This is a genomic window from Arthrobacter sp. LAR12-1-1.1 (assembly GCF_040676555.1).
Classification (GTDB): Bacteria; Actinomycetota; Actinomycetes; order Actinomycetales; family Micrococcaceae; genus Arthrobacter.
The window spans coordinates 1-44,585 of record NZ_JBEGIG010000013.1 but is presented as its reverse complement, the minus strand read 5'-3'; the positions used below and the strand labels follow the sequence as shown (position 1 = coordinate 44,585).

Genomic DNA, 44,585 nt, shown 5'->3' with positions numbered 1-44,585 from the left:
CCGTGCCACCGGGACGAATCGTGCCGAGGTAGGTGACCGTGGCGTCAACTTGGACACCGCAGAGCGTGCCGACCTGATGGTCGGTCAGTTCGGTGCGCGGACCGAGACCAATGTCTTCCAGAACCCGTCCGGTGCCCGTTTCCGACAGTTCGGATGATGGACCCGGTGCCCCATCGGCGACCGACTCGCTCCCCTAATCCGAGGCAGCCCGGCATCACACCGCGCCTTCCACCCAGAGGACCTCTCCTCGATGGCCGCGGCGCTCTCCCGCGGGGAGCCAGACCGACGCGAATGACGGCGGCAACGGCGCGGGTGCGGCCCAACGCAGCCTCACATCCTCGCAGAAACTACTTCAGCTAAGCAGATACCCAATTCGAACATGTCAGCGATCTAAAGAGCCGGCCGCACAGCATTCTCCCAAGCAATGAACGACTCAACCAGCCCGCGGTGATCACCGGACGTGACGAGATCGCCCAGGCGTGGCAGGACGCCCACGCCGCCGGGCTCCGCTCCTCTGAGGGCACAGACACCACAACCACAGTAACCACAACATGGAACCGCCCGATGATCGCCCTCGGCGTCGCGGCGCTCCTCTGGGTGATCGCGGCCCAGCTGTTCTAGACCGAGCGGTACCGGAGTGAGCCGGGAATCTCGCCCCGGGCCCCCAGGCCTTCCCCGTAGGCGAACCGTGCCCACAGCGCCCGCATCGCCCGGCCGTGCGCATTGATCTCGTCCCAGGTGGCACCCGCCAGCAGGCCGGCACCCTCCCATGTCCGTTGGTGGCCGAACAGCAGCGGCAGATCAACCGTGTGCGCGGCGCCGTAGAGATTTCCCGGTGCGCGCCAGGACAGCACGTAGCTGTGGGCCCGCCCGCCTGCACGCACATGCCGCCTGGCAAACTGCCTGGCTGCCTTGCCGTACACGAGTTCCGTGACCACCCAGGTGACTGCCTTGAGTACCGCGCTGCCGGCCACGGGAATCCTGGCCACTCGGCTCAGGTGCGGGCTTCGCGGCAGAAACAGCCGGGCCTCGTCCGCCGTGTGGCCGATCAGGATGTCGATCCCGGGCGCAGCCGCATTCCAGGCCCCGTCGAGCTCGGATTCCTCGGGCAGGGGTGAATGCCCGTACTGGATCCCGAACGGCATGGCAGCCATCAGCCCGAACTTCCTCGCCGCCCGCGCAACATATTCTTCGCGGGCGACGACGTCCATCGCCGGAGTACTGGCGGTGACCGCTTCCGCGGCGACACCCATGGCGGCGTTCATCTTTTCCCGTCCCCTGGTAATACCCAGCGGGGCACTTTGAATAATGGCCCGCTGGAAGAGCGACGCCGCGCCCGGCGTCGCCATGAGGTGCGCGACGGCGTCGCCCCCGGCGGATTGCCCGAACGCGGTGACCCTGCCCGGATCGCCGCCGAACGATGCGATGTTGCGCTGCACCCACCGGAACGCCTCGATCTGATCCAGCAGGCCCAAATTGGCGGGCCGGCCAGTACTGGTGGACAAATATCCGAAGAGGCCCAGCCGGTAGGTCACCGAGACGACGATCACCCGGGTTTCGGCAACCAGCGCCGAAGGGTCGAAGATCGCCAGATCCCCCGATCCGGACGTGTAGGAGCCGCCATGCAGCCACACCATCACCGGCAGCCGCTCATCGTCGTCGAGATCGGCGGGCACGGTGATGGACAGCCGTTGGCAGTCCTCGCTGCCTGGAAGTTCGCCGTAGCGGGTGCCGAGCACGTCGTCCAGGAAGGGCACCGGGGCCTGCGGGCACGCCGGGGACAGGGATGTCGCCTCGAGCATCTCGGACCAGTCAGTTGCCGGCGCGGGCGGCTGAAACCGATCGGCTGTGGCGTAGGGAATACCGGTGGCACGCACGACGGCGCCGTCGCGCCATCCGGTGACCGGGCCACACGGCGGGTCGAAGGCAAGGTTCACAGTCATACCGGTTTAGCTGTTCTTCAGCAGGGCAACATCAGAGACCAGTTCAATGTGCTCAAGCATCGCCGCCGCGGCGGACGCCGAATCCCGGGACCTGATCGCGTCGGCGATCTTGCGGTGGGAGGCGAGCGACTGCTCGGGCCGGCCGGGCTGCGCGAGGGATTCGAGGCGCGTTTCCAGGACCATTCCGGCAATGAAAGTCATCAGCTGGGCCAAGACCGCCGAATGGGCCGCAGCGGTTACGGCCTGGTGGAACAGCTCGTCGCCACGCGCACCCCGGCCGCCCGAGGCGACTTCTGCCGCCATGGCTTCTAGGGCGTGATCGATGGCGTTCATGTCCTGCTCGGTGCGCCTGGCCGCGGCCAGCTCGGCAAGTTTGACCTCCAGCGTGCTCCGCGCTTCAACGATCTCGGGTAGACGGCTGCGGTGCTCGCGGAGGCCTTTGATCACGGACGGAACGTTGGGCCGGTAGACCAGCACCGCTCCGGTGCCGTGCTGGACGTCGATCACGCCGAGCACTTCGAGGGCCACCAGGGCCTGCGCCAGGGTTGCCCGCGAAACCCCCAGCCGCTCGGCAAGCTCCCGCTCAGCCGGCAGCGTGTCGCCGGGACCCAGCTCGGCGGACTCGATGAAGTCCATGATCTGCTCCACCAGCTGCTCATAGAGCCGGGGCCGCGAAACGCGGGAAATCTGATGCGTTGCCGCCTGCTTTTCCATGCTCGTCCTTCCAGCCTGTTCTGACCCTAAGACTACCGGAGAACTATTGACAAAGACACCTAGTGTCTAGGAGGCTAGGCCACTAAGCCAGTCAGTAAACCACTTCGATTCGGAGGAACAACGATGTCCGCTCCCGTCCTGTCCATCATCATCCTGGCGGTGATGTTCCTTCTGGCCACGGTGCTGCCGCTCAACATGGGTGCCTTGGCCTTTGTGGGTGCCTTCCTGCTGGGCTCCGTGGTGCTGGGGATGTCCACCAACGACATCCTGGCCAACTTCCCCGGCGGCCTGTTCCTGACCATCGTCGGGGTCACCTACCTGTTCGCCATCGCGCAGAACAACGGCACCATAGACCTGCTGGTGCGGGGCGCCGTTCGGCTGGTCGGCAGCAAGGTGGCGCTGATCCCGTGGGTCATGTTCGCCATCACCGCGGTGATTACCGCCGTCGGCGCCCTCTCCCCGGCCGCCGTGGCTATCATCGCGCCGATCGCCCTGAGCTTCGCCGCCAAGCATAAAATCAATCCGCTCATGATGGGCATGATGGTGGTCCACGGCGCGCAGGCCGGCGGCTTCTCCCCCATCGCCGTCTATGGCGTCACCGTCAACAGCATCATTGCCAAGACGGAGCTGGATGCAAATCCCATGGCAGTCTTCCTGGCCAGTTTCCTCTTCAACCTGGGCATCGCGCTGGTGCTGTTTGTCGTCCTCGGCGGCGGCAAACTGCTGTCCACCCCGGGCGGGCGATTGGTGGAGCAGGCCGCAGAAAAGCGCATGTCCGTCAGCGTGGGTGCCCGCGCGGCCGGCGTCACGCTGCAGGGCTCCGGCTCCGACATCTCCGCCGCCGGCGTCTCGGCCAAAGGCACCTCGGGCGGCTCCGGTGCATCCCCGGCGGCCGGTCCCGCCGGGGCCGGCGCGCATCCGGCCAACGGCGCACGTGCGTCCCTGCCCCAGCTCATCACCATCCTGGGTCTGGTCGCCCTGGCTGTCATCTCGCTCGGATTCAAAGTGGATGTCGGCTTCGTTTCGATCACCATCGCAATCGTCCTCGCCCTCGTGTCCCCCGCAGCGCAGAAGGACGCCGTCAACAAGATCAGCTGGTCCACCGTCCTGCTCATCTGCGGCATGCTCACCTTCGTGGGCGTCCTCGAAGAGGCCGGCACCATCGCATTCGTATCCGGCGGGGTGGCTGACCTTGGCATGCCCCTGCTCGCCGCCCTGCTGATCTGCTACATCGGCGCCATCGTCTCGGCCTTCGCCTCCTCCACCGCCATCCTCGCGGCCCTCATTCCACTGGCGGTGCCGTTCCTGGCCACCGGCGAGGTCGGCGCAGTCGGCGTGATCGCCGCCCTGGCCGTGGCCTCCACGATCGTGGATGTGTCCCCGTTCTCCACCAACGGCGCCCTGGTCCTGGCCAACGCGCCGGAGGACGTGGACAAGGACAGGTTCTACAAGCAGATCCTGGCGTACAGCGGCATCGTCGTCGCCGTCGGGCCGGCCATCGCCTGGCTGGTCATGGTGGTCCCCGGCTGGATGTGACCGGCTGGATGTAGCCGGCAATCCAACCAGCGCTCAAGCACACCGCACGCACCCGCAAAGACCGACCAGAGAAGGAACACGCCAATGAGCACCGAACCCACGCCCGACGCCGAAGGCCCCCTGACCGGCTATCTCGTGGTGGACCTGAGCCGAGCCCTCGCCGGCCCGCATGCCGGGATGATGCTGGCTGACCTCGGCGCGCGGGTGATCAAGGTGGAGAACCCCGGCACCGGAGACGACACCCGCGGCTGGGGCCCGCCGTTCGTGGGCCCGGAGGATGATCCGCAGGCCACGTACTTCCTGTCCTGCAACCGGAATAAGGAATCCATTGCCTTGGACTTGAAGAGCGACGACGGGCGGGCAGTGCTGCGTGAGCTGCTGGAGCGCGCCGATGTGGTCATCGAGAACTTCCGCCCCGGCGTCCTGGACCGGCTCGGGTTCTCGGCTGCGCAGATGCATGCCCTGAATCCGGCCCTGGTGGTCCTCTCCATCACGGGATTCGGGCACGACGGGCCCGAATCCCGGCGCAGCGGCTACGACCAGATCCTCCAGGGCGAGGCCGGGCTGATGTCCCTGACCGGGTCCGGGCCGGACGATCCGCAACGCGTCGGAGTCCCCATCGCCGACCTCCTCGCCGGCATGTACGGGGCCTTCGGCACCCTGGCCGCGCTGCTGCAGCGGGAGCGCACCGGCCAGGGCCAGATCGTCCGCACCTCCCTCCTCGCGGCGCTGATCGGAGTCCACGCCTTCCAGGGCACCCGGGCCACCGTTGCGGGGGAAATCCCGAGGGCCCAGGGCAACCACCACCCCTCGATTGCCCCCTACGGTCTGTTCCACTGCCGGCAGGGCCGGGTACAGATCAGCGTGGGAAGCGAAAAGCTCTGGAGCACGTTCGCCTCGACATTCGGCATCGACGCCGCGCGGCCGGAGTTCGCCAGCAACGCGGACCGCGTGCGCAACCGCGAGAAAGTCATCGAGGAAGTGGAGCGGGTGTTCTCCGATTTCGAGGCTGAGCCGCTGCTCACCAAGCTTAACGACGCCGGCATCCCGGCCGGCAAGGTCAGAACCTTGGACGAAGTCTACGAATGGGACCAGGTCCACTCGCAGGGCCTGGTGATCGATGTCGACCACAAAATCCTCGGTACCGTGAGCCTGCCGGGCCCGCCGCTGCGGTTCTTCAGCCCCGCCGGCACCGCAGAAACCACGCTGAAGACCCACACCGCACCGCCGCTGCTGGACCAGGACGGGGAGCAGATCAGGCGGTGGCTCGGGCTGACAGCCGCCCCCGGAGCCGGCACGGGCACAGGAGCCCGCACGGCCACGGGATCCGGCACAGCCACAGGTGCAGGCCAGGAAGGCCACCCGGCATGCTGACCCAGCAGAAAGTCCGGCATCTGGACGCCGCCGAACTCATCGCCGCGGTGCTCGACCCCGGCTCCTACCGGAGCTGGGACGCGCCCATCGTGGACCCCGATCCCGGCCCCGAGTACCGGCAGGAACTGGCCGCCGCCCGGGCAAAGACCGGCGTGGACGAATCCGTCCTCACAGGCGTTGGCCTCATCCGTGGCCGCCGGGTCGCCGTCATCATCAGCGAGTTCCGGTTCCTCGCCGGCTCCATCGGCCAGGCCGCGGCCGAACGGATCGTCAACGCCGTCGAACGGGCCACCCACGAAGGACTGCCCCTCCTCGCCGGCCCTGCCTCGGGCGGCACCCGCATGCAGGAAGGAACAATCGCGTTCCTCTCCATGGTCAAGATCAGCGCCGCCGTCCGCACCCACCGGCAGTCCGGGCTGCCCTACCTGGTCTACCTGCGGCATCCCACGACGGGTGGCGTCATGGCCTCTTGGGGATCCCTCGGCCACATCACCGCCGCCGAGCCCGGAGCCCTGCTCGGCTTCCTCGGACCCCGGGTCTACGAGGCCCTCCACGGCACCCCGTTCCCGGAAAACGTCCAGACCGCCGAGAACCTCTTCGACAAAGGACTGATTGACGCGGTGGTCCCGCCCCGGCAACTGTCCGACGTCGTCGACCGTGCCTTGAGCATCCTGGTCACCGGCCCCCACGCACCGATCTCCGCGCCCGCGACCATGTCCGTGGAGCCGTCCGGCGCCGGCGCCTGGGAGTCGATCGGCATCTCCCGCGATCCCCGCCGCCCGGATGTGCGGCAACTGCTGGCGTATGGCGCCCGGGACGTGCTCCCGCTCAACGGCACCGGACAGGGCGAAAAGGACCCCGGCCTCCAGCTGGCCCTGGCCCGATTCGGCCAGCAATCCTGCGTAGTCATCGGCAACACCCGGCCCAGGCCCTCCCGCACGGCGGCATCGGGACAGTCGGCGATGGGGCCGGCGTCCCTCCGGGAGGCCCGGCGCGGCATGCGCCTGGCCGAGGAACTCCGGCTGCCGCTGCTCACCATCATCGACACCGCCGGCGCCGCCCTGTCCCAAGAGGCCGAGGAAGGCGGCCTGGCCGGCGAGATCGCCCGCTCCCTCCACGACCTGATCGGCCTCAACGCGCCCACGGTGTCCGTGCTGCTCGGACAGGGAGCCGGCGGCGGGGCACTGGCCCTCCTGCCCGCGGACCGCACCATCGCGGCCCAGCACGCCTGGCTCTCCCCGCTCCCGCCCGAAGGCGCCAGCGCCATTGTCCACCGGAACACGGATTTCGCCCCGGCCATGTCTGAGGCCCAGGGCGTCAACGTCGCATCCCTGCACGCCAACGGACTCGTGGAGCACATCGTGGATGAACGCCCCGATGCCGCCGACGAGGCGCAGGCCTTCTGCCGGCGCCTCGGCCGGGCCATCGAATACGAACTCGCCACGCTCGCCAGCGCCGGAGTCAACGAACTCCTCCCTCGGCGCCTGGCGAAGTACCGCAACCTGGGCAGCGTCCTTGGCGCCGCTGCCGGAACGCCGTCGTCCGGTTGAGGGCCGGCCCTAAAGCCGGCTCAGAGCAGGCTCGAAAACTCCGCGTAGCGCAGCGGGGCGTAGCGCCCGTAGGCGGCGATCACCGCGGCCTCCACAGCGTCGACGTCGAGGCCCGGCACGAGGTCATCGGCCGCGCCCGCCGTCGCCGGGTCCCATTCGAGGCCGAGGGCGGCGTAACTCGCCTCCAGGACCGCGCGGATCGGGGCGGAGTCCGCCACCACGATCACGGAGCTGAAAAGCCAGCCGCCGGCGACCACCCGCTGGGCGGTGCCGACCAGTTTGATCCGGCGCTCCGGAGACTCCGGGTCGCTGCCGTGCACGCTGAACTCGCCGGGGCAATACTCCCCGGGGATCTCGCCGACGCCGGCGTGCACGCCCGCGTCGCGCAGCGCCTGTGCGAGCAGTTCGCCAAAGCGCGAAAACCGTCCCTTGGCCCCGGCAATCGCGTCCGCATCGGGCTCCAGGTGATCGATGACGAGCGTCCGCTCGTGGTACGCCGCCGCGCGGCCCCCGGCCTTCCGGACCAGCGGTTCGAAGCCGAGCTGCCTGCAGGCCGCGGCGGCGGCCTCGAACCCGGGCAGGTGCGTGTCGCGCTGCCCGAAAGCGACCGTGGGAACCGGCCGGTAAAGCCGCAGGGTGGGGCCCAACGCGCCTGTCTTGACCTTCTGGAGGAGCCCGAGGGCGAAGTCGAGATCGGCGGCGGCACCGAGTGATTCGTACTGCCGCACCACCGTCAGTGTCCCGGGCCCGGCTGGCGCCTGCGGCATGTTGTTATGCTCCCTTATGGTCATTCTGCAATTCCTCGTCGTAGCCGCCGCGTTCGCCATCATCGACGCCATCTGGCTCAAGACGATGAACCCGTTCTACCGCCGCCAGATTGGTGAGCTGATGGCCGACAGGCCCAATCTAGGGTACGCGGTGGCGTTCTACGTGATCTACATTGCCGGGATCGTGTTCTTTGCCCTGCGGCCAGCGCTCGACGGCGGCAGCTGGCTTAGCGCCGTGGGCTACGGCGCCGCCTTGGGCGCGTTTGCCTACGCCACCTACGACCTCACCAATGCCGCCACCCTCAAGACCTGGCCGTGGCAGCTGGTTGTGGTCGACATCCTCTGGGGCGCCGCGCTGACGGCCCTGGCGACGCTGGCCGGCTGGCTCGTCTTCCGCACGAACTAGGACCGTCCGCCCGAGCTAGGACTTGCGCAGCGTCAGGATCTGTTCGGCGCGCCCGAACGGGCCCGTGAGGTCATGCAGCACCGTGGAGGTCAGCCCGATCCCGTCCGTGCCGAATGAAACCTCGTTATCCAGCCCCAGCCACTCGCCCTCCGGCTGGCGGTACATGTGGATCTGCAGGTCCAGGTTGGGGAAGGCATAGCTGCCCTTGCCCGGCGGGACCCGCGCGGCGATTCCGTTGGCCGTGTCCACCAGGCCGACCAGCCGGGCGAGGTCGCCGCTGTCTGCCCGGTCAGTCAGCGGATAGTCGGTGCGGAGCCAGACCGTCCCCGAGCCCGCCCGGTGGCCCTCGGCGATCCGCATGTGCAGTGAGGCAATGTAACCGCCGGGCCAGATACTTGCGGCGTCGTACGGTTCGCAGTCCTCCGGCGCGGGGATCCGGGGATCCTCGAAAGCCGCGATGGCGGACGTGTCCGAGGTGATCATCCGCCAGGCCGTGGCGCGGATCGCCGTGCGGCCGCCGGCTACGAGCTCGGCCTGCACCAGCTCGATGGTCCGGCCAGGGCGCAGGGTGGAGGTCACGACCTCGAACTCGCCGCCCGGGATCAGCCCGAGGATTTCATAGCTGAGCCGTGCCATCCGCATGTCCTCGCGGGGCTCATGCCGGGCCAGGCAATCGGCCATGATGCCGGATGCGGGGGCCATGTGCTGCTCATGTTCGTTCCAGGCGCCCTGGGCTTGGATAGTGGAGCGGAATCGCCCTTCCCCCAGAACCTCATAGTAGAAATCGCCCTCGGCAAGTTCCGGTAGTGCAGCAGTCAACGTCCGCCCTTTCGCGTGGCTGGTGATTCCAGAACACACTATCCCGTCGCGCCGGCGGCACCCTGCCACACCACCGCGCCCGCGGTCCCGCCCCTACCGGCGCCAGCTGCCCTTTCACAGCTCCCGCTATACAAGGGCTCATGGCCGGTATAAGTCCGGTGCCTAGAAATAGTGCATGACTCCTGACAAGACCAAACACCGTAAGGGCGGCCGCGTGCGGCGCGCCGTGCTGGCCGGAGCCCTGGCCCTGACTCTCTCCGCGGGCGGCGCCACAGCGTGGGCGCTGGACCGCTTCGTCTTCGAGCACGTCGAAATCTCCGACGTCGCAGCCTACGAGGCGAGCCAGGGCGTGACGTCCGGCGCTGCGGACACAGCAAACACAGCAAACACAGCCGCCGAAACCACGGACACTTCGTACTCATCGGCCGACTCAAGCATCAACATCTCCACCGTCGTGACCGGCAGCGGCGACAGCACCGTGACCTACTACGTGGCCGACGTCGTCCTGAGCGACGCCACCGTCCTGCAGTCCGCGTTTGCCAACAACAGCTTCGGCGAGAACATCACGGAGACCACCTCGGACACCGCGGCCGACCACAACGCCGTCTTCGCCATCAACGGCGATTACTACGGCTTCCGGGACACCGGAATCGTCATCCGCAACGGCGTCGTCTACCGCGACGAGGGCGCCCGCCAGGGCCTGGCCTTCTACCGGGACGGCACCGTCAAGGTCTACGACGAAACCAGCACCACGGCCGCCCAGCTCGTGGCCGACGGCGTCTGGAACACGCTGTCTTTCGGACCGGCCGTCCTTGAGGACGGCCAGGTGGTGGACGGCATCGAGGACGTGGAGGTGGATACGAACGTCGGCAACCACTCCATCCAAGGCGAACAGCCCCGAACAGCCGTGGGAATCATCGGCACCAACCACCTCGTCTTCGTCGTGGTGGACGGGCGCAGCCCGGGCTACAGCGCCGGCGTCACCATGACCGGACTCGCGGGAATCATGCAGGACCTCGGCGCCACCACGGCATACAACCTGGACGGAGGCGGTTCCTCCACCATGTATTTCAACGGCCAGCTCGTCAACAGCCCGCTGGGCCAGGGCAAGGAACGCGGCACTTCCGACATCCTCTACATCGGGCAGTGAGCCGGGGCCATGATCATCCTGATCCCCGCCTACGAGCCGGACCAGCAACTGCTCCGCCTGATCCACTCGATCCTTACCGCGGCTCCGAAGCTCACCATTGTGGTGGTCGATGACGGCAGCGGCCCGGACTACCAGCCGGTGTTCGACGGCGCAACCGGGCTCGGGTGCACGGTCATCGGCTATGCCGGAAACCGGGGCAAGGGCCATGCGCTGAAGGCGGGATTCGACTTCATCGCGGACCGCTTCCCGGGCCGCGAAGTGGTCTGCGCCGACAGCGACGGCCAACACCGCGTTGAAGACATTCTCAGGGTCGCCGAACAGCTGCCTGCGGCGCCGGACGCGATGGTCCTCGGCACCCGTAACTTCAGCGGCAACGTCCCTGCCCGCAGCAAGTTGGGTAACACCGCCACCCGCTGGCTGTTCCGGCTGGCCACCGGGGAACACCTTTCCGACACCCAGACCGGGCTCCGGGGATACCCGGCGGCGATGCTCGCGTGGCTCAGGGGCGTCCCCGGCGAGCGCTACGAGTACGAACTCAACCTCCTGCTCGAGGCCAAGCAGGCCGGCTACCAGATCCGGACGGTCGGGATCGCTACCGTCTATCTTGATCACAACTCGGGCTCGCACTTCCGACCCCTGGCGGACTCGGTTCGGATTTACGCACCCCTGCTGAAGTTCCTGGCTTCTTCCCTGGCCGCGTTCATCATCGACACCGCCGCGTTCCTTGTCCTCAACGCGGTCACCGATTCGGTCCTGTTCGCCGTCGTCGGCGCCCGGGGCATGAGCTCGGCGGCGAACTTCCTCGTCAACCGGCACCTGGTGTTCCGCCATGGCCGCGAGCGCCCGGCCGCGCGGACCGGTGCCCGGTACTTCGCCTTGGTCCTCACCCTCCTGGCCGCCAACCTGGCCCTGATGTCGGCACTGGACCAGTTGGCCGTCGCGGCGGTTCCGGCGAAGCTCCTGGTGGAGGCTGCGCTGCTCGCGGTCAGCTATTGCGTGCAGCAGCGGTTCCTGTTCGCCCGGGAACAGCCGGCCGCAGACCGGACCAAAGATCTGGCCGCCAGCCATGCGGGAGCAGTAGACCCGACGCATATACCCGCCATGGTCCCGGCACAGTTCCCGCACAGCCTCAGCGGGAATCGTGGACATCAATCCACCCACCGATTCCGGAGCCTTCCATGACACCCCTTATTCTCATCGCCGCCGATCTGGCCGCCATCAGCATCCTGACCTTCGCCCTGTACCTGCGCCGGCACCGCCGCCGCGACCTCGTGGTGTCCTACCTCGGCATGAACGTGGGTGTGATGGCCGTGGCCGCCGCCCTCTCCGGCTCGGCCGCCGGGATCGGGCTCGGCCTCGGTCTCTTCGGCGTCCTCTCCATCATCCGCCTCCGCTCCACCGAACTGGCCCAGCACGAAGTGGCCTACTACTTCTCAGCCCTGGCCCTCGGACTCATCTCGGGCCTGGCGATCGAGCCGTTGTGGCTGCCGCTGTCCCTGATGGCCATGATCCTGCTGGTGATGTTCGTGGGAGACCACCCCCGCGTCCTGCCGGCCTACCGCCACCAGACGGTGGTCCTGGACCGGGCGATCGCCATCGAGGGGGAACTCTTCGCCCGCCTCGAGGAGGTCCTGCACGGCACAGTCCACTCAGCCACCGTGCAGGAACTTGACCTGGTCAACGACAAGACGATCGTCGACGTCCGCTACGCGTATCTCCCCGGCGGCGCACCCCGCAGCGTCCTGCCCAGCGCAGCGGCAAGCCCTGGGACCCGCGAGGAACTGCCGCGGCACCAGCTTGCTCCCACCACGGCCGGTGCGGCATGAGCGCCGGCATTGCCGGCAACCTCCGGCACCTGCCCGCAATCGGGCTGGAGGAACTGAACGCCGCCGCGGCGCTGCAGACCAGGGTAGACCGCAAATACGTCATCCCGGCCCAACAGGGCAAGCAACTGCTGGCGGCCTTCGACGCCGACCTCAGAATCCTGGAGATGGACGGAAAACGGACGTTTGACTACGACTCCGTCTACTTCGACACCCCACAACTGGACAGCTACATGCTGGCGGCCAGGGGCCGGCGCCGGCGCTTCAAGATCCGCACCCGGACCTACGTGGACAGCGCCGCCAGCTTCCTGGAAGTGAAAACGGAAGGCAGCCGCGAAGCCACCGTCAAGGACCGCATCCCATATGACGTGAGGGACCGCAGCCGGATCACGGCCGAGGGACTCGAATACGTCAACGACACGCTCGCGGCAACCATCGGCGATGTCCCGTCCGGACCACTGGAACCAGTACTGGAAACCCGCTACCGGCGCACCACGCTGTTCCTGCCCGGATCGGACAGCCGGGCCACTCTCGACGAGGCGGTCACCTGGCACCGCCCGGGCGGGAGCTCCTGGCTCCTCGCCGGCTCGCTCGTGCTGGAGACCAAGTCCGGCTCCACGGCTGGTCCGCTGGACCGCCATCTATGGGCCAGTGGCATCAGGCCCAGCCGCATCTCCAAGTTCGCCACCGGCATGGCCGCCCTGCGCCCCGAACTGCCGGCCAACCGCTGGAACAGAACACTGCGACGCAGCCTCCTCCTCACTCCGGCAGCGGCCGCCTGACTTCCACCTCCACGCCGAACTTTCCGCCTCACCCCAACCTCCCCGCCACTTCCCCCGCACTTCAGCAGACAAGGCCCCACCATGAACACGTTCCGCAACTACATTTCCGTCGCAGCCCTGGCACTCGCCCTCTCGCTTACTGGTTGCTCGGTGCCCGGCACGGCTTCCTCCACCGGCCAGGCCGGCACAACAGTGTCGGGCACCCAGTCCGCCGTCACGCTCGCCTCCACGGAGGAGGACACGCACTTTGATTCCGATGACCTCACCTGGGACCCTGCCAAGGAAGTGGCCGTGACACTTGGCGACGGCGCCACCACCGTGGCCGCCGGATCGACGTCGGACGCCGTCAAGGCCGCCGGCAACACGGTGACCATCAGCGCAGCCGGCACCTACCGGCTCTCCGGCAGCCTGTCCGACGGCCAGGTGGTCATCGCAGCCGGCGAAGAGGACGTTGTGCGCATCATCCTGGACGGGGCGAACATCAGCAGTTCCACTGGCTCTCCGCTCGTTGTCCAGAGCGCCAACGAGGCCATCGTCTACCTCGAGGACGGAAGCACTAACGCCATCGAAGACGCCGCCGGCTATGCGGATCAGGGAACGTACGCCCCCAACGCCGCCCTCTATTCGATGGCCGACCTGACCATCGCCGGCAACGGATCATTGACGGTGAACGGCAGGTACAACGACGGCATCGTCTCCAAGGACGGCCTGGTTCTCGCCGCAGGCAACGTCAGTGTGGATGCCGCGGACGACGGCATCAGGGGCAAGGACTACACGGTATTGCTGGACGGCGCGTACACCGTTACCGCCGGCGGCGACGGTGTGAAGGCGGACAACGACGCGGACGAGGGGCGCGGCTGGCTGCTGGTCAGCGGCGGAGCGCTGACGGTGAAGGCAGGCGACGACGGCGTCAAGGCCTTCAGCCAGCTGACAGTCACCGGCGGCACCGTCACGGTGGCAGAATCCGAAGAGGGCCTCGAAGCCGCCCACATCGCCGTCAGCGGCGGTACGGTGAACGTCACCGCCAACGACGACGGAGTGAACGCCGCCGGCGGCAGCTCCAGCACCGCCCAGGGCGGCGGCCAAGGCGGGGGGATGGGCGGCGGAATGGGCGGGGGTGACAGCGTCGGCGACTACTCCGTGGACATCAGCGGCGGCGAGGTCACCATCAACTCCGAGGGCGACGGGCTGGACTCCAACGGCAACGCCAGCATCAGCGGCGGCACCGTGGTCGTTAACGGGCCAAGCAACGACGGCAACGGCGCGCTGGACGTCAACGGTGAGCTCGCCGTCAGCGGCGGCACCGTCGCGGCGGCCGGAAGCGCCGGCATGGCGGTAACCCCGGGAACGTCCTCGACGCAGTCCGGGGCCCAGGTCACCCTGGCCACGGCGGTACCGGCCGGGACAACCATCCAGCTGGCCGATTCCAGCGGCCAGGCAGTGGCAACCTTCGTGACCTCGAAGCAGACGGCTTCCCTCGTGTTTTCCTCCGCCGCGATAACAGCCGGCGAGCAGTACACCGTCTACACCGGCGGAACGGCGCAGGTGACTGCGGGCCTGGGTGAGGGATCCCTTGACGGCGCGCAGCAGCAGGGCACAGTCACCGCCGGGGAGTACACCGCGGCGCGTGGCCCCGGCGGCCGCCCCTGAACACAGAAGGCTCGCCTGGCACCGCCGACACAGTGAACACAGCGGCCGGCGGAGGACTCGCCGGCTGCTGCGTTTCGGGCTTGGATCCGGATTCGCGTTGCGGTTATTCCCACTCGATCCACCCCGACTAGGTAGACTCGGGTGAGGTTTCAACCACTATCCACCGAAGAGGTGCTCCCCCTGCTTAGAGTCATCAGCTACAACCTCCGCAAGCACGCGGCCAGCGGCGAGCTGGTCGATCTGGCCCGCGATTTCGAGATTGATGCTTTGTGCCTCCAGGAGTGCGACACGGACGATCTGCCGGAAACCATCGGGGATCTGCACCTGGCCGACTCCACCAAGGGCAACCGGCTGGGCCTGGCGATCTACTACCGCATGAGCCGTTTCACGGCCTACGAGACCAAGACCTTCGCCCTCAAGAAGTCCATGCACGACCGCGTCCTCTCCCCCGCGCACGAGCGGCTTATCGGCACGCGCGTGACCGACAACGAGACCGATCACGGGCTCGTTATCGCATCCTTCCACGCGGCACCGCTGACGGCGTCCAACTCGCTGCGGCGGAACCAGATCCATGCCGCCCACGCCGAGCTGCTCAGCATGGGCGGAGGCCTGATGTCCCTGATGGTGGGTGACTTCAACTATCCGTTCTTCACCAAGACCCTGACAGCGCAGATGAAGGACGCCGGCTACGATCTGACGATGAGTGACCGCCGGACCTACACCCGGTACAAAGTCTTCAAGGGCCATTTCGACTTTGCCACTTCCCAGGGCCTCGAGATCGAAAGCGTGGAAACGCTGCCCCGCGGCGCCTCGGACCACCTTCCCATCCTGATCTCGGCCGAATACGGCCAGGAGGTCAACGGCAATGGTGCGGCACCCGCGGCCCCCTAGCGGCCGTTCCTGCCAGGTCGGTCCCGGCGGCCGGCGCTGCCGCTAGGAACCGGCGTTGAAGACGTCCTCGCCGAAGCTGCTCAGGCCCGGCGCCCCGGCGTACCCCAGGCGCGGGAGGGAGAAGGCGTCTTCGATGCTCGCCAGGAGGCTGAAGTGGTTGTAGGGCGTGTTCGAGGTGGTTCCGCCGTTAGCGAAGGGTGAGAGCACAAGGGCTCCTACTTTTCCGCCGGCGGTCCCTCCGGGCAGCAGTCCTGCCGGTCCCTGAGTCTTGCCCTCGGATTCGTCGAAGGTGATGACCAGCATCCCGTCCTGTTTGAAGGCCGGGGAATCCAGGATCGCCGGGACCTGCCGGCTCAACCAACTGTCGGCGGCGGCCAGTCCGCCCGCGCTGCCATCGACGCAGGGGCTGTCGTGGCCGTCATTGCAGAGATTGGGCGAAATGTAGGACAGGTTCGGCGTGGTGGCCACGGACCGGAGGTCACCGGCGAGTTCGCCAAAATCCACCACATTGCTTTGGCATTCCGGTGACGAGGTGATGGATTCAAAGTACACGAAGGGGTTATGGCGGGTAGCGTACTGGTCTCCCACTTCGGCACGCTGACTTGTGTCCCTCGAGCCAAGATCGGGATGCCGGCATGGCGTGCCCATGTCCTCCATGTAGCCCTTCCAGGTCTTGCCGGCGGTGCTGAGCTGCCCGGCCACTGTAGGGACCGACGCCGGATACACGCACCCGGTGCCCTCCGCCTGCCCCAGCGAGGCGGTCCCCGTCAGACGGAACGGGGCGTAGGTGGGGCAGTCGGCGCGGGTCATCGCGTTGGACGCCTGCCCGGAGATCTGGGCCAAGTAGTTCGGGTGCGAGTTGTGGGCGATCCCGTAGTACTCGGAAAGGAGGACGCCCTGGCTGCGAAGCGTCTGCGACAGGTACGGGGCTTCAGAGCCTGCGCCCCACACTTCGTTGTAGCCCTTGTTCTCGAGATTGATCACGAACACGTGCCCCGGCTTCGACCCGGCGCCCGCGGTGGCCGTACCCCCGGACGTGGGACCCGGGCCGCCGCCCGGCGGCGGCTCGCAGGCCGCAGCCGACACCACCAGGACTGCTGCAACCAGCAGCCGCACGGCGATTCGTCGATGAGTTTTCGTGGCATTCCGGCTCATGGATTCCGGCTTTCTGATTGACCGATCAGCGTGGCCTTGGCGGCTCCAGTGGTTGCACTCTTTCACACCGCGGTCAAGAAATCCCGCGAGGACCCTGAATTGTGGCTGTGAGGCAGCGGCAGTGAGACCGTGGCCGTGGCCGTGAGACCAGGGAACCCGCGGCCGGGAACGCGCGACGCCGGCGTTTCCGGTCCCGGGGCTGGCCTACCGTTCAGTAGTGAATGCTGTGGTGGTAGTTTGCACTCATGAGCGCACCATCGGATTCCATTCCGCTCCTGGACCTGAGCACCGCCAGAGGTCAGGACGGCACGTTTGACCCGGCGTTTATTGATGCCCTGCGCGACGCCACGCACCGGGTGGGCTTCTTCCAGTTGACGGGTTACGGAGCCTCTGCCGCCGAGGTGGACGAACTCTTCGACGTCACGCGGCGGTTCTTCGAGCTCCCGCTTGAGTCAAGGCTCGAACTCGACAACCGGCTCTCACCCCATTTCCGCGGCTACACGCGGCTGGGCCATGAAATCACCCAGGGGCGGCCGGACGCCCGCGAGCAGCTCGACTTCGGGCCCGAGCGCCCCGCCGTCGAGAACTACCCGCCGGATCAGCCGTACTGGCTGGTCCAGGGACCAAACCTGATGCCGGACCGGGCGCTGCCCGAGCTGCGCACCGTATGCATGGCCTGGGCGGACCGCATGTCCCGCGTTGGCGCAGAATTGCTCAGCGCCATTGCCGTGTCACTGCAACTGCCGGAAGGCTACTTCGACGAACCGTTCCGGGACTCACCGGCCTGGATGGCCAAACTTGTCCACTACGTCGGCGGCGTCGTCGCGGATGCCGGACCCCAGGGAGTGGGCGCCCATGCGGACTACGGCTTCGTCACCTTGCTGCTCCAGGATCAGGTCGGCGGCCTGCAGGTGCTCCCGCCGGGCAGCGACAGCTGGATTCCGGTGCAGCCGACTCCGGGGGCTTTGGTGGTCAACCTCGGGGAAATGCTGGAAGTCGCCACCCAGGGCTACCTGGCGGCCACCATCCACCGCGTCGAGGCGCCCCCGCCCGGAGTCGACCGCTACACGGTCCCCTTCTTCTTCTCGCCCCGGCTCGACGCCGTCATTGAGCCGGTGCCGCTTCCGCCCGCACTCGCGGCCCGGTCCCGGGGGCTCACGGATGATCCGGACAATCCGATGCTCGCGTCCTACGGCGCCAACGTGCTCAAAGGCTGGCTGCGGGCCCACCCCGAGGTCGCCCGGATTCATCACCCCGAACTTGTCAGGACCGCAGAGCAGCCCTGACGGCCCCAATTCCCACTGTCACCGGGATTTGCGGGCCGTCAGGTGGCGGTCCGCGGAGTCCCGGCTCAGGCTTTTCGCTGGGCGACGGCGCCAGCGAGCGAGGCGAGGCCCTTTTCGAAGTCTGCGCCGACCATCTTGTCCATGTTCATGAACAGCGCGAAGACCTTGCCGATGCCTTTGTTCTCCCCGGTCATGGTCCAGGTGACCTGGGTGCCGCTGCCGGAAGGGGCGAACGTGAAAGTGGTGGGATTGACGGCCTTGAAGGGCTTGGTGAACTCCAGGCGGATCTTGATGTTGCGCGGCTCGGCGGTATCGACAATTTCCATGGTGCCGGCGCCTGCCTTGCGGTTCCCGCTCCAGGCGTACTTGGCGCCGACGCCGGATTCGCTGCCGGAGTAGTTCCGCTCCATGGCAGGGTCAACTGACTCCCACGGAGACCACTTGGTCCATTCGTGGAAGCTGTTAACCAGCGGAAAGATGTCCTCGGCCGGTGCGGGAATGACTGCGCTGCGGGTAACTTCGTAGGTAGACATGCCGCAATCCTAGGCGGTGGCCGGCCCGACTAGGCGCAGGACAGGCGGGTCACCCCGCCTCGGCGGCCGCTTCCGTAAGGTCCACGACCGGCGACGCGGCGTTCTTCTTGACGGACTCGACGCCGCCCATGGCGCTTGCCTTGGTCTTGTAGCTCTGCGAGGAGGCGATCACCTCGCCGTTGGAGGCCTTGAGCCGGAACCGGAATCCGCCGGACTTATCTTTGTAAACCTCAAACTTGCCAGCCATCGTGCATCCCTGATTTCTCAATCGCTGTGACCGGCCGGGGAGCCGGCACGGAACAGACTAGCGCTGCCGCAACGGGCTGACCAGAGTCCATCGGATGGCCGCCCGTCAGCCCTGCAGTGGGATGACGTCGATGCCCCCGTGCTGGTCGGCAACGACGAGGACCCTGGCAGCCGCCACGCCTTCGAGTGCGGCGGCCAGCTGCTCTTCCTGCGTACCGCCAGCCCTCCGTTCCTCTCCGCCAGCAACGCCAACAGCACTGCCGTCGGCCCGCTTCCAGACTGTGACACCAGCCCCCGTGACCTCGTCGATGACACGGCGCAACGGCTCGGGATCGGAACCCGCCACGAGGATCACGCGATGGATCGTCCGCGGACGCACCGGTCCGGCCGCGGCAAGGCCAGAAGCGGCAAGAACAGTTCGGTCCTGCCGCCACACCGCAAAGTGGTATCCGAACACGAGCCCAGTGGCGACCAGAAGCCCCAGGGGTGCGCGGATCTGTTCGATGAGGCTTCCGCCGCTGACATCGCTCAGGAAGAACTCGAACATCCGGAGGCCGATCACCAGGAGCGTGACCACTGCCACCACGGCGCTCAGGCCGAACACGGCGACCAAGTAGATTCGCCGTGCGTTCAGTCCGGCGCCGGCCACAGCCACCGGCTCCAGTGGCCGCCACGCGAGCCACCAGACCGGTCCGCCCACCAGGAGGGAGCTGACTCCCGCGAGCAGCAGCGTCCGCGCCCCAGCGCCGGCCAGCGGCGTCGACGTCATGGCGAGGACCGAGTTGACGATCACGCCGATCCCGGACGCTGTCGCGACGAGGGCTACGCCGGAGGTCACCAGCCTGCCGCCCTGCACGGTGGCATCCGACCGCCGGCGCGCGATGTTGCCGTGGTAGACCCAGACGAGAGAGCCGATGGCAGCCGCGGCCACGGCCGGCGCGAGTGGCTCCAGCAGGAGCACCAGCGGCTCGGTACGGTCAAACAACAGCCGGAGGACCACGAAGAGCGCAACGCCGGATCCGGCCAGGGTGAGCACGCCCGCACCGAGCACGCCGACCGTGATGAGCGCGACCTCGGCCAGCCCGGTCCGCAGCTTTCGCCCGCCGTCGTGTTTCCAATGCCACCACCAGATACCGGTTCCGCCGGCAGCCCAGACCAGGGACTGCAGCGCCGAAACCCACCACTGCTTGCCCACCGATGCTTCAGTCGCGGCACCCCGCAGGGCGGCGTCCAACAGGGTGGACAAGGCTGAGACGGCGCCGCCCACGGCCAGCACGAGCCCCAGCACCGAGCCGAGCACCGTGGGGACGTCGGCCAGGGCTGTCGGACCCTTTCGGGGGTGACGCCACATCCACCGGTGCCAGACCCAGACCGCAGCCCACACCAGGGAGGCGGCAAAGGACAGCCGCCATCCCGGGCCATCCCCGCCGATCAGCGCGGAAAGCGTGTTTAGCACGTTGGTGGAGGCAATGAGCAGGGCAAGCAGGTAGGCGCCAGCCACGTATAGACCCCAGCCGACGGCGGACCGCTCCTCCGGGTCCTCGAGCCGCCGCCACACCGCCCACCACAAGATTGCCGCGAGCGGGCCGCCAATCAGGGCGAAAGCCAGCGAGCGCGCGAGCCCGGAGACATCGTCCGAGGCCAGTTCCGTCCCCGCCACCAGAAGGCGGCCCAGCAGTCCGCCAAGCCCGACGGCGGCGGTCACCACCAGCGCGAACAGCAGTGCGTAGGTGATCAGCCGACGCACGGTCCGTTGGGCGCTCATCGCTTCACCTGGCCCGGGCACACGCTCAGCTGCCAGGGTGCGGTGTCGATCAGCCAGCCGTTCCCCGACCGAACGAGGTCGAAGACGTCCTCGACCTGATATTCGGCGCTGCCGAAGGGACCGCCCGGCTCTGACACGGTGATGAGCACCCTGACGTCTGCGGATTCCGGCCGCTCGGTGGTGGAAACCAGCGTGACGCGCAGATTCCGGGCCACAGGGCGTGCCTCGGCGCTGCATTTGTTCCGCGCGGCGGGAGTCAAGTACGCGGCGGCGGCCGCCTCATCCCCGGCAATGGCGGCGGCGGCATAACGCTGCGCAACCCCTGCCGGCGTTGACTCCGCCAGAGGCGCAGGTTCCCCGCGGGTGAGCACAACCGTCAGCGCGACCATCACGAGCACCGCGATCGCAACCAAGATGGCCAGCAGGGTCCGGTCAGGCCGGACGGGCCGAGGTTCCAGAGTTTCCTCCGGCCGGGATTCCTCCGGCTGTGGCCCGTCAGGCTGCGGACCTTCAGGCAGTCGTTCTGGCTGCGGGCTCATGCCGCCAGTATGGACTCAGGGCCAGCCACGGTCATGATGTCTTTCGTCCCCTTTCAGCGGCGTCTGCGTCGACGCCGCTGGAGCCAGCCACTACGCTCGGAAAATGGGAATCCTGCGCAAAGCCCTCGCCGGTGTGGTTGTGCTGATAGCCGGCCTTCTCGGCGGAGCCCCCGCGGCGCTCGCCGTGACGCCGACCGCCGTCGTGGTTGAAGACCGCGCCGGCGTTTTGGATCAAAAGACGCTGCTGCCGGCAGTACAGTCCACCGACTTTTACGAGCCCACCAAAGTAGCGATCTACACGTACAACGGCACGGCCGCGGACAACCTGAACGCGGAAGTCCTGCGGTTCGCCCGCACCGAACATCCCGAATGGATCAGCGCCGACGGGCAGAAGTGGGCCGACGGGCTGTTCATCTTCGCCCTCGATCCGGTGGGCCGGCATGTGGGGACGTACATGGGTGAGGACCGGAAGGTCTCGCCCGAACAGCGCGAGGACATCCAGAACGCTTCCAAGGAACTGCTCCGGGATGCGCAGTGGACCGACGGCACCATTGCCGGGATCCGCCGCGGCGCCGAACTCATCAATCAGCCGTGGTACCGTTCCACGGCTTTCCTCGTCACGGCCTGGGCGGCGGTGGCGGCCGCAGTCTGCGCGGCTGCAGCGTGGCTGATCGTGCGGTGGCGGACCCGGGTGTCCAGCCGGAAGGACCTGGCCCGGGGCGACGCCAGCTACGCCAACGTCAGCATGGACCTGCAGGTCACCGAGCTCAACGCCAGCACCATTCCCGAGTCGTCGCGGTACGGGAGCACGGTGCTGGAGAAACACCGCACGTTCGTGAACCGCTACAACACAGCCACCGAACTTTCCAACCAGGTACATGCCTTCAGCAGCCGGGACCTGAGCCGCCGGCCCAATCTCAAACTGGTCCGGAGCTACGCCGACGCCGCGGCAGAACTGGACGCGCTGGACGACGTGATCGCCGATACCAATGCCTTGCTCAACCGGGGCTCAACCTGGCCTGCCGCCTGGGACCGCCAGCTCGCGCCGTTCCGCAGTGACCTGGACGGCCTGGAAAGCCTGCTTAGCCAGCGCAGCGCCGAGGGAACTTCAGCGACGGCGGCGGCCCTGCTGTCCTTCCGCGATGAAAGCCGGAGTGATATGGAGCGCTGGTCGGCGGAACTGGCGGACGGCTCGATCACACCCGAGACGGCGCTGGACCGGTTGCGTGACGCCCGGACCCACCTCTCGGAACTCCTGAAGAACCATGCAGACACCTTGATCGACGCCTATGCCCGCAATGACAAGGAAGCCGATCTTATGCGCCAGGAAATGGTCAGCGCGCAGGCGGGGACCAAGGCCAGATATGGCCGCGCGTACGAGCCGAGCATCCTCGGAACGGTGTACCCGTCCTACTACTTCTTCTCGGTCCCGAGCTTCAACACCGGCTTCACCACCGGCGTCAGCAGCGTCAGCAGCGCGCGCGGCGGTGGCACCACCACCGGGTACGGGTCCAGCGGCGGCAGCTTCTCCGGGTCCGGGAGCTCGTCGAGTTTCTAGGGCCGAGTTTCCAGGGCCATACGTCTAGGGCCCGCTCCCGGGCCGTTCGACGACGAAATCACCGCCGGGAAACATGATCGTCTCGTGGCCGTCGTCGAACCTGACAAGGTACGGCGGCGCACCATCGACCCCCCTCACCTCAAGGATCAGGCCGTGCCGGTCCGTGGACTCGACCGTGTGCCCCCGGATGATGATGCGGTCCCCTGCGACTGCCTTCATGGCGATCACCTGTATCTCTATTGACGCCTGTGTGCCCGAAGATCATTATGGCTCTTGTCGGCTGGAGGGCGCTAGGCATTGGATTGAGGAGCCGCGCCGTGAGCATCAATCAGGCATTTTGTGAAGCAGGAAAAGCATTCAGCACCCTCTTCCCGGAGATCGGTTCCGCGGCCGGACGGCGCCACCCGCTCCCCCCGCTGGCCGGGCCCGCCGGCCCGGGCCACCGGCGACGCCGACGGGGCCGTAACTCCGCAAGCCCCGGCATCACTGTGAGGCCTGCGGGGTACCGGCCATGATGAGTGCAATCGTGCGCTGGACCCTCCAGTTCCGGCTGCTGGTCCTCGCCGCTGCGGCAGGAATCCTTGCCCTCGGGCTCACCACCCTGCCGAGCATGTCCGTGGACACCTTCCCGGAATTCGCCCCGCCGCAGGTAGAGATCCAGACTGAAGCCCTGGGACTCTCGGCCGCCGAGGTTGAGCAACTCATCACCTCCCCCATGGAGGCCGACCTGCTGAACGGGGTGGCCTGGGTTGAGGCAATCCGGTCCAAATCCGTGCCCGGCCTGTCCTCGATTCAGATGGTCTTCAAGCCGGGGACAGACCTCTTTCGCGCGCGTCAGCTGGTCTCGGAGCGGCTGACCCAGGCGCGCGCACTGCCCAACGTTTCGGCAGCGCCTGTGCTCATGCAGCCGCTGTCCTCGACCAGCCGGGTCATGATGATCCGGCTGACGTCTAAGGCCATGTCGGCCATCGACATGTCCGTCCTGGCCCGCTGGACCATAAAGCCGGGGCTCCTGGCCGTGCCCGGCGTCGCGAACGTGGCGATCTGGGGCCAGCGCGACCAGCAGCTTCAAGTCCTGGTGGATCCTGAGCAGCTCGAGGCCAAGGGCGTCACGCTGGACGAAGTCATCAAGACCACCGGCAACTCAGTGTGGGTGTCGCCCTTGAGCTACCTGGAGGCATCCACGCCTGGCACCGGCGGCTTCTTTGAGACGGGCCACCAACGGATCGGCGTCCAGCATGTCCTGCCGATCACCACGCCGGAGGACTTGGGCCAGGTTCCCCTTCAGGGACCCGGCAATCTCCTGCTCAAGGACGTGGCCACGGTGTCAACCGACCACCAGCCCCTGATCGGCGACGCCCTGCTCAGCAATGAAGCCGAATTGCTGCTGGTGATCGAGAAGTTCCCGGAGACCAACACGATGGACGTGACCCGCGGCGTTGACGAGGTCCTCCGCGAGCTCCAGCCCGGCTTGCCCGGAGTCACGGTTGATACCAGCGTGTACCGCCAGGCCTCCTTTATCGACGAAGAGGTCGGGACGCTCGGTATCGCTGCGCTGATCGCGCTGCTGCTGATCGTTGCCCTGTTTGGCGCCTTCTTCCGTTCCTGGCGCACGGCCCTGATCAGCCTGATCACGATTCCCGTGTCGCTGACCGCTGCAGCGCTGGTGCTCGATCTGCGCGGAACCGGGATGAACACCATGGTCCTGGCCGGCATGGTGCTGGCCGTGGCCGTCATGGTAGGCGACGTTGCGGAAGACCTGAACGGCATAGCGCGGGCACGCAGCGCCGCGGCCAGGGCAGTCCTCGCCTCCGGCGACAGCGGATCGCAGGCCGCCCCGGCACAGGCACAGGCACAGGCACAGGACCAGCAACGACGCGACTCAGTGATCCCGGGGGCCCTGCGGGCAGTCCGCACGCCGATCCTCTACTCGCTGCTGATCATGGCGCTGGCCGTCATGCCTGCGCTCTTTATTGGGGGTGAGAACGGTGCCCTGTTCGGACCACTGGTCCAGAGCTATCTGCTCGCCCTGGTCGTCTCGATGATCGTGGCACTCACGGTCACGGCGGCACTCGCGTTCGTCCTTCCGGTCGGCTCCAAGGCGCCGGAACGCCGTTCCCTGGCGCGGCTGCAAGGCCGGTACGGCCGGACCGTGACGCGCCTGACGCGAAAGACGCGGTGGGTATTCGCCGCCGCGGCGGTGGTCGCGCTGGCCGGACTGGCACTCGCACCCCAGCTGGCCGGGACACGTCCCGTGGTGCCGGTGCTCGCGGACAAGACCCTTGTAGTTCACTGGAGCGCTATAGCCGGCACGTCGGACCAGGAAATGAGCCGGATCACCGAGGCGGCGGCCGTGGAACTGCGCACCGTGCAAGGCGTGGCCAACGTCGGAGGACACGTCGGGCGTGCCATCACCTCGGATCAGGTCGGTGACGTCAGCTCCGGCGAGCTGTGGGTGACCGTGGCCCCCGACGCGTCCTACGCCGACACGGCCGCCGCCGTCGACCGCGTGATCACCGGCTATGCCGGCCTGACCAGCAAGGTCTCCACCTACCCGCAGGAACGCATCGACCAGATCCGGGAAGAAGCGGACAGCGGCTTTGCCGTCCGCGTCTTCGGCCTGGACCCGGCGATTCTGCGGCAGAAGGCCGCGGAGGTGCAGCAGATTCTTGAGCACACGGCCGGTGTGGTCAATCCCCACATCGACCTGCCCGCCGAACAGCCGATCGCCGAGGTCAAAGTGGACCTGGCTGCGGCCCAGAAGGCCGGCGTCGTCCCCGGTGATGTACGGCGGGCGGCTGCCGCACTTTTGCAGGGCATTGAAGTCGGCAACCTCTACGAACAGCAGAAGGTCTTCTCGGTCATCGTGAAGGGGAATGCGGCCACCCGCAGCAGCCTTGACAGCGTCCGCAACCTGATCATTGACACCCCCAACGGCGGCCACGCCCGCCTCGGCGACGTCGCGCAGGTGACCATGGTCGGGAACGAGTCCGTGATCCTGCACGACGACACCTCGCGGCGCATCGATGTGAAGGCCGAGATCCAAGGCCGTCCGCTGGGCGACATCCAGGCAGACATCAACACGGCCCTGCAGCAGATGCAGTTCCCGATTTCCTACCATGCCGAGATCCTCACCCAATACGCCCAGCAGCAAGGCAATTACCAGTGGCTCTGGCTGCTCGCGGCGGTTGCCGCGGCCGGCATCCTGGTGCTGCTGCAGACGGCGACGGGGAGCTGGCGGCTCGCCGCCCCGCTCTTCCTGGGTCTGATCCTGGCATTGTCCGGCGGTGTGCTGGCCGCCCAGGCCACGGGCGGGGTCAACTCGCTGGTGGCCCTGGTCGCCTTCGCCGCAGTGCTGGGAATAGCCGTCCGCGGCGCCCTCCTGCTGACGGGCCAGGTCCGGAGCCTCCGGGCCAGAGACGCTTCGGCGCCCTGGCCTGCGCTGGTGGTCCGCGGAACCAGGGAGAGGCTGGGACCTGTCCTGATGTCGACCGTGATAACAGCCCTGGCGCTGCTGCCCCTGGTCCTTCTGGGCGGCGTCGTAGGTACGGAGATCATTCTTCCGCTCGCCGTGATCATTTGGGGCGGCCTGCTGACAACAACCTTCTTCACCCTGTTTGTTGTGCCCGCCGTGCTGCTTCGGTTCGAGCCGAAGCCAGCACCCAGCGCGCGGACCGGCCAGGGCACCGCTGCATCGACTGAAAGCCAGGATGCGTCATGAACTCCACACTTTCGCCGCGGGGCAACAGGGCCGCGGTGTTCATCGTTGCGGTGTTCGTGACGGTGTTCACGGCGCTCGCCGCCACAGGTTGCGCCCAGGCGCCGGAGGCCGCACCGTCCGAAGGCGAACCGGCGGCGATCGCTGAAGTCCCCGGCACGGACCTTCACCGGCTCACCCTCACCGAGCACGCCATCGAACGGGTCGGGATCGCTACGGCCGTCATTGCCATGAATCCCCAGACCGGGAAGCTCACCGTTCCCTACGGGGCCATACTGTACGACAGCTCGGGCAAGGCGTGGGTCTACACCAACCCTGAGCCCCGGGTCTACGTCCGCCAATCCATCACGGTCCAGCGCATCAACGGCGAGGTTGCCGTCCTGACGGACGGGCCGCCGGCGGGGACCGTGGTGGTCACGACAGGAGCCGAGGAACTTCTCGGCACCGAATTCGATACGGCCGAGTGACATGCGCTGGCTCATCGGGATCAGCCTCCGTTTCAAGACGGTTGTTGTCGCCCTCGCGTGCGCCGTGATGCTGCTCGGTTCCCTGCAGTTGGGCTCCGCGTCCGTGGATGTCTTCCCGGAATTTGCCCCGCCACGCGTGGAAATCCAGACCGCGTGCCTCGGGTTGACCGCCCAGGAAGTCGAAGAGCTCGTCAGCGTGCCGATCGAGGCCGCCGTGAGCGGCATGCCCGGCCTGGACGAGATCCGGTCCAAGTCCGTGCCCCAGCTGTCCTCGATCGTGCTGCTCTTCCATCAGGGCACTGACCTGCTCAACGCCCGCCAGCTCGTATCGGAACGGATGGCCTCGGTGACCGCGGCGCTGCCCACCTGGGCGGCCCCGCCGGTGATGCTCCAGCCGCTGTCGGCGACCAGCCGCGTGATGAAGATCGGCATGACATCCTCGGAGCATTCGCTCATCGAAATGTCCATGCTGTCCTACTGGACCATCCGGGCCCGGCTGCTGCGGGTCCCCGGGGTGGCCAACGTGGCCATCTGGGGCGAGCGGCTCCAGATGCTGCAGGTCCAGGTGGAACCTGACAAGCTCAAGGCCCAGAACGTCTCCCTCAACCAGGTCATGGAAGTCACCGCCGGCGCCCTCGACGCCGGGCTGCTGAAATACTCGCCCGGACGGTTTATCGGAACGGGTGGCTTCATTGACAGCCCGACCCAAAGAATGGGGATCCGCCACGTCCAGCCGATCCAGACGCCCGCGGACCTGGCCCAGGTGACCATCCGGGAAAAGGACGGGGTGGCGCTGCATCTGGGCGATGTTGCCCAGGTTGTGGAGGACCATCAGCCGCTCATCGGTGACGCCGTGATCAACAACGGGCACGGGCTCATGCTGATCGTCGAGAAGCTGCCGTGGGGCAACACACTGGACGTGACCAAGGGCGTGGAGGAAGCCCTCCACGAACTGCAGCCTGGCCTGAGCGGCATCAACTTCGACACCACGATCTTCCGGCCCGCCAGCTTCGTTGAGGAGGCGATCTCCAACCTCAGCATTGCGCTGCTGCTGGGCTGTTTGCTGGTCGTCATGATCCTCGTCGCGTTCCTCTTCCAGTGGCGCACGGCCCTGATCAGCATCGTCGCCATTCCGTTGTCCCTGCTCACCGCCGCACTGGTGCTCTATTTCACGTCCAGTGCGATCAACACGATGGTCCTGGCGGGGCTGGTCATTGCCGTGGGCGTCGTGGTGGATGACGCGATCATCGACGTCGAAAACATCATGCGCCGGCTCCGGCAGCGACGCGCCAAGGGCAGTGACGAAGCTGGCAGTGACGAATCTGCGGCATCGGTGGTCTTGAAAGCCTCCCTGGAGATGCGGAGCCCGATCGTCTACGCGACCCTGATCATTGTGGTCGCCGCCGTGCCGATCTTCTTCCTGGACGGGCTGACCGGGGTCTTCTTCCGGCCGCTGGCCGTCTCCTACACCCTGGCTGTCCTTGCCTCCATGCTCGTGGCGCTGACCGTGACGCCGGCCCTTGCCCTGATTCTGCTGGGCAACGCCAAACTGGAAGAACGCGACGCGCCGCTGGTCCGGGTGCTCAAACGCGGCTATCACGCGGCCTTGTCCAAGACCATGAACCGGCCCCGGTTCGGCTACGCAGGCTTTGGCGTGCTGGCGGTGGTGGGCCTGATCCTCGCTCCCCTGATGGGCTCGTCCCTGTTCCCCACGTTCAAGGAAAGGGACTTCCTGATGCACTGGATCTCGGAACCGGGAACCTCTGCCGCGGAAGAGTTCAGGATCTCCCAGCGCGGCTGTGAGGAATTCCTGAAGGTCCCCGGCGTCCTGAATTGCGGCACGCACATCGGGCAGGCATTCGCCGCGGACGAGATCGTCGGTGTCAACGCCGGCGAACACTGGATCAGCATCGACCGCCACGCCAACTACGACGAGACGGTGGCCGCCGTGGAGGAAGTGGTCAAGGGCTACCCGGGGCTGCACCGTGACGTCCAGACCTATCTGAAGGAGCGGATTGAAGAGGTCATCACCGGCGCCAGCGAGCCCATCCTGGTCCGGGTCTACGGAGACGATCTCAACGTGCTCCGGGAACAGGCGCAACGGGTCAAGGCAATCATGGACTCGATCCAGGGCACCCAGGACCCGCATGTCTCCCTCGAGGTGGAAGTCCCCCAGATCGCGGTCACGGTTAACCTGGCAGCGGCGCAGAAGTACGGCCTCAAACCGGGAGATGTCCGGCGTGCGGCCGCGACGCTCGTGGCAGGCGAGGAAGTCGGCGACGTCTTCCGGGACGGCCGGGCCTACGACGTCCAGGTCTGGAGCACCCCGGCCACCCGCTCGTCCGTCACCAGCATCGAGGACCTGCCCATCGACACGCCGAGCGGCCGGCGGGTACGGCTCGCCGACGTCGCGGACGTGAGCATGCAGGCGACGCCGAACCAGATCGACCGCACGAACGGTTCCCGCCGCGTGGAGGTGGGATCCTTCCTGGCCCAGGGAGCAGACTTGGGAACCGTGGCCAGTGAGCTGAAGTCGCGGCTGGAGAACCTGGATCTGCCGACCGGCTACAGCGTGCAGCTGCTGGGCGAATACACCGAGCGTGAGGCGGCGACGAACCGGCTGATGATCTACTCCGCCGCGGCACTTGTCCTGATTCTTCTGCTGCTTCAGGCGTCCTTCCGGAGCTGGCGGCTGGCGGTCCTGTCGCTGCTGACGCTTCCCGTAGCCCTGGTGGGCGGGGTCATAGCCGCCTATATGACCGGCGGAGTCCTGTCCCTCGGGTCCCTCGTTGGCTTCCTCACCGTGATGGGGATCGCTGCGCGCAATGGCATCCTGCTGATCAACCACTGCCAGCACCTGGAAACCTATGAAGGCGAAACCTTCGGCCGCGCACTGGTGCTGCGCGGGGCGGCGGAGCGGCTGTCGCCGATTCTCATGACCACGCTGGCCACCGGCCTGGCCCTGGTTCCCCTGGTTGTCATGGGCAACATCCCCGGCCATGAAATCGAACACCCCATGGCCGTTGTGATTCTGGGCGGCCTGATCACCTCCACCCTGCTCAATCTGTTCATCGTGCCCTCGTTGTACCTCCGGTTCGCCAAATCCAGGAAGACACACGAGCGGGAACGGGCTGCCGCCGGGCCGGTCACCGTCTGACCGCCGTCAGAACCCCATCCGTCAGAACCCCATCAATCAGAACAACGCGGCGGTCACGGTCCGGGTGAGCTGCTGAATGATCCGGGTCCGGGGACCCATGTCCGAGTAGTTCAGGCCGCGGGTGTACACGACGAACACGAAGGCCCGGCCGTCCTTGTCAAGGACACTGGCATCATGCAGGTTTCCGAACAGCAGCCCGTACTTGTGGTGAATCCCTATCCCCGGCGGGACCGCGGGCGGGATCAGCGTCTCGAAGTTGGTGTTCTGCATGTAGGACAAGAGCTGGGCGGTATTGCGCGTATTGAGCAGCTGTCCCGTGTAGAGCAGCTGGAGGGTCCGGGCCATCTCCGCGGGAGTCAGCAGGTTCACCGTTCGGTCGTACGTGATCCCGATCGAGGCGGCGTAGTCCGTGATGCCCCGCTGACCGACCGCCCGCAGGATCAGGGCCCATGAATCGTTGTTGCTCTGCTGGACCATCTGGCGGATCTGGGCCCCGGCCGTCGAGGCGCCCATCGGTGCTGTCAGCGAGGCGCGCCCGGTCTCCACGAGGTGGTAATACGCCGATGCGGCAAGGATCTTGGCCGTACTGGCGGCAACAAACTTGCCCTGGGCTCCGTAGCCGTGGACCACGCCGTCGGACAGATCAATCAACGACACCCCCAGCGCGTAATTGCTGTTGGCCGCGATGATCGCGTTGATCTGGCTGTCCAGTTCGGGGCTGATGGCCGGGACAGCGACGGCGGGGACTTCTGCGGGCTTCCCTGCGGCCGCCGCTTCGGCGACGGCCGCGGGAACGGGGCCCGCCACGGGTGACGCAGCGGCGGGCAGATCGGATGCCGCAGCTGTCCGGCTGGCGTCGGCGGCTGGCCCTGAGGCCTGGGCGGCCAGCGGCGAGGGTGCGGCGGCGGTGCCCGACGTGGTCGCCGCAGCGGCTGGCGGATCAGCCGGGATCCCTGCCCGGACGCCCGCGTAGACGCCACCGGCAGCCACAAGGGCCAGTGCGACGGCGGCCGCAGTCAGATACTGCGGCCGGATCTTTCCCTCACGCTTGGCGAGGGGCCGCGGCCGGAGCTGGGATCCGCCGTCGGCCCGGTGCGCGCCGGAGCGGTAGTGGCGCGGCGGCGGCTCAGTCATCCGGACCGGCCCCGGGCAATTGTTCGAAATCGTTCGCAGGCATCGTTCTTCCCCCGAAGGTGACTGACCGCGGTGGGGCCATAGAGTCCCTGCATTCTTCCCGCTCGAGGCTCCCCGCGCAAGGGCAAGGCCACCGGACAGGCTCGGTCAGCCACCCAACGCCGGGGCGTACGCTGGAGACAAGCGCGGCGTACTCTGATGAAACCGAGGAGCGGTGATGCGAAAAATCATCATGGTCATGCAAGTGTCCCTCGACGGATTCTTCGAGGGACTGGACCGCGACATCAGCTGGCACATGGTGGACGAAGAGTTGCACCGCCACATGAACGAAAAGCTCGCCCCCATGGGCGCCTTCCTGGAAGGCAGGGTCACATACGAGCTGATGGAAGGGTTTTGGCCGACGGCGGACCAGGACCCCGATGTCAGTCCCGTGATGGCCGATTTCGCCCAAATCTGGCGGAACCTGCCCAAGCTCGTCTACTCCCGGACACTAACAACGGCCGGCCGGAACGCTGCTGTGATTCGGGAGGTCGTGGCGGAAGAAGTCTTGGCACTGAAGTCGCAGCCGGGCGGAGACATGGCCCTCGGCGGGGCGGAACTCGCCGACACTTTCCGGCGGCTCGGGCTGATCGACGAATACTGGGTGTACGTCCATCCGGTACTGATCGGACGCGGACGACCCATGTTCAAGGACGCCGACAGCAGAGCCCAGCTCCGGCTGTTGGAGACGCACACCTTTGGCAACGGGGTGGCGCTGCTCCGCTACGCCGCGTAGCCGGCGCTGTGGCACGCCCCCGCGGCACTTTCTTAAGCGTTTCTTAAACGCCTGGCGGAAGTGTGGGAGTCGGCGCCTTTTCGGGCGCCCGTTGTCCCGAGCCGGAGGATCCCATGACTGGACCCGTCCCTGTCAAAAGCGTTGAACACGATGCAGCACAGCGCCGCACTGCTGCCGTCCGTCCTGTCGCAGGGCTGCGGCTGTGGGTCCTCCCCCAGGTCCGCCACTGGGTGTTGCTGGGCGTCCTGCTGTCCGCCGCCGTCGTGGCACTGGGCCTGGCGGCGCAGCTGACGCCGGGCTTTAGCGCCGCCGAGCTTGGTGTCGACCAGGACCTCAGCCAGCATCACGCCGCCGCCCTGACCGCCGTCGCGATGGCACTCAACGTCGTGTTTGGACCGGTGGCGGGTCTCGCTCTGATCGGCGCCGCAGCACTCTACATCTGGCTGTTCCGGGGCGGACTGGTCAAGGCCGTGGCCTTCGGCCTCGTGGCTTCGTCCGGGTGGGTGGCGAGTGAATTCTTCAAGATCGTCGTGGCCCGGCAGCGGCCCAGCCCCGCCCTGCTGTTCGATCCCCTGGCTCCGGAAACCGGCTCCAACAGTTTCCCGAGCGGCCACGTGTCCTTTGCGGTGGCACTCGGATTCGCCGTGTACTTCCTGGCCCGCGGAACCCGCTGGGCCAAGGTCACCGCCGTTGGGGCGGCGGCAATGGCGCTCGTCGTTGCCTGGTCGCGGCTGTATATCGGCGTCCACTACCCCACGGATGTCGCGGCTTCGTTCCTGGCCGCGAGCGCAGCGGTGGTCATGCTTGCGGGGTTGTGGAACGTGGTTGCGCCGCGGATGGCCGGCCGGCTTCGTGCCCCGTCCGTCACCCGGTCACTGGGTCCTGAGAGGAATTGAGAATGCACGCCTTGGACGTTTTTTCCTTACTTCCGGCAACAGACAGGGTCGTTCAGGCCGCCGCTGCCGCAGGTACACCCTCACTGCTGGACCCGGCAAGCCTGCTCGCCGGGCTGGGTCCGACCGCTTTGGGCGTCATCGCGCTCATGGTTTTCATTGAATCGGGCGTGCTCTTTCCTTTCCTGCCCGGGGACTCGCTGCTGTTCACCGCAGGCCTTCTGCACCAACAGCTGCAACTGTCGCTGCCGGTGCTGATCGGTGTCGTCACCGCGGCTGCCGTCGCCGGGGACCAGGTCGGCTACATGCTGGGACGGAAATTCGGCCGGCGATGGTTCAAGGACGATGCCCGGATCCTGAAGACAGCGCACCTGACCACTACGGAGGACTTCTTCCGCCGCCACGGCGGGGCCGCCGTCGTGCTGGCCCGCTTCGTCCCGATGGTCAGGACGTTTGCTCCCCTTACCGCCGGGATCGCGCGGTATGAGTACAAGTACTTCACTCTCTGGAATATCACCGGGGCGGCGGCGTGGGCCGTTTCCGTGACGATGCTTGGCACCTGGTTGGGACACTTTGACATCGTCGCCAAGAACATTGACGTCATTGCCGTGGCCATGGTCCTCATCTCCGTGGTGCCTTGGGCGGTGCAGCTCCTCAAGCGCCGCCGCAACAGCCGCACCGCAGCCGCACCGGCCGGCGACACGCCCGCGGGAACCGAGGACGGACTGCGGACTGAGGAAATGGCCGCGGAAGAATAGCTGACATGACTACCGCTGACCGCCCCTCCCTGCTGCTCGTCGAGGACGACGCCGTTCTGGGACCGCTCATCGCCGAGCTCCTGGACCCGGATTACCGGGTCCAGTTGGTCACCAACGGCCGTGATGGCCTCCACCACGGACTGACCGGGGCCTGGGACGTCATGGTGATCGACCGCGGGCTGCCTGTCATGGACGGTATCGCCCTCATCGCGGCTTTACGGTCGAAAGGCATTGCCACGCCCATCCTGATCCTGACCGCGCTGGGCGATGCCGACGAAAAGATCAGGGGTCTGGACGCCGGAGCCAACGATTACGTGACCAAGCCGTTCGACGCCGGCGAACTGGCGGCACGCCTGCGCGCACTGACGCGCACCTTCCCTTCCCCGGCCCCGGCGCCGGTGGCGATCGGGGACTGGGAACTGGATCCGACGCAGCGTTCCGTCCGGTCCGTCTACGGGCACACGGTGTCGCTGACCGCGAAAGAAGGCCAATTGCTCGCAGCCCTGGCCGCGGAACCCGGCCGTGTCTTCACCCGGGACGAACTCCTCGCGGCGTACTTCCACGCCTCGGACCAGCCCGGCGTGATCGATACCTATGTTCATCACCTGCGCCGGAAGATCTCCAAGGCCGTCATCCGCACGGTGCACGGCCTCGGTTACCAGATCGGCGATGCCCATGAGTAACGGCGGGACCGCAGGAAATCCGGACCACTCCATTCTGCGCAAGGCCTCGCTCAAGGTCGCGCTGCGGATCAGCGCCGCGTGCGCGGTAATGGTTCTCGGGCTGCTCGCTGCCACGGCGCTGTACCTCATGAATCAACTCGCCCATCCAGAAGTGCCGGGCTCGGCGGCGGCCGGGACGGCCTACGCGTACCTGGACTCCAAAGATGTCCTCGAAGCCATGGTCATCGCCGGGGTGGCGGGAATCTTGCTGGCCGGCATCGTCGGGTGGCTCAGCGCGCGCAGCGCCATCCGTCCCCTCGGTGATGCCTTGGCCAGGCAGCGGCGCTTCGTCCAGGACGCGAGCCACGAACTGCGCACGCCCTTGACCATCCTGGACACCAGGATCCAGCTTGCCCAGCGCAATACCGTGCCCGGCTCCAGGCAAGGCCACGACCTGGCCCGGATCCGGGAGGACGCAGCAACGCTGACCGGGATTGTCAACGAACTGCTCCTCGCGGCAACAGCGGAAGTCCCGGACCGCTCCGCACCGCCTGCCGACCTTGCCGACACCGCCGCCAGCGTCGCCGGGAGCCTCCAGCTGGTGGCAGAGCAGCGCAAGGTGGCCGTGGACTTCGTAGCCGATGCCCGGCCGCTGGCCCGGATCGAGAATAATGCGCTGCGCCGTGCCGTGCTTGCCCTGGCGGACAACGCCCTCGCCCACACGCCCCCGGGCGGCCGGGTGTCCATCACGACCTCGATCGAGCAGAACCGCGCCGTGATCACGGTGGCGGACACGGGGACCGGAATCACCGGCGTCGATCAGACCCGGATCTTTGACCGCTTCGTACGGACCGCCAGCACAGGCAGTGCACACGGACAGCGAAGCTTTGGCATCGGTCTGGCCTTGGTCAGGGAGATCGCCGTCGCTGCGGGCGGCGCCGTTGAGGTGGCCGCGACAGGTGCCGAGGGGACGGTCATGAAGTTGACGCTTCCACTGGCCGGGCGGGGGAATCCCTGAGAACTATATGTACAGGAAAGACCGGCGATCGATTGCCCCCAAGGGAATCGATCACCGGTCTTTCCGGACTTTCCGGCCCGGAAGAGGCAGCGCGGCTTAGGCGCGGACGAAGGTGACGCCGCCGGTCGCCGTGAGCCATGACAGCGGGTGGACCATCGTCTGGTTCTTTCCGTTCATGCCGCCACTGACCACCTGGCCGTTGCCGGCGTAGATGGCAACGTGGCCGGACTGGACCACCATGTCGCCGGGCTGCGGGGTGCCCACAACGGTTCCGAGGCCAAGGAACGCCCGGGGACCAATGTTGCCAACCGGCTTGCCTGCCGCGCCAAGGGCCTTTTCGACCATGGCGGTGCAGTCCTGGGTGATGCCCACCTGGCTGTAAGCGGCCGAGAGCATGATGGCGTTGCGTCCGCCGGCAGCGGGCGCCGCGGCCGGCGCGGCCGCCGGAGCGGCCTGCACCTGCACGGTTGCCTTCGGTGCTGCTGCAGGCGCAGCGGCGGGAGCCGGCGCCGCGGCAACGGGCTGTTCGATGACCGGCGCTGCGACGGTAGCTACCGCGGGGCGGTCAAAGCTGATCTTGACGCTTGAGTCGGCGTTCACGGGGGCGCTGACCAGTCCCGTGACGTCCACGTTGGACGCCGGAGCGGAGTCCCGCTGAGCAGGTGCTGCGGCTGCGTTGGCTGCCATTCCGCTGGTGAGGACCAGGCCGGATGCGGCGGCGAGGACGGCCGTATGGCGCACAAAAGTACTGATTGAAGACATGAATGTAGCCTCTCCCAATGCCTGCGAGGTGAGCTGTCGGATTCGGATGGGAGGCACCCGGCCGCACTCCCGGGCCCGTCGTTGCGGGCACTGTGCGGCTTCACCCCAAGGCCTGCGAAATCAGCAGGCCAAAAGTGGTTTCCCCGTCTCTGCCGGTCGTTGATGCGAGTTACCCCCGGGCCGCGGCAGAGTTAGGCAATCGGCTGGGGAGCGCCCGTATCGGAGACAACAGGCACTCATCCACCGTAACGCGATCCGCATGCAAAAGTCACATTCAGGTAACGGCGGCCACAGAACGGTCCGGCAATTGCCCATGGGGCGGCGCCGCATCCGAACGTAGGATGATGCCATCAGCACACGCCGAAGCGGAGGCCCGAAATGAACAGCCACTGTGTCGCCATCTGCCAGTTGAGCAATCAGCCACAGGAGGATTTCGACGTCAACACCGAGCTGCTGATCCTGGACGGCCGGGACGTCCACGTGACCACCTGGGACGCGGAACCGCGCGACGGAGGTTTCGACGAGCACGTCCTGAATGACCGGGTGGACGCACTTGGGTACATGGTTGTCAATGACTGGGCGTTCCTGGACGGGAAAGCCTACGCCGTGGTGGAGCGGCGGTCGGGCCCTGGGCCCGCCCGCAGCGGCGAGCCGTGACATTCCTGTCCCTGGCGCTGATCGCCGTCGTCGCCCTGGCCGGACCCCTGCTGGCGCTGCCGGCGCGCTGGCGGTTGCCGGTGATGCTGGGCGAACTGTTGGCCGGCATCGCGATCGGACGCTCAGGCCTGGCCCTGGTTGATCCTGCGGACCCGACGTTTATCCTGCTGGCCAACATCGGGTTCGCGCTGATGATGTTTGTGGCCGGAACCCATGTTCCCGTGAGGGATCCGCAGATCCGCTCCGCCCTCGGCAATGGCTCCCGCCGGGCTATTGCGGCCGCGGCGGCAGCGGTGGCGGTCGGAACCGGGATCGGTCTGCTCTTCGGGACTGGACATGCTCCCCTCTACGCAGTGCTGCTGGCGTCCTCGTCGGCCGCCCTGGTCCTTCCGATCATCGATTCGCTGCGCCTCGGCGGACCCGATGTCGTCGCCATGACCGCGCAGGTGGCCATCGCCGACATAGCCTGCATTGTGGCGTTGCCGCTCCTCGTGGATCCGCCCAACGCAGGCCGCGCGGCGCTGGGCGTGCTTACGGTGACCGGCTGCGCGGTGGTGCTCTATTTCGTCTTGCGCTGGCTGGAGCGCAGGGGAATCCGCGCTCGCGTGCACCAACTCTCGGAAAGCCGCAAGTTTGCCCTGGAGCTGAGGAGCCAGCTGGCCGTTCTCTTCGCCCTGGCCGCAGTCGCGACATGGAGCAATGTGTCCGTGATGTTGGCAGGCTTTTCCTTCGGCCTGGTGGTGGCCGCCGTCGGCGAACCGCGGCGGCTGGCCCGGCAACTGTTCGCCCTCAGCGACGGTTTCCTTAGTCCGGTGTTCTTCGTCTGGCTGGGTGCATCGCTGACGCTCAAGGACCTGGCCGGACATCCGGAGATGATTGCCCTCGGCGTGGTCCTGGGAGTAGGGACCCTGCTGACGCACGCCGGCCTGGCGTTCCTGGGTCTCCCGCTGCCCCTCGGGGTGTTGTCGGCGGCCCAACTTGGCGTGCCGGTTGCGGCGGCGAGCATCGGCACACAGCTTCAGGTCCTGCTCCCGGGCGAGGCAGCGGCCCTGCTGGTCGGCGCTCTAGTCACCATAGCCGCGAGCGCCGTCGCCGGGTCACGGGCGGCGAGGGCTTTCGCGCTGCCTGCAAATGCCGACGGCAGATCCGGCGATGCCGGCAGCGCCGTCGGACAGGGCGATCCGGGCGGTCCCGGAGATCCGAAAGTCTGAAAGTCCGCAGCTCTGAACGCGGGCCGGGCCCGCGGGGAACGGTCGGATGGTCACTCTCCAACGGACGTGAATTGCAGCTCCGGCCTCGTCTTTGCCATCTCGGCCAGGACCCGGGAAACCGCGTCCCGGTCCGCAGCGCCGTCGGCGTCGGCGTCGAACGTCCCGCGAGCCTCGCCGAGCACCGCATTCGCGTGCCGGACAAATCTGTCCCAGTCCCCCGCGCCCGCGCGCAGCGCCAGCAGCGGCGAAAGCAGCGCGGCCCGGCGCAGCCAGGCATCGGGCTCGCGCACCCACCGGTCCAGCACGCTGTCAGCCCGCACCCTGGCCATCATGTCGAGCCCGCCCACCAAGGGCCCGACGACGTCGACGGCGAGCGGATCCACGAGGTCCCGCACCTGCGCCTCCCGGATGAAGCCCTCCAGCCGGGTGAGGTCGGAGTTGGTCAGCAGCTTCACATTGGCCTGCAGCAGGACCACTGCGGCCAGCCGGCGCTCGAAAACCGGTGCCGCCCCCAGTTCCGAGCCCCACAATTCGGAGCCCCACAGTTCGGAGCTCAGCGCGGTGACCTGATCGTGGGACAGCCCTGGATAGCGGCGGCCGGCATCCCGGACCGTCCCGCGCACGGCACCCACGGAGGTGCCGTAGAACCGGAGGCCTCTGCCTCCTGGCTCCATTTCCAGCCGCGACTGCAGCTCGTCCGCACGGCGCCAGGAACCTTCCCGCTGCAGCGAGAGGTCGATGAACTCGCCAGCATCACTCACCCGACCATTCTTTCGTGTGGGCGCAGGGGAATGCCGTGAACACGTCCGGAGAGGTTTGCGGGTCAAGGTAACGGTCCGGTAACGTGGGCCACTGGCCGTGAAGGCCTGGCCCGAATGCAGGGCCCCGGACCGCCCCTTTTAGGGCCCGGTTGCGCCGTTCGGCGTCTGCTCGCCCATGCTCTTGCAGCAGGGCCGGATGAAGCTTCCCGCACTCGCCGCCGCCTTGGCAGCGACGGTTGTGTGTGCCAGTCACAAAGCCCGGAGGGGTCCGTTGTTCCAGAAAACGCCGTTCAAGAAATCACCGCTCAGCAAATCACGGTTCAGTCAAGCACAGCCGAAGACACCAGGCTTCAAGACACCACAGCTCCACAAACTAGCGATTGCGCTGAGCTTGGGCGCACTGTCGCTGGCCGGGTGCAGCGTCGCCCCCACCACCGGCGCCGGGGCCCCATCCCCAACCACCCAGGCCTCGGGTTCTGCCGCGGCCTTCACGTCGTCGGCGGCCACCAAGGCCTCGCGTCCTGCCGCGGCTTCCACGTCCTCGGCGCCCGCAGCGCCTGAGTCGGCGGCGCCGTCTGCTCCCAAACCCGTCGGCGGTCCCGCCGCTGCAATAGCGGATCCCGGAGTCGACGCGGCACCGGCTGCCGCCGCTCCCGCCGCCACACCGATCGCTCCGGAAACGGCGGGCGGCGCACAAGCGGCAGCCGCTACGGGGTCGACGCCGGCCGCGCCCGCTGCAGCGCCTGCCGCGGCGCCCGTTGCGGCCCAGGCCGCAGTCGCCGCGACCGGCGACGGTTCGCAAGCCGCCACCGCCCGGGGCTGGGGTGCGGTTGTTGCCGGCGACGAGTTCTCCAAGGCCGGCGCCCCCGACTCCACTAAGTGGAGCGTCTTCAAGGGAACCGGACATGCCGGCAAGGGCGTGCGGAGCCCGCAGGCGTGGTCGGTCGCGAACGGCGTGGCCACGGTCAGCGGCAACTCGGCCGGCACCACAGGCGGCATGTCGGCCAAATTTGCGCAGCAGAAATACGGCAAGTGGGAGACGCGCATGAGGACCAGCGCCAGGGACCCGAAGTACCACCCCGTGCTGATCCTGTGGCCCAACAACAACACCTCCCCCAACTGCGCCGAGATCGACTACGCCGAGGGCAGCAGCAACACCAGCCAGATCAAGTTCTTCCTGCACTACGCCTGCGGCGGGTCGAACTTCCAGACCACGGCCGCCAAGACGGTCGACACCACCCAGTGGCACAACTACGCCGTGGAGTGGACTCCGGCCGGCATCAAGGGATACATCGACGGAGTGAAGACCTTCTCCGACACGAACCCCGCGCACCTGCCCTCCGTGGGCATGCATCAGACGTTGCAGCTGGACTGGTTCCCTGACGGATCGGCCACCAAGCCTTCACAGATGCAGGTCGACTGGGTCCGCGTCTACAAGTAGGACCGGCTCAGCACGCGACAGCCCCGCGCCCAATCAGGTTGCGGGGCTGTCTTGTCGCTGGCCCATGGCGCGCCGCCACCGGCCGTGGGACTCAAACCTGCTGAAGTTCCCGGGCGACCACCGCTGAGACGAGCATGGAGCCGGCCGCCGTCACGGCGTCGATGACCGGGACCCCGAGCCGGCGGCGGAGCACGTCCGCCATGCCGATGCTGCTCAGGCCGGTGCTGGCCTGGACGATCACGTCGGCGCCGGCATCAACCAGCATGTGGGCCGCTGCGAGGGCGTCGAAGATACCGGCAGGCATGAGGAACGCGTCGGGCGTTTCGACGCGCCCCTCGCCATCAATGAGCAGCATGCGTTCGCCCAGTGCGTCCGCGATCGGGCCCGGTACATGGGCACCGAGTCCCAGGACTCCAATCCGTCCGCCAAAGGTCAGAGCAGCAGCTGCGGCTGCGGAGCCCGCCCCGATGACCGGGATGTCCACGGCCGCCCGGGTGGCGGCCAGCCCGGGGTCGGACGCGCAGCTGATAATCAGCGCGTCGGCGTCCCCTGCCATTTCCCGGGCCAGCTGGACTACCTTGGGTGCCGCAGACTCGAGCGACACCTGGTCGTAGACGCCGGACGGCTGGTCCGGAATACAGCGGGAGGTCACGGAAAACCCGAAAGCCTCCTGCAGGAGTTTCCCGTGGGCGTGGAGCAGGCGTCGGTCCGACGTCGTCATCACCCGGATCAGTCCAACACGCATGGCGTACTACCTTTCGAACGGGATCCTTGGTGCGAGGCTACCCGGCGAGTATTTCCATGTCTTTTCGGGCAGGTGACCAACACAAGCCCTGCCGCGGAATCATGCCGTGGCGCTGGCAGCCGTACACATTCTGAAGGCTGCGACACCGTAACTTGCGCATCACCTTGGCGAAAACTTCGCTCCCGTTAAGCTTGGCGGCCCGGCGCCGTTATATGGTGTGTCACGGTGGGCCGTCTTCGATCCGGGTAACTTACCCGGGTTGGGGGGAAGGCGGCAGGCCGGTTCCGGGCTCAGCCGGAACGATGATCAAAGGAATAGCCATGTCGGTGGAGCCCTCGTCCACTCCAGGACGCCCCGAAGTACAGGATCCCTATGACCTGGTGTCCGGTGCGGAATATGCCGCATCTGCCGCTGGAATCCGACATCAGGCGGTCAGGATCATTGACGCCGTCCTCGCCGACACCGCCCCGGAACACGACCGCGCCCGGGAGTTGCTCCGCCAGCAGATTGCTGCGCATCCCGGAGACCCTGAACGTGCCCTGATGGAACACCTGATGGCGTTGAAAGCTTTAGGCGTGCCCTATGAGGGGATGCCGGAAGCTGGCGGCCCGGTCCAGCCCGAGTTTGCCGCGGGCGAGTAAGCGCAACGCTTAGTTGTAGACCCGGATCCAGTCGACCTGCATCTGGCTGGGTTTGGTTGGAGTCCCGTTGGGAAACCAGTCGAGCTGCACTGTTTGGTGCATCCCTACCGTAGGCTGATGCGCCGGGTTCATGTCCGCAAACCATAGTGACCCATCGAGGTATCCGGTGATCCCGGCCGGGGTCCACTCCACTGCATAGTTGTGCCACTGGGTCGTGTCGATAGCCCGCGAGGCCCGGCTCTGGAAGTCTGGTCCGCTGCAGGCGTGGTGCAGGTTGAACCCAATCAGGGTGGTATCCCAAGTGCCTTCCGCATAGTCAATCTCGGCACAGGTGGGCGATTTGTTATGGTTCGGCCACAGGAGTATGACCGGGTGATATTGCATATCCCGCGCACTCGTTTTCATCCGGGCTTCCCAGCGGCCGTACTGCTGATGGGCAAACCTGGCGGACATGCCGCCCGTGGTGCCCGCCGCGTCGCCGCTGACGGTCACGACGCCGCCGGCCACAGCAAACGCATTCGGACTTCGGATCCCCTTGCCCGCGTGCCCCGGGCCGTTATAGACCTTCCATTTCGCGCGGTCAGGCGGTCCGGCGTAACTGAACTCATCCCCTGCCACCACTGGTCCCCAGCCACGGACGACGGCGGCTTGGGTTCCGTCGGAGACGGCGGCTTGGGTCACGCCGGACAGGGCGGCTGCCCGGTCCATGGGGCCTGCCCGGTCCAGGCCGGGCGCGGCGCCACACCCGGTGAGGGCCAAGACGCCTGCCGCGGTCAGGGCCGCAGCCGTGCGCATTGCGAACATCGCGCCTCCCTCCGGTCCGGACATGTCCCGGCCACGGCCTCACACATATTTGCCGAACCAGGCGAGCGTGTCGTTCCACGCCGCCGTCGCCTGCTCCTGGTTGTAGCGCGGCCCCGTGTCATTGTGGAAGGCGTGGTCCACGCCGGGATAGACCTTGAGCTCGTGCCGGACGTCTGTTTTGCCCAGCGCATCCTGGAAGGCCGGCATAGCGCCGGTGATCCGCTGGTCCATTTCGGCGTAGACACCGAAGACGGCGGCCTTGATGGCCGTGAGTTTGTCAAGATCAGGTGCTGGTCCATAAAACGCTGAGGTCGCCAACAGGTCCGGGATCGCCGTCGCCGCCTGCCAGGTGATGCCGCCGCCAAAGCAGAATCCGTTCATGGCGATCCGCCCCTTGTCAACGAAGTCCTGGGCGTTCAGGTAGTCAAAGCCGGCCGTGAAGTCGGAAACGTGACGCTGGGCCCCGGCCTGGGTCAGGGCTCCCGGGACGGCGTCGGGGTCCATACCCGCGGTACCGCCTTCCCGGCTCAGCAGGTCCAGGGCCAGTGCCGCGTACCCGGCTTTGGCGAAGCGGCGTGCCACGTCCTGGATATGGGGTGTCAGCCCGCGGTTCTCGTGGCAGATCAGCACGGCCGGCCCGGCGGTGCCGTTTTCGGGCCGGGCGAGATAGCCACTGATGTCTGTGCCGCCCGCAGCGAACTGCACGGTCGACGTCGTGAGTCCGGGCGCCCCCTCCGGGACGGAGAGCGGGCTCTTGGCCCCCGGCACGGCGCCCGCGGATGCGGAACCGGGCCCCGGCGAGGACGATGTCGGTGTCGGCATGGGGTCCGTGCTGCGGGGAACCTCTTCGGGCGTGCAGCCAACCAGGAGCATCGCTGCCGAGGCCGCGGCCATGCTGCCCATCATGAACGCCACCCGGCGCGTGAAGGTGCGCTGGCTCATGGCGCCGGAGCGGTAATCGTCGAAGAATTCTTCAATCAGGTACTTCTCGAACTTGCCAAGCTGGGTCATGGCGGCCTCCTCCAGTGTGCCGATCATCCTCCTCCGAAGTCGGATTTGAGGCAAGGCTCCTTCAAGGGGCCCATTAGCGGGCCGGCCACTTCACGACGACGACGCCGCGGCGCTGCGCTGGCTCGCTAGCGGCAGCGTCGCCTCATGTTGGCTCACTGGGCCCTGGTCTTTCCGGAGGCGGAGGCGGGCTTTGATCAGCTATCTCCGCCTTTGTGGTCCGACCAGGAGTGAACCAATCTAAATTGTCGTAGGTCGCGGGGAGACTGGAACTATGGACGGCAATAAGGGGCCCGAAGTGGTTCCGGCAGGACACGACGACGCCGGCTTCGGCCGCGCCGGGCGCGATGCGGCCTCAGGGCCGGACACCGCGCCGGCGGCCGTCGAGGACCTGGTCCGCATCATGTCCGCGATCCGCCCGGCCACGGACTGTGCCGGCATCATTGACCGGATCCGGGAACTGGAAGATGAGAAGTGCGCCGCGTCCGCGGAGCAGGCACGCCTCGCCGTGGCCTTCGACCTGCTCCAGCGCCGCGCCCAGGCCAGCCAAGGCGTGCCCGCGGAGCAGCTCGGTGCCGGGATTGGCGCGCAGATCGCCCTCGCCCGGCGCGAATCCCCCGCCAAGGGCGGCCGGCTCCTGGGCCTGGCCAAAGCCCTGGTCACCGAGATGCCGCACACCCTCGCCGCCCTGCAGACCGGACAGCTCAACGAATGGCGCGCCACCCTCCTCGTGCGCGAAACCGCCTGCCTGACCGCCGCGGACCGGGCTGTAGTCGACGCGGACCTCGCCGCGGACACGGGCACCCTCGCCGGCGTGGGTGACCGGCGGCTGGTGGCCGCCGCCCGTGCCGCCGCGTACCGGCTGGATGCGCGCACCGTCACCGAACGCGCCGCGCACGCCGCCACCGAGCGGCACGTCAGCCTCCGGCCCGCCCCGGACACCATGTGCCATCTCACCGCCCTGCTCCCGGTCACCGCCGGCGTCGCCGTCTACACCGCCCTGACCCGGCACGCCGACGCCCTCAGGAACAGCGGGGACCCGCGGGGCCGGGGGCAGCTGATGGCCGACACCCTCGTCGAACGCAGCACCGGCACCCCCGGCGGGATCACCGGGGTCGAAATCCAGCTCGTCATGACCGACCGCACGCTCTTCCAGGCCGACGCCGAACCGGCCCGGCTCCCGGGCTACGGCACCGTCCCGGCCGGCTGGGCCCGCACACTGATCAACGGCACAGCGGCCACAGAATCCGCCGGATCCCCTAAACCCGATGGCTCGGCAGGCAGTTCCCCGGAACCCGGCGGCGGCGCGGCCCAGAGCACGGACACGGAGACAGGACATGGCATCGGGGTCGGGCCCGCCCCCGGCACGAACCCCGGCGGCATAGCCGACGGTTCCCCGGGACCCGGCAGCCCCCCAATATCCGGTGGCACGGACGGGGCTGCCGATGACACCGCGTTCGGCGTGTGGATCCGCCGGCTCTACACC

The 44,585-nt window shown here is 67.4% G+C and carries 42 protein-coding genes and 1 riboswitch; of the genes, 26 read left to right on the top strand and 16 right to left on the bottom strand.

The features are described 5' to 3' along the window. Positions 1 to 447: 447 nt before the first annotated feature. Entirely contained in the window at positions 448 to 621 is a 174-nt protein-coding gene (locus tag MRBLAR12_RS11460; protein WP_364746101.1) for a hypothetical protein, read from the top strand. Here MRBLAR12_RS11460 and MRBLAR12_RS11455 read toward each other — a convergent pair. Together MRBLAR12_RS11455 and MRBLAR12_RS11450 are read right to left on the bottom strand one after the other, a co-directional pair. After that, a complete protein-coding gene (locus MRBLAR12_RS11455) occupies positions 618 to 1,943 on the bottom strand; it encodes a carboxylesterase family protein (protein WP_364746098.1) in 1,326 nt (441 codons plus the stop codon). The genes MRBLAR12_RS11460 and MRBLAR12_RS11455 overlap by 4 nt on opposite strands. Positions 1,944 to 1,949: 6 nt before the next feature. Next, on the bottom strand, positions 1,950 to 2,657 hold the full coding sequence (locus tag MRBLAR12_RS11450; RefSeq protein WP_364746095.1) for a FadR/GntR family transcriptional regulator: 708 nt from the start codon (positions 2,655 to 2,657) through the stop codon (positions 1,950 to 1,952). Positions 2,658 to 2,780: 123 nt separating this feature from the next. Here MRBLAR12_RS11450 and MRBLAR12_RS11445 point away from each other — a divergent pair, with 123 nt between their 5' ends. The 3 genes from MRBLAR12_RS11445 (at position 2,781) to MRBLAR12_RS11435 (ending at position 7,117) form a co-directional block, all read left to right on the top strand. Further along, positions 2,781 to 4,193, top strand: a complete 1,413-nt coding sequence (locus MRBLAR12_RS11445; RefSeq protein WP_364746092.1) for an SLC13 family permease — start codon at positions 2,781 to 2,783, stop codon at positions 4,191 to 4,193. An 84-nt stretch (positions 4,194 to 4,277) separates the two neighbouring features. After that, on the top strand, positions 4,278 to 5,567 hold the full coding sequence (locus MRBLAR12_RS11440) for a CaiB/BaiF CoA transferase family protein (RefSeq protein ID WP_364746089.1): 1,290 nt from the start codon (positions 4,278 to 4,280) through the stop codon (positions 5,565 to 5,567). Continuing rightward, positions 5,561 to 7,117 (top strand): carboxyl transferase domain-containing protein, encoded by a 1,557-nt coding sequence (locus MRBLAR12_RS11435; protein ID WP_364746086.1) that lies wholly within the window; start codon positions 5,561 to 5,563, stop codon positions 7,115 to 7,117. The genes MRBLAR12_RS11440 and MRBLAR12_RS11435 overlap by 7 nt, the downstream gene beginning before the upstream one ends. Before the next feature lie 20 nt (positions 7,118 to 7,137). Here the strand turns inward: MRBLAR12_RS11435 and MRBLAR12_RS11430 are convergent, their stop codons facing one another. Then, the gene (locus MRBLAR12_RS11430; protein WP_229994033.1) at positions 7,138 to 7,884 is read right to left on the bottom strand and encodes a lipoate--protein ligase family protein; all 747 of its coding nucleotides are present in this window, start codon (positions 7,882 to 7,884) and stop codon (positions 7,138 to 7,140) included. Between the two features lie 16 nt (positions 7,885 to 7,900). Here MRBLAR12_RS11430 and MRBLAR12_RS11425 point away from each other — a divergent pair, with 16 nt between their 5' ends. After that, positions 7,901 to 8,290 carry a DUF2177 family protein gene (locus tag MRBLAR12_RS11425; RefSeq protein ID WP_229994032.1) on the top strand — a complete coding sequence of 130 codons (390 nt, stop codon included), beginning with the start codon at positions 7,901 to 7,903 and terminating at the stop codon, positions 8,288 to 8,290. A 15-nt stretch (positions 8,291 to 8,305) separates the two neighbouring features. On the opposite strand, the gene MRBLAR12_RS11420 is transcribed toward MRBLAR12_RS11425, so the two are convergent. Next, the gene (locus MRBLAR12_RS11420) at positions 8,306 to 9,109 is read right to left on the bottom strand and encodes a thioesterase family protein (RefSeq protein ID WP_229994031.1); all 804 of its coding nucleotides are present in this window, start codon (positions 9,107 to 9,109) and stop codon (positions 8,306 to 8,308) included. 175 nt (positions 9,110 to 9,284) lie between these two features. On the opposite strand from MRBLAR12_RS11420, the gene MRBLAR12_RS11415 reads away from it, so the two are divergent. The 6 genes from MRBLAR12_RS11415 (at position 9,285) to MRBLAR12_RS11390 (ending at position 15,405) form a co-directional block, all read left to right on the top strand. Continuing rightward, complete coding sequence (locus tag MRBLAR12_RS11415; RefSeq protein ID WP_364746082.1) at positions 9,285 to 10,259, top strand: phosphodiester glycosidase family protein; 975 nt, start codon at positions 9,285 to 9,287, stop codon at positions 10,257 to 10,259. A gap of 9 nt (positions 10,260 to 10,268) precedes the next feature. Beyond that, the gene (locus MRBLAR12_RS11410) at positions 10,269 to 11,441 is read left to right on the top strand and encodes a glycosyltransferase (RefSeq protein WP_364746079.1); all 1,173 of its coding nucleotides are present in this window, start codon (positions 10,269 to 10,271) and stop codon (positions 11,439 to 11,441) included. Then, complete coding sequence (locus MRBLAR12_RS11405) at positions 11,438 to 12,085, top strand: DUF4956 domain-containing protein (RefSeq protein WP_229994028.1); 648 nt, start codon at positions 11,438 to 11,440, stop codon at positions 12,083 to 12,085. The genes MRBLAR12_RS11410 and MRBLAR12_RS11405 overlap by 4 nt, the downstream gene beginning before the upstream one ends. Beyond that, positions 12,082 to 12,864: a polyphosphate polymerase domain-containing protein gene (locus tag MRBLAR12_RS11400; RefSeq protein WP_364746076.1), complete on the top strand. Its 783-nt coding sequence runs from the start codon at positions 12,082 to 12,084 to the stop codon at positions 12,862 to 12,864. The genes MRBLAR12_RS11405 and MRBLAR12_RS11400 overlap by 4 nt, the downstream gene beginning before the upstream one ends. An 81-nt stretch (positions 12,865 to 12,945) precedes the next feature. Then, positions 12,946 to 14,514, top strand: coding sequence for a carbohydrate-binding domain-containing protein (locus MRBLAR12_RS11395; RefSeq protein ID WP_364746074.1), 1,569 nt, complete (start codon positions 12,946 to 12,948; stop codon positions 14,512 to 14,514). A gap of 180 nt (positions 14,515 to 14,694) precedes the next feature. Continuing rightward, complete coding sequence (locus tag MRBLAR12_RS11390; RefSeq protein WP_229994967.1) at positions 14,695 to 15,405, top strand: endonuclease/exonuclease/phosphatase family protein; 711 nt, start codon at positions 14,695 to 14,697, stop codon at positions 15,403 to 15,405. Between the two features lie 42 nt (positions 15,406 to 15,447). Here the strand turns inward: MRBLAR12_RS11390 and MRBLAR12_RS11385 are convergent, their stop codons facing one another. Then, on the bottom strand, positions 15,448 to 16,560 hold the full coding sequence (locus tag MRBLAR12_RS11385) for an alkaline phosphatase family protein (protein ID WP_364746071.1): 1,113 nt from the start codon (positions 16,558 to 16,560) through the stop codon (positions 15,448 to 15,450). 245 nt (positions 16,561 to 16,805) lie between these two features. On the opposite strand from MRBLAR12_RS11385, the gene MRBLAR12_RS11380 reads away from it, so the two are divergent. Beyond that, positions 16,806 to 17,846: an isopenicillin N synthase family dioxygenase gene (locus MRBLAR12_RS11380; protein WP_229994964.1), complete on the top strand. Its 1,041-nt coding sequence runs from the start codon at positions 16,806 to 16,808 to the stop codon at positions 17,844 to 17,846. A 65-nt stretch (positions 17,847 to 17,911) separates the two neighbouring features. Here MRBLAR12_RS11380 and MRBLAR12_RS11375 read toward each other — a convergent pair whose 3' ends face one another. The 4 genes from MRBLAR12_RS11375 to MRBLAR12_RS11360 form a co-directional block, all read right to left on the bottom strand. Beyond that, the gene (locus MRBLAR12_RS11375) at positions 17,912 to 18,379 is read right to left on the bottom strand and encodes an SRPBCC family protein (protein WP_229994963.1); all 468 of its coding nucleotides are present in this window, start codon (positions 18,377 to 18,379) and stop codon (positions 17,912 to 17,914) included. A gap of 49 nt (positions 18,380 to 18,428) precedes the next feature. Then, positions 18,429 to 18,626 carry a YegP family protein gene (locus tag MRBLAR12_RS11370; RefSeq protein ID WP_229994962.1) on the bottom strand — a complete coding sequence of 66 codons (198 nt, stop codon included), beginning with the start codon at positions 18,624 to 18,626 and terminating at the stop codon, positions 18,429 to 18,431. A gap of 105 nt (positions 18,627 to 18,731) precedes the next feature. Continuing rightward, a complete protein-coding gene (locus MRBLAR12_RS11365) occupies positions 18,732 to 20,390 on the bottom strand; it encodes a DUF5671 domain-containing protein (protein WP_364746066.1) in 1,659 nt (552 codons plus the stop codon). After that, positions 20,387 to 20,929: a hypothetical protein gene (locus MRBLAR12_RS11360; protein ID WP_229994960.1), complete on the bottom strand. Its 543-nt coding sequence runs from the start codon at positions 20,927 to 20,929 to the stop codon at positions 20,387 to 20,389. The genes MRBLAR12_RS11365 and MRBLAR12_RS11360 overlap by 4 nt, the downstream gene beginning before the upstream one ends. A 103-nt stretch (positions 20,930 to 21,032) precedes the next feature. On the opposite strand from MRBLAR12_RS11360, the gene MRBLAR12_RS11355 reads away from it, so the two are divergent. Beyond that, on the top strand, positions 21,033 to 22,487 hold the full coding sequence (locus tag MRBLAR12_RS11355) for a DUF5129 domain-containing protein (RefSeq protein ID WP_364746063.1): 1,455 nt from the start codon (positions 21,033 to 21,035) through the stop codon (positions 22,485 to 22,487). Positions 22,488 to 22,511: 24 nt separating this feature from the next. On the opposite strand, the gene MRBLAR12_RS11350 is transcribed toward MRBLAR12_RS11355, so the two are convergent. Next, positions 22,512 to 22,706: a DUF1918 domain-containing protein gene (locus tag MRBLAR12_RS11350; RefSeq protein WP_091563932.1), complete on the bottom strand. Its 195-nt coding sequence runs from the start codon at positions 22,704 to 22,706 to the stop codon at positions 22,512 to 22,514. 292 nt (positions 22,707 to 22,998) lie between these two features. On the opposite strand from MRBLAR12_RS11350, the gene MRBLAR12_RS11345 reads away from it, so the two are divergent. From MRBLAR12_RS11345 to MRBLAR12_RS11335, 3 genes are read left to right on the top strand one after another with little or no spacing between them, the layout of a single operon-like run. Next, entirely contained in the window at positions 22,999 to 26,208 is a 3,210-nt protein-coding gene (locus tag MRBLAR12_RS11345; protein WP_364746059.1) for an efflux RND transporter permease subunit, read from the top strand. Beyond that, complete coding sequence (locus MRBLAR12_RS11340) at positions 26,205 to 26,672, top strand: hypothetical protein (protein ID WP_229994957.1); 468 nt, start codon at positions 26,205 to 26,207, stop codon at positions 26,670 to 26,672. The genes MRBLAR12_RS11345 and MRBLAR12_RS11340 overlap by 4 nt, the downstream gene beginning before the upstream one ends. A 1-nt stretch (position 26,673) precedes the next feature. Continuing rightward, positions 26,674 to 29,829, top strand: coding sequence for an efflux RND transporter permease subunit (locus MRBLAR12_RS11335; protein WP_364746056.1), 3,156 nt, complete (start codon positions 26,674 to 26,676; stop codon positions 29,827 to 29,829). A 36-nt stretch (positions 29,830 to 29,865) separates the two neighbouring features. Here the strand turns inward: MRBLAR12_RS11335 and MRBLAR12_RS11330 are convergent, their stop codons facing one another. Further along, positions 29,866 to 30,963 carry a serine hydrolase gene (locus MRBLAR12_RS11330; protein ID WP_364746053.1) on the bottom strand — a complete coding sequence of 366 codons (1,098 nt, stop codon included), beginning with the start codon at positions 30,961 to 30,963 and terminating at the stop codon, positions 29,866 to 29,868. Positions 30,964 to 31,180: 217 nt separating this feature from the next. On the opposite strand from MRBLAR12_RS11330, the gene MRBLAR12_RS11325 reads away from it, so the two are divergent. The 5 genes from MRBLAR12_RS11325 (at position 31,181) to MRBLAR12_RS11305 (ending at position 35,069) form a co-directional block, all read left to right on the top strand. Continuing rightward, the gene (locus MRBLAR12_RS11325; protein WP_229994954.1) at positions 31,181 to 31,738 is read left to right on the top strand and encodes a dihydrofolate reductase family protein; all 558 of its coding nucleotides are present in this window, start codon (positions 31,181 to 31,183) and stop codon (positions 31,736 to 31,738) included. A gap of 113 nt (positions 31,739 to 31,851) precedes the next feature. Continuing rightward, complete coding sequence (locus MRBLAR12_RS11320) at positions 31,852 to 32,634, top strand: phosphatase PAP2 family protein (protein ID WP_229994953.1); 783 nt, start codon at positions 31,852 to 31,854, stop codon at positions 32,632 to 32,634. A 2-nt stretch (positions 32,635 to 32,636) separates the two neighbouring features. Continuing rightward, positions 32,637 to 33,389, top strand: a complete 753-nt coding sequence (locus tag MRBLAR12_RS11315) for a DedA family protein (RefSeq protein ID WP_229994952.1) — start codon at positions 32,637 to 32,639, stop codon at positions 33,387 to 33,389. A 5-nt stretch (positions 33,390 to 33,394) separates the two neighbouring features. Beyond that, positions 33,395 to 34,072, top strand: coding sequence for a response regulator transcription factor (locus tag MRBLAR12_RS11310; RefSeq protein WP_229994951.1), 678 nt, complete (start codon positions 33,395 to 33,397; stop codon positions 34,070 to 34,072). Beyond that, positions 34,059 to 35,069 carry a sensor histidine kinase gene (locus MRBLAR12_RS11305; RefSeq protein ID WP_364746048.1) on the top strand — a complete coding sequence of 337 codons (1,011 nt, stop codon included), beginning with the start codon at positions 34,059 to 34,061 and terminating at the stop codon, positions 35,067 to 35,069. Before MRBLAR12_RS11310 ends, MRBLAR12_RS11305 begins: the two co-directional genes overlap by 14 nt. A 96-nt stretch (positions 35,070 to 35,165) precedes the next feature. Here MRBLAR12_RS11305 and MRBLAR12_RS11300 read toward each other — a convergent pair whose 3' ends face one another. Next, complete coding sequence (locus MRBLAR12_RS11300; RefSeq protein WP_229994949.1) at positions 35,166 to 35,831, bottom strand: hypothetical protein; 666 nt, start codon at positions 35,829 to 35,831, stop codon at positions 35,166 to 35,168. A gap of 4 nt (positions 35,832 to 35,835) precedes the next feature. Next, positions 35,836 to 36,039, bottom strand: a riboswitch (cyclic di-AMP (ydaO/yuaA leader). 170 nt (positions 36,040 to 36,209) lie between these two features. Here MRBLAR12_RS11300 and MRBLAR12_RS11295 point away from each other — a divergent pair. Continuing rightward, on the top strand, positions 36,210 to 36,488 hold the full coding sequence (locus MRBLAR12_RS11295; RefSeq protein WP_229994948.1) for a hypothetical protein: 279 nt from the start codon (positions 36,210 to 36,212) through the stop codon (positions 36,486 to 36,488). Beyond that, complete coding sequence (locus MRBLAR12_RS11290; protein ID WP_364746043.1) at positions 36,485 to 37,699, top strand: cation:proton antiporter; 1,215 nt, start codon at positions 36,485 to 36,487, stop codon at positions 37,697 to 37,699. Before MRBLAR12_RS11295 ends, MRBLAR12_RS11290 begins: the two co-directional genes overlap by 4 nt. A gap of 50 nt (positions 37,700 to 37,749) precedes the next feature. Here MRBLAR12_RS11290 and MRBLAR12_RS11285 read toward each other — a convergent pair whose 3' ends face one another. Continuing rightward, positions 37,750 to 38,460: a DNA alkylation repair protein gene (locus MRBLAR12_RS11285; RefSeq protein ID WP_229994946.1), complete on the bottom strand. Its 711-nt coding sequence runs from the start codon at positions 38,458 to 38,460 to the stop codon at positions 37,750 to 37,752. Positions 38,461 to 38,851: 391 nt separating this feature from the next. Here MRBLAR12_RS11285 and MRBLAR12_RS11280 point away from each other — a divergent pair, with 391 nt between their 5' ends. Beyond that, positions 38,852 to 39,901 carry a glycoside hydrolase family 16 protein gene (locus MRBLAR12_RS11280; protein WP_364746040.1) on the top strand — a complete coding sequence of 350 codons (1,050 nt, stop codon included), beginning with the start codon at positions 38,852 to 38,854 and terminating at the stop codon, positions 39,899 to 39,901. Between the two features lie 91 nt (positions 39,902 to 39,992). On the opposite strand, the gene MRBLAR12_RS11275 is transcribed toward MRBLAR12_RS11280, so the two are convergent. Next, the gene (locus MRBLAR12_RS11275; protein ID WP_364746037.1) at positions 39,993 to 40,646 is read right to left on the bottom strand and encodes an aspartate/glutamate racemase family protein; all 654 of its coding nucleotides are present in this window, start codon (positions 40,644 to 40,646) and stop codon (positions 39,993 to 39,995) included. A gap of 320 nt (positions 40,647 to 40,966) precedes the next feature. Between MRBLAR12_RS11275 and MRBLAR12_RS11270 the strand changes: the two genes are divergently transcribed. Then, on the top strand, positions 40,967 to 41,287 hold the full coding sequence (locus MRBLAR12_RS11270; RefSeq protein WP_229994943.1) for a hypothetical protein: 321 nt from the start codon (positions 40,967 to 40,969) through the stop codon (positions 41,285 to 41,287). Positions 41,288 to 41,296: 9 nt separating this feature from the next. On the opposite strand, the gene MRBLAR12_RS11265 is transcribed toward MRBLAR12_RS11270, so the two are convergent. Further along, entirely contained in the window at positions 41,297 to 41,995 is a 699-nt protein-coding gene (locus MRBLAR12_RS11265) for a glycoside hydrolase family 16 protein (RefSeq protein WP_364746034.1), read from the bottom strand. 135 nt (positions 41,996 to 42,130) lie between these two features. Beyond that, positions 42,131 to 43,102 (bottom strand): dienelactone hydrolase family protein, encoded by a 972-nt coding sequence (locus MRBLAR12_RS11260; protein ID WP_364746031.1) that lies wholly within the window; start codon positions 43,100 to 43,102, stop codon positions 42,131 to 42,133. Positions 43,103 to 43,373: 271 nt separating this feature from the next. Here MRBLAR12_RS11260 and MRBLAR12_RS11255 point away from each other — a divergent pair. Next, positions 43,374 to 44,585, top strand: a 1,212-nt coding sequence (locus tag MRBLAR12_RS11255; protein ID WP_414645500.1) for a DUF222 domain-containing protein, incomplete at its 3' end; no start/stop codon positions are given.

Excerpts from the sequence above, each read along its gene's own strand:
- MRBLAR12_RS11430 (WP_229994033.1), bottom strand. The coding sequence starts at position 7,884 with ATGCCGCAGGCGCCAGCCGGGCCCGGGACACTGACGGTGGTGCGGCAG.
- MRBLAR12_RS11445 (WP_364746092.1), top strand. The coding sequence starts at position 2,781 with ATGTCCGCTCCCGTCCTGTCCATCATCATCCTGGCGGTGATGTTCCTT.
- MRBLAR12_RS11450 (WP_364746095.1), bottom strand. The coding sequence starts at position 2,657 with ATGGAAAAGCAGGCGGCAACGCATCAGATTTCCCGCGTTTCGCGGCCC.
- MRBLAR12_RS11440 (WP_364746089.1), top strand. The coding sequence starts at position 4,278 with ATGAGCACCGAACCCACGCCCGACGCCGAAGGCCCCCTGACCGGCTAT.
- MRBLAR12_RS11300 (WP_229994949.1), bottom strand. The coding sequence starts at position 35,831 with ATGTCTTCAATCAGTACTTTTGTGCGCCATACGGCCGTCCTCGCCGCC.
- MRBLAR12_RS11405 (WP_229994028.1), top strand. The coding sequence starts at position 11,438 with ATGACACCCCTTATTCTCATCGCCGCCGATCTGGCCGCCATCAGCATC.
- MRBLAR12_RS11340 (WP_229994957.1), top strand. The coding sequence starts at position 26,205 with ATGAACTCCACACTTTCGCCGCGGGGCAACAGGGCCGCGGTGTTCATC.
- MRBLAR12_RS11265 (WP_364746034.1), bottom strand. The coding sequence starts at position 41,995 with ATGGACCGGGCAGCCGCCCTGTCCGGCGTGACCCAAGCCGCCGTCTCC.
- MRBLAR12_RS11425 (WP_229994032.1), top strand. The coding sequence starts at position 7,901 with ATGGTCATTCTGCAATTCCTCGTCGTAGCCGCCGCGTTCGCCATCATC.
- MRBLAR12_RS11270 (WP_229994943.1), top strand. The coding sequence starts at position 40,967 with ATGTCGGTGGAGCCCTCGTCCACTCCAGGACGCCCCGAAGTACAGGAT.
- MRBLAR12_RS11410 (WP_364746079.1), top strand. The coding sequence starts at position 10,269 with ATGATCATCCTGATCCCCGCCTACGAGCCGGACCAGCAACTGCTCCGC.
- MRBLAR12_RS11385 (WP_364746071.1), bottom strand. The coding sequence starts at position 16,560 with ATGAGCCGGAATGCCACGAAAACTCATCGACGAATCGCCGTGCGGCTG.
- MRBLAR12_RS11260 (WP_364746031.1), bottom strand. The coding sequence starts at position 43,102 with ATGACCCAGCTTGGCAAGTTCGAGAAGTACCTGATTGAAGAATTCTTC.
- MRBLAR12_RS11325 (WP_229994954.1), top strand. The coding sequence starts at position 31,181 with ATGCGAAAAATCATCATGGTCATGCAAGTGTCCCTCGACGGATTCTTC.
- MRBLAR12_RS11400 (WP_364746076.1), top strand. The coding sequence starts at position 12,082 with ATGAGCGCCGGCATTGCCGGCAACCTCCGGCACCTGCCCGCAATCGGG.
- MRBLAR12_RS11275 (WP_364746037.1), bottom strand. The coding sequence starts at position 40,646 with ATGCGTGTTGGACTGATCCGGGTGATGACGACGTCGGACCGACGCCTG.
- MRBLAR12_RS11375 (WP_229994963.1), bottom strand. The coding sequence starts at position 18,379 with ATGTCTACCTACGAAGTTACCCGCAGCGCAGTCATTCCCGCACCGGCC.
- MRBLAR12_RS11395 (WP_364746074.1), top strand. The coding sequence starts at position 12,946 with ATGAACACGTTCCGCAACTACATTTCCGTCGCAGCCCTGGCACTCGCC.
- MRBLAR12_RS11435 (WP_364746086.1), top strand. The coding sequence starts at position 5,561 with ATGCTGACCCAGCAGAAAGTCCGGCATCTGGACGCCGCCGAACTCATC.
- MRBLAR12_RS11330 (WP_364746053.1), bottom strand. The coding sequence starts at position 30,963 with ATGACTGAGCCGCCGCCGCGCCACTACCGCTCCGGCGCGCACCGGGCC.
- MRBLAR12_RS11315 (WP_229994952.1), top strand. The coding sequence starts at position 32,637 with ATGCACGCCTTGGACGTTTTTTCCTTACTTCCGGCAACAGACAGGGTC.
- MRBLAR12_RS11455 (WP_364746098.1), bottom strand. The coding sequence starts at position 1,943 with ATGACTGTGAACCTTGCCTTCGACCCGCCGTGTGGCCCGGTCACCGGA.
- MRBLAR12_RS11360 (WP_229994960.1), bottom strand. The coding sequence starts at position 20,929 with ATGAGCCCGCAGCCAGAACGACTGCCTGAAGGTCCGCAGCCTGACGGG.
- MRBLAR12_RS11415 (WP_364746082.1), top strand. The coding sequence starts at position 9,285 with ATGACTCCTGACAAGACCAAACACCGTAAGGGCGGCCGCGTGCGGCGC.
- MRBLAR12_RS11365 (WP_364746066.1), bottom strand. The coding sequence starts at position 20,390 with ATGAGCGCCCAACGGACCGTGCGTCGGCTGATCACCTACGCACTGCTG.
- MRBLAR12_RS11370 (WP_229994962.1), bottom strand. The coding sequence starts at position 18,626 with ATGGCTGGCAAGTTTGAGGTTTACAAAGATAAGTCCGGCGGATTCCGG.
- MRBLAR12_RS11335 (WP_364746056.1), top strand. The coding sequence starts at position 26,674 with ATGCGCTGGCTCATCGGGATCAGCCTCCGTTTCAAGACGGTTGTTGTC.
- MRBLAR12_RS11345 (WP_364746059.1), top strand. The coding sequence starts at position 22,999 with ATGATGAGTGCAATCGTGCGCTGGACCCTCCAGTTCCGGCTGCTGGTC.
- MRBLAR12_RS11350 (WP_091563932.1), bottom strand. The coding sequence starts at position 22,706 with ATGAAGGCAGTCGCAGGGGACCGCATCATCATCCGGGGGCACACGGTC.
- MRBLAR12_RS11295 (WP_229994948.1), top strand. The coding sequence starts at position 36,210 with ATGAACAGCCACTGTGTCGCCATCTGCCAGTTGAGCAATCAGCCACAG.
- MRBLAR12_RS11355 (WP_364746063.1), top strand. The coding sequence starts at position 21,033 with ATGGGAATCCTGCGCAAAGCCCTCGCCGGTGTGGTTGTGCTGATAGCC.
- MRBLAR12_RS11380 (WP_229994964.1), top strand. The coding sequence starts at position 16,806 with ATGAGCGCACCATCGGATTCCATTCCGCTCCTGGACCTGAGCACCGCC.
- MRBLAR12_RS11310 (WP_229994951.1), top strand. The coding sequence starts at position 33,395 with ATGACTACCGCTGACCGCCCCTCCCTGCTGCTCGTCGAGGACGACGCC.
- MRBLAR12_RS11305 (WP_364746048.1), top strand. The coding sequence starts at position 34,059 with ATGCCCATGAGTAACGGCGGGACCGCAGGAAATCCGGACCACTCCATT.
- MRBLAR12_RS11320 (WP_229994953.1), top strand. The coding sequence starts at position 31,852 with ATGACTGGACCCGTCCCTGTCAAAAGCGTTGAACACGATGCAGCACAG.